We start from the raw sequence: 55,707 nt of genomic DNA, 5'->3' as shown, positions 1-55,707 counted from the left end.
GCCGCACCGGCACGGGGAGCTTACACCGGCCGGGGCGGGGCCAGGCTTGGCGTTATCCGCGCGGACGCCGCTCGTGCTGCCAGAGGACCTCGCCGTGCCCGCTGCGGCGCGCGAGCACGCGTGCCATAACGAACAAAAGGTCCGAGAGGCGGTTGAGGTAGCGCTGCGCCTCCGGGCGGACCGTTTCGACCCGCGCGAGCGCGACCACCTCGCGCTCGGCGCGGCGGCAGATCGTCCGCGCCAGGTGGCAGGTGGCGGCCGCTATGCCGCCGCCCGGGAGGATGAAGTCCTTCAGGGCCGGAAGATCGGCGTTGAAGCCATCGAGCACGGCCTCCAGGCGATCGATGTCCCGGGCCTCGACCATCGCCATCCCCGGAATGCACAGCTCGCCGCCCAGGTCGAACAGCTCGTGCTGGATCTGCGCCAGCGCTTCGCGGATGTCCTCGTCGACGCCATCGGCGGCCATGACCATGCCGATGCAGCTGTTCAGTTCGTCGACGGTGCCGTAGGCGCCGACCCGCAGGGAGTCCTTGCCGGTGCGGGAGCCGTCGCCGAGGCCGGTGCTGCCGTCGTCGCCCGTACGCGTGTAGATCTTCGAAAGTCGGTTACCCATCGCGCCATTCTAGGGCCTGCACCCCCACTGCGGCAGGGGACCGCAGCCGGCGCCTTCACCCGCTGCGGGTATCATCGGCGCATGACCCAGACCCACCCGATCCTGATCGTTGGCGGCGGCCTCGTCGGTGCCAGCCTCGCCATCGCGCTCGACGCCGCCGGCGTGCCCGCCATCCTCGTCGAGGCCGCGGCCCCACGCGTCGACGACCAGCCCAGTTACGACGAGCGCAACCTCGCCCTCGCCCGGGCGACGGTCAACGGGCTGGACGCCATCGGCGTGTGGGATCACGCGAAGGACAGGGCCACGCCGATCGTGCACATCCATACGAGCCGCGCCGGCGACTTCGGCAGCGTGCGGATGGACGCCACGACGGAACAGGTGGATGCCCTCGGATGGACCTTGGCCGCCCGGGAGCTCGGGGCGGCGCTGCTCCGGCGGCTCGACCGCTGCCGGCACCTCACGCGCCTGGCCCCCGCGCGCGTCGAAGCCATCGAACGCGGCGAGGGCGGCTGGCACGTGGACATCCTCGTCGAGGGCGAGCGGCGGCGGGTGACCACGCCGTTGCTCGTCGGCGCGGACGGGACGTCGTCGGGCATCCGGGCGCAGCTCGGCATCGGCACGCGCGAGCACGATTACGAACAGGCGCTGTTCGTCAGCACCATGGTTCCCGAGCGCGACCCGCGTGGCCGGGCGTTCGAGCGGTTTACGGACGACGGACCGGTCGCGGTCCTCCCGCTCGCGGAGCGTCGCGTCGGCGTCGTGTTGACGGTGGCCGCGGACCGTGTCGACGAGGTCGCGGCGATGGACGACGAAGCCTTCCTCGCGTTCGCGCAGGCGCGTTTCGGCTGGCGCCTCGGCCGCCTGACCCGGCCGGGCAAGCGGGTGCCTTATCCGATCCGCCGTGTCGCCGCCGAGTCGCTGGTGGCGACGCGGGCCGTGCTGGTCGGCAACGCGGCGCAGACCGTCCATCCGATCGGCGCGCAGGGCTTCAACCTCGGGCTGCGCGACGCCCTGACGCTCGCGGAGCTCGTGGCGGAAACCGCGGATCCGGGCTCCGCGGCCATGCTCGCGGAATATGCCCGCCGGCGCGCCCCGGATCGCGACGGCACGATGGCGATGAGCCACGGCCTGATCCGCCTCGCTTGCCTCGAGCAGCCGTTCCTCGGACCGCTGCGCTCGCTGGCCATGCTGGCGCTCGACCGCGTGCCGCCGTTGCGCCACGCCCTGAGCCGGCGCGGCATGGGTTTCCGCGAGAACGCGCCCCTTGCCGTGCGTGAGAAAACGCCATGACCGACGGTTTCGGCGGTACGACGTCGCGTCGCCGCGGCAGCGGTGTCCTCGACGTGGCGGTGGTCGGTGGCGGCATGGTGGGCGCGGCGGCCGCGCTCGCGCTCGCCCGCGCGGGATTCTCCGTCGCGCTCGTCGACGCCCGCGAGCCGGCGTCCTGGGCGGCGGCCGACGAGGTCGACCTGCGCGTCGTCGGCCTCGCGCCGTCGTCGATCGTCCTGCTCGACGAACTTGGTGTCTGGAACGCCATTCGTACCGCACGTGCGTCGGCCTACGACCGGATGGTGGTGTGGGACGCCGAAAACGGCGCGACGATCCGCTTCGACGCCGCGGACGAAGGCCGCGACGTGCTCGGCTACATCGTCGAGAACGGCCTCGTGCAGGCGACGCTCTGGCATGCCCTCGACGACGCTGGGGTACGCCGCATCGTGCCGGGCGAAGTCGTCGCCTATGCGATGCGCGAGGACCGCGCGCAGCTCGATCTCGCCGACGGCCAGGTCGTCTCGGCGCGGCTCGTCGTCGCGGCCGATGGCGCGGCGTCGCCGCTGCGCGAGATGGTCGGCATCGGCACGCACGGTCGGGACTACGCGCAGCGGGCGGTCGTGGCCCATGTTTCGACGGGGCGTCCGCACGAGCGCACCGCGTGGCAGCGCTTCCTTCCCTCGGGGCCGCTCGCGTTCCTGCCACTGGACGACGGTCGCAGCTCGATCGTCTGGTCCCTGCCGGACGCGGAGGCGAAGCGCATGCTCGCGCTCGACGACGACGCGTTCCGCGACGCGCTCGGCGTGGCCTCCGATTTTCGGCTCGGCCCGATCCTTTCGGTCAGCCGGCGCGCGGCGTTCCCGCTTCGCCTGAAGCTCGCCGACCGCTACGAAGTGGGGCGCCTGGTGCTGCTGGGCGACGCCGCGCACGCCGTGCATCCGCTGGCGGGGCAGGGCGTCAACCTGGGCCTGCGCGACGTCGCCGAACTGCGGGCCACGCTGGTCGACGCGCGCGCGTCGGGGCGGGACTTCGCGGCCACCCACGTGCTGCGTCGTTACGCGCGTCGCCGGCGCAGCGCCGACGGTCTCGACGCCTGGTCGTTCGATGCACTGGCGAGGGTGTACGGATGGCGCGCGGCGCCGCTCGTCGCCGCGCGCGGCGCCGGCGTGCGCCTGCTCGACGCCCTCGGTCCGCTCAAGCGCCGGCTCGCGCGCCACGCGGCGGGTCTCTAGCGCCGGCCATTCCGCCGGCGCGCCCGGTCGCCTATGCTCTTCCCACCTTCCTGGGGAGTCACGCCGATGCGCCGTTCGTTGCTTGTCTTGTCCTTCCTCGTGTCCGCGTATGCGGGTACCGCCTCGGCGGCGATGGTCGCTAAGCCGGTCCAGTGGACCGACCAGGGCGTGACGTACAAGAGCTTTCTCGTGTACGACGACGCGGTCACCGCGAAGCGTCCCGGCCTGCTGATGGTGCCCAACTGGTTCGGCGTGAACGACATGGCCGTGGCGAAGGCCAAGGAGATCGCGGGCAAGGAATACGTGATCCTCCTGACCGACATGTACGGCGGCGACGTTCGTCCTGCGAACACCGATGCGGCAGGCGCGGCGGTGAAACCGTTGTACGCCGATCGAAAGATCATGCGGCAGCGCGTGTCGCGCGCGTTCGCCGAATTGCAGTCGCAGGCGAAGGGCGCGCCGATCGACACCGCGAAGCTCGGCGCGATCGGCTTCTGCTTTGGCGGCTCGGCGGTGCTCGACCTGGCGCGCGCCGGCGCGAAGCTGGCCGCGGTGGTCAGCTTCCACGGCCTGCTCTCCACCGACGATCCGAAGCTCGCGTCGAACATCCACGCCAGCGTGCTGGCACTCAACGGCGCGGACGACGAAAACGTGCCGCCGGAGCAGCGCGCCGCGTTCGAGGCGGAGATGCGCGGTGGCAAGGTGGACTGGGCGTCGGAAGATTTCGGCGGCGCGGTGCACTGCTTCACCGAGAAGGAAGCGACCGCGGCGCAGGGCAACTGCCGCTACGACGCCAGGGTGGCGAAGCGTGCCTACGCGGCCATGCACGCATGGCTCGCCGAGGCGTTCGCGGCGAAGAAGTAATCGCCGCCGAGCGCCTCAGAACCGCCGTTCGACGGAATAATCGGCCAGGGCGGCGAGCGCGTCGCGGTGCGGCGAGGGCGGCAATGCGGTCAGCGCTTCCCGGGCGGCCGCCGCGTGCGCGACCGCCTTCGCGTGCGTGCGATCGAGCGCGCCCGAATCGCGGATGGCGGCGACGATGCGGTCGAGTGAATCGAGGCCACCGTGCTCGATCGCGTGGCGCAGCGACTTCAGCTGTTCGTCGTCGGCCGACTGCATCGCGTAGATGAGGGGCAGCGTGGGCTTGCCCTCGGCGAGGTCGTCGCCGATGTTCTTGCCGAGCGTCTCGGCGTCCGAGACGTAATCGAGCAGGTCGTCGGCGATCTGGAACGCGTAGCCGAGTTCCATGCCATAGCGGCGCAACGCGGCGACCTGTTCGACGGGAAGCCCGCCGAGCACGCCGCCCAGTTCCGTCGCCGCGGCGAACAGCACGGCCGTCTTGCGTTCGATGACGGCGAGGTAGGCGGATTCGTCGACATCGGCGTTACCGATGTTGAGCAGCTGCAGCACCTCGCCCTCGGCGATCGTGTTCGTCGTATCGGCGAGGATCCGCATGATGCGCATGTCGTCCAGCTCGACCATCAGCTGGAAGGAGCGCGAGTAGAGGAAGTCGCCCACGAGCACGCTGGCGGCGTTGCCCCAGAGCGCATTGGCGGTCTTGCGGCCGCGCCGCATGTCCGATTCGTCCACCACGTCGTCGTGCAGCAGCGTGGACGTGTGGATGAACTCCACGATCGCGGCGAGCTTCGCGTGCTCGGCGCCCTCGTACCCGGCCGCGCGGGCCGCGAGCACGTGCAGCATCGGCCGCAGGCGCTTTCCGCCGCCGGCGATGATGTGGTCGGCGATACGGTTGATCAGCACCACATCCGACGACAGCCGATGCCGGATGAGGGCGTCGACGTCTTTCATGTCATCCGCCGCCAGGGCGCGGACGCCGGCGAAATCGAGGGAGGTGGAACGATCGGCGATGGAGGACATGGACTCGGGTTCGTGTGCGGCAAATCAGCCCGCATTATAGGGTGAGCCCCGGTGGTTTCGGCGTGGACGTCCTTGCCGTCCGTATAATCCCCCGCGATGTCCACCTCCCGCGTCGTGCCCGGAACCTGCCGGTGAGCAAACTCAGTCCCCTCGAGCGGCGCGCCGCCCTGACGCTGGCCGGAGTCATCAGCCTGCGCCTTTTCGGTCTTTTCCTGGTGCTTCCGGTGTTTTCGGTGTACGCCCGGGCGATGCCGGACGCCACGCCCTTCCTCATCGGCCTGGCTCTGGGCGTCTACGGCATCGGCCAGATGTGCCTGCAGATCCCCCTCGGCATGCTGTCCGATCGCATCGGCCGGAAGCCTGCCATCACGCTCGGACTGGTGGTGTTCGCCGCGGGCGGACTGGTCGCGGCGCTCTCGCACACGTTGAGCGGTATCGTCCTCGGCCGCGCCCTGCAGGGCATGGGGGCCGTCGCGGGTGCCGGGACCGCCCTGGCCGCGGACCTGACCGCGGACGAGAACCGCGGGAAGGTCATGGGCATCGTGGGCGTATCCATCGGCATGTCGTTCCTGCTCGCGCTGATCCTCGGCCCGCCGCTCGAAGCGGTGGCCGGCCTGCCGGGGCTGTTCGGCCTGACCTCGCTGCTCTCGCTCGTCGCCATCGCGATGCTGTGGCTGCTCGTGCCCACGCCGCCCAGCCTCGGAGCGAGCCATGGCGCGCGGTTCGGCAAGGTGCTCCGCATGCTGGCCGATAGCCGCCTCGCGGTGCTCAACGGCTCGGTGTTCTTCCTGCACGCACTGCTGACGGCGAGTTTCGTCGGCCTGCCGATCCTGCTCGTGGACGCGTTGCACCTGCCCGTCGCACGCCACTGGCTGCTTTACCTGCCGGTGATGACGATCGCCGCGCTGGCGATGGGCGCGCTGTTGCCCAGGATGCGCGACGAGACGCGCGCCGCGAGGATGGTGGTCGCGTGCGTCGCCGTCATCGGCACGGCACTCGCGGGCATGGCCGTCGCAGGCGCGAGCGCGCTCGTTCTCGGCGTCGCGGCGACCGCGTTTTTCGCCGCGTTCAATCTGCTCGAGGCCGCGCTGCCGACGCTGGTGTCGCGGCTGGCGCCTCCGGCGCTGCGCGGCGCCGCCATGGGCGCGTACTCGACGAGCCAGTTCTTCGGCGCGTTCGTCGGCGGCGCCATCGGCGGGATCGCGCTCGGCCGTTATGGGCCTCACGGGGTATTCGCCATGGCCGCGATGCTGAGCCTCGCCTGGCTTCCGCTCGCCGCCTGGGGTGCGCGACGCGTCGTCGCGGTCGACGGGGTGGCTCCGGCCGCCTGAGCGGATCGCAGAGGGCACTTCACCCACAGGCCCTATCGGTGCGTTCCGGTCGTCTCCTGGGAGGTCGCCCGCGCCTCGCGTCAAGGCATCGCTTTTTTTCAGAATTTACGTATCGAAGTGCGGTGTCCGCGTGCGCAGACTGCGTCGTGCCCACCGTCGCCTCGTCGCCGCGGCTGGGTATCCCTTTCCCCAACGACAAGGACATCCCGCATGCGCAAGACACTCGCCTCCGCGAGCCTGCTCGCACTGACGATCGGTGCCGCATTCACGCCGTCGATCGCCGCCGCGGCGAACGACGGCACCATCGAAATCACGGGCAACATCGTCGCCACCACCTGCACGGTCGAAGGCAAGCCGCCTGGCGGCGGTGCCGTCACCAAGGACGTGCGGCTCGCCGGCATCAGCGTCGGCTCGCTCACGAAGCCGGGCGCCACCGCCGGCGACCGCGGCTTCCAGATCCAGATCGGCGGCAACGACGACTGCACCGACGGCGCCGTCGCCAAGGTTCGTTTCGACCCGTCGAGCCCGTTGCTCGACCGCACCACGGGGCGTCTGAACGTCGACGCCGGAACGGACACGGCGAGCAACGTGCAGATCGAGATCGCCAACGCCGACGGCACGCCGATCAACATGTATACCGAGGACTCCCAGGGCGTGAAGATCTCCGGGCATGTCGCGTCCATCCCGCTGATCGCCCGCTACTACAGCCTGGGCGACGCGAAGGAAGGCAAGGCCGCCTCGCGGGTCGGCTTCCAGGTGGTTTACGAGTAACGGCACGTAACGGACCGGCCGACACGTTCGGCCGGTCCCCGGAATGCGTCACGACAAGGAATCCGTCATGTTTCGAACACTGGCGCTCGCCGCCCTCGCCATCCTCATGGCAACCCCTTCCCGCGCCGCCATCGTTATCGGCGGCACACGGGTCGTCTTTCCCGCCGCGTCGCGGGATGTCTCGCTGAAGATCCAGAACAAGGGCAACGATCCTGCCCTCGTGCAGGTCTGGATCGACGACGGCGATGAAGCCTCCACGCCAGCGACCGCGAAAGCACCGTTCGCGATCACGCCGCCGGTGTTCCGAATCGATCCCGGCCAGGGACATACGTTGCGCATCGTGCACGTGGGTGACACGTTGCCGCGCGAGCGGGAATCCCTCTACTGGCTCAATGTCCTCGAAATCCCGCCCAAGGCCGAGGAGTCCGCTGGCAAGAACGTGCTCCAGCTGGCCTTCCGTCACCGCATCAAGCTCTTTCACCGACCCGTCGATCTGCCGACGCCACCCGAAAAGGCCGTGTCGATGTTGCGCTGGACCGTCGAGCGCGACGCTGGCGGCACGCATGTCCGCGTGGACAACCCGTCCCCCTACCATGTCTCGTTCAATTCGGTGAGCCTTCCCGGCACGGGTCCGGGATCCGCTGAGATATCCCTTGGTGGTGGCATGGTCGCCCCGGGAGGCCAGACGCGTTTCGCGGTGCCTGCGGCTCATCGCGGCGTGCCATCGGGCGACGTGAGGTTCGTGACGATCAGCGACTTCGGTGGCACCGTCGCCGGGTCGGCGACGATATCGCCATGACGCGCGGAACGCAGTCATGGCTGTCCTTCGCTTCGCAGGCGACCGCGTCGCCTCGCTTCGTTACGCCGCTCGGCCACTCCTGTTCGCCGTGGCGTGGGTCGTGACGAACATGCGGCCCGTGCACGCGCAGGATGCGCGCTTCGTGGAATTCGACCCCGCCTTCCTGCCAGCCGGCGCGGCGACCGTCGACCTTGCGCGCTTCGCGCGCGGGAACCCCGTGCTTCCGGGCGATTACGACGTCGATGTCTGGCTGAACGACGAATGGCAGTCGCACGGAACCGTCCGTTTCGCCGCTCCGTCGGCGGGTGCCGAGGCCGCGCCCTGCATCGCCGATGCCCAGCTCACGGATTACGGCGTCGATCCCTCCGCGCTCCAGGTCGCGGCGGCCGATCCCTGCGTCGCGCTCGGTACCCGCATACCCTCGGCTTCCGTCCGTTTCGACATCGGCCAGCAGCGTCTCGACATCGAAGTGCCCCAGGCGGCACTGGCGCGAAGGCAGCGAGGCGCCGCGCCAGTCGCGCAATGGGACCCAGGTATCACCGCGGGTCTGCTTGCATGGCGCGCCGGCGCGCGCCGTACGGCGACGCCGTGGCGCAGCACCTCGTCGTCGTTTCTCGCCATCGACGCGGGCTTCAACCATGGCTCCTGGCGGCTGCGTCAGGCCGGGTCCTGGGCGGCGGGCCGCTACAGCCGCGGCCAGGCGTACGCGGAGCGGCAGCTGTCGTCGATGGCGTCACAGATGCGGGTCGGCGACATCGCGCCGGCGGACGACCTGTTCCCTCCGGTGGCGGTCCGTGGCGCGTCGCTGTCGAGCGATCCCCGCATGTCGAACGACGGCGCGGGCTGGCACGCCCCGCGTGTGAGTGGCGTGGCGGCGACGCACGCGACCGTCCGGGTGACGCAGAACGGCGTTCTCCTGCACGAGATGGCCGTCCCGCCGGGGCCCTTCCTCATCGACGAGCTGCACGCCGCGGCGCGCGCGGGTGATCTCGACGTCGACATCGAAGAACGCGACGGTCACCACCGGCGGTTCCGTATTCCTTACTTTCCCGTGCCCGAACTCGTGAGCGAAGGCCGAAACCTGTTCAGTGTCGTCGCGGGACGGCCGGTGGCGACACGCGGGCGGGTATCCCGGCTGGCGCAGGCGACGTGGCGTCACGGACTGCCCCACGGTGTCACCTCGTCGCTGGGATGGCGTCAGGCCGGCGCGCGGGCATCGCTGCTGGCCGGTGCGGCCGTCGACACGCTGGCGGGAGCCTTCGCCACGGAGGCGATACGGTCGGCGGGTGACGGGTCGCGCGGCGCGAGCTGGCGACTGCGTCATGGGCGGCGCTGGAGCGAACGCAGCGTGGCGTCGCTGTCGCTCAGTTGGGAACGCGGCATGGGAACGACGGACCGAGGCGCCGTGGGTCGGGGCATCGCGCGTCGCTACGATGCGCTCCTGCAGCATGAGCTGGGTAACGGCGGTGGCTCGCTGAGCATCGCCCTTGGCCGTCGCGTATACGGTCACGTCGAGTCCGCCGTCGAGCAGAACGTCGCCTGGATGCGCAGCTGGGGGCGGGCGGCGATCGACGTTTCCTTCAGGCGTTCGCGCGTACGCGACACGCTCGGTGTCCATCGCGATGTTTCCGGCCAGATCGGCTTCTCCATGCCCCTGGGTGTCGCGTCGGCGCCACTGGTGCATGTCGCGGCGCAAGCGGCGCGCCAGGGCGGTGCCCTGCGCGTCGGGCTCCACGGCAGTTCAGGCCGGGACGACGCGACGCTGTATTCGCTCGCCGCGACGACGCGGCGCGATAGCGGGGCGACGCTCGACGCCTCCGTCTCCCGTCGCCTCGGTGGCGGCGAGGTATCCGTGTCGGTCGAGCGGTCCCGGCTGGCGAATTCGACGGCTCTCGCGGCATCGGGCGGAATGATCCTGCATGCCGGTGGCGCGACGTTCGCCCAGCGCCTCGGCGACTCGATCGGACTGGTCCATGCCGCTGGCGCCCGCGGGGCCCGGCTGGGCGGATACAGCGATGTCACCGTGGACCGGCGCGGGTATGCGGTCGTCCCCTACCTGACTCCCTTCCGCTGGAACGCGGTGGATCTCGATCCGACGGGCACGTCGCTCGACCTCGGCATCGAAGCCACCCACCGGCGCGTGGCGCCCACCGCCGGCGCGGTCGTCTCGCTGCCATTCGCGACGCAGGTCGCGAGGACGCGTCTCATCGTCATCCGCCGTCCGGACGGCAGCCCGTTGCCTTTCGGCGCCGAGATCGTCGACCAGGCCGGCCGCTCGGTCGGTGTCGCCGGGCAGGGCGGTCAGGTGTTTCTTCGCTCGAACGACCCCGACGACCGCTGGACCGCGCGGTGGCCGGGTGACCCGGACGGCCGCTGCGATGTCCGCATCGTCGGCTCCCATCCCATCGCCTCCGGCGACACTCAACACACAGGAGTATGTGAATGATCCGCAGCATGCGTTCCCGAATCACCGGCCGTCGCGCCGTGGCCACCCTTTGCCTCATGGCTGCCACTAGCGCGGCATGCGCCGACGACACGGTCGATTTTCTCGTGAGGGGTGCGATCGTGCCCGCCTGCGGGCTCTCCGCCAGCCGCGCGAAGATCGATCTCGGCACGGTGACGGCGGCCGAACTGACGGCCGGCCATTCCGCCTGGCGTGGCGCGTCCTTCTCCGGCACCGATTGCGTCGGCGTGACCCGGGCGTCCGTGACCGTGGTCGCCCCGCCGTACGGGCCGGACGGACGCTATATCGCCACCACCGGCGGCGCCGGAGGGGTGGCCATCGAGCTGCAGACGGCGAGTGGCCAGCCGTTGCCGCCGGACGGCGTCACCGAAGCCCGTTTCCACTGGCCCTCGGGTCAGCCGATCCTGGCGTTCCAGGCCCGATACGTCCGCGTCGCCACCGTGAAGCCGGGTCCGGCGGGGGCGATGGCGCAGGTTCACATCCGCTGGGAATGACGCGCCCGCGAGGGCGCGGCGCGTTTGATTAGCGGCCGACGTTCGACCAAACTACCGGGTCAGGTCTGGCCTGCGCCAGACGACACGTACACGAGGGCAATCCATGGCACGCGGCATCAACAAGGTCATCATCGTCGGCAATCTCGGCGCGGATCCCGAAACCCGTTACACCGGGAGCGGTACGGCGATCACGTCCTTGCGCATCGCCACGTCCGAAGCCTGGACCGACAAACAGAGCGGCGAGAAGCAGGAGCGCACGGAATGGCACCGCGTGAAGCTGTTCGGCAAGCTCGCCGAGATCGCCGGTGAGTACCTGAAGAAGGGCCGCCAGGTCTACATCGAAGGCTCGCTGCGCACCGACAAGTACACCGACAAGGACGGCGTCGAGCGCTATTCCACCGACATCATCGCCAACGAGATGCAGATGCTCGGCGGCCAGGCCGGTGGCGGCGAAGGCGGCGGCTTCGGCGGCGGTCAGGGTGGCCAGCGTTCCCAGCAGGCGCGCGGCGGCCAGGGTGGCGGCGGCTACGGCGGTGGTGGCGGCCAGGGCGGTGGCAACTGGGGCGGCGGCGGTGGCGGTCAGCGCGGCGGCAACTTCGGTGGCGGCCAGCAGCGCGGCGGCGACGACTACGGCCAGCCGCGCGGCGGCAGCGCGCCGCAGCGCTCGGCACCGCCGGCCAACGAAGGCTTCGACGACGACGATATTCCGTTCTGAGCAGCCAGAAACCTCGCAGAATCGAAAGCCCGCGCCGGTCGCGGGCTTTTTCGTTCCCGCAAACCCGCCTGTTGGAGCGGACCCGGCCGCGACGGCTCTTCGCGACAAGGCCACAGGACCTGTCCCGCCCGGCCCCAAAGGCGTCGCGGCCAGGTCCGCTCCCACAACAGCACGACAGCCGGCTGTGGGAGCGGACCCGGCCGCGACGCTCTTCGCGACAAGGCCACAGGACCTGTTCCGCCCGGCTCCAAAGGCATCGCGGCCAGGTCCGCTCCCACAACAGCACGACAGCCGCCTGTCGGAGCGGACCCGGCCGCGACGCTCTTCGCGACAAGGCCACAGGTCCTGTCCCGCCCGGCCCCAAAGGCGTCGCGGCCAGGTCCGCTCCCACAACAGCAGGACAGCCGCCTGTGGGAGCGAACCCGGCCGCGACGGCTCTTCGCGACAAAGCCACAGGACCTGTCCCGCCCGGCTCCAAAGGCGTCGCGGCCAGGTCCGCTCCCACGACAGCACGACAGCCGCCTGTGGGAGCGGACCCGGCCGCGACGGCTCTTCGCGACAAGGCCACAGGACCTGTTCCGCCCGGCTCCAAAGGCATCGCGGCCAGGTCCGCTCCCACAACAGCAGGACAGCCGCCTGTGGCAGCGAACCCGGCCGCGACGGCTCTTCGCGACAAGGCCACAGGACCTGTTCCGCCCGGCTCCAAAGGCATCGCGGCCAGGTCCGCTCCCACGACAGCAGGACAGCCGCCTGTGGGAGCGGACCCGGCCGCGACGCTCTTCGCGACAAGGCCACAGGACCTGTTCCGCCCGGCCCCAAAGGCGTCGCGGCCAGGTCCGCTCCCACAACAGCACGACAGCCGCCTGTGGGAGCGGACCCGGCCGCGACGGCTCTTCGCGACAAGGCCACAGGACCTGTTCCGCCCGGCCCCAAAGGCGTCGCGGCCAGGTCCGCTCCAACCATCGCGTTCTAGAATCCCCGGGCCGCATCCACCAGCACGCGCTCGAGAGCCTCGGCGGCATCGGACAGCGACGCCTGCCGGTCGATGACGTATTCCATGACGCCGAGGTCTGGAAGGTCTTCTTCGACGCGCGCGAGACCTTCGGGCATCGCGTAGCCGGTGAAGGCGCTGATGCCGAGGCCTGCCATGACCGCGGCATGGACCACCAGCACGCTGCTGCTCACGACGGCGATGCGGTAGGGGCGCCCGGCGGCGTTCAGCGCGTCGAAGATGCGCTCGCGCGAGATGCTTGGCTGGGGATGCACGGCCAGCGGAATCACCGCTTCGCCGACGGGGCGCGGCGCCGTCGCGCTGCCGCACCAGTAAAGCGGCTCGGTGCGGACGACGTAGCCGCGGCGGCTTCCGCTCAGGCGCTTGGCGAACACGAGGTCGTGGCGGCCTTCGCTCAGTCCGCGGAACAGCTCGCCGCTGAGCCCCGTGGTGATGACGAGCTCGACCTCCGGATTGCGCTGCACGAAGCTGGCAAGCGCGGCGGCCAGTCGCGACGACGCGAAATCTTCGGGCAACCCGACGCGGACGGTTCCGCTGAGCGGTGGCCCACAGACGCTCGTCATGGCCTCGTCCATGAGGTCGAGGATGCGCAGGGCATAACGGTGCAAGGTGTCGCCCTGCGGTGAAAGCCGCACGTTCCGCGTGTCGCGGTCGAAGAGGGGCAGGCCGACGAGGTCTTCGAGCCTGCGCACGTGCTGGCTCACCGTGGACTGGGACAGGCAAAGATGCTCGGACGCCACGGTGAAGCTGCCCGTGCGGGCCACCACGACGAAACTGCGAAGCAAGTCGGTCGGTAACGGCCTCATCGCGATCCCCGATAAATGCGCGCTGATAACTTCATAAATCGGGCCACCACGCGGGCGTAGGCTGTTCCTACCTCATCCCCACCCAGCGGAACGCTCCGATGAAAAGCAAATCCCTGATCGCTTCCATGGCCCTGGCCCTCGCCACCGCCGCCTTCGTCGCCCCCGCCATGGCCGCGACGCCCGTGAAGGACATCGTGCTGGTGCACGGCGCCTGGGTCAACGGCAGCGGGTGGAAGCCGGTTTACGACATCCTGGTGAAAGATGGCTACCACGTCTCCGTGGCGGAACACCCGCTCACCTCCTTCGCGGACGACGTGACCGCGGTGAAGCGCATCGTGGACATGCAGGAGGGACCCGTGATCCTCGTCGGCCATAGCTACGGCGGCGCCATCATCACCGACGTCGGCAACGACCCGAAAGTGGTCGGCCTCGTCTACATCGCGGCGCACGCGCTGGACCAGGGCGAAACCGAAGTGTCGAACGGCAAGCGCTACCCCAGCGAAACCAGCAAGACGCCGGACATCCGGAAGACGGCGGACGGATTCCTGTACCTCGACCCGGCGAAGTACCCGGCGGACTTCGCCGCCGATCTCTCGCCGCAACAGGCACGGTTCGAGGCGAACGCGCAGGCCCTCACCGCGGCTTCGGTATTCGCGGCGCCGGCCGGACAGCCCGCCTGGAAGACCAAGCCGAGCTGGTACGCGGTGGCCACGGCCGATCGCATCATCAATCCCGATCTCGAGCGGATGTACGCGAAGCGCGCGAACAGCCACACGATCGAGGTGCAGGGGGCGAGCCACTCCGTTTACCAGTCGCACCCTAAGGAAGTCGCCGCGCTGATCGAACAGGCGGCGAACCAGTCGGTGAAATGACCACGCTCGGGCCCTGCCATCGGGCCCATGCGTCACGCAAAAAAAACGGGGCCATGTGGCCCCGTTTTCGTTCCGCTGGATCAACCGCGATCAGTTCGTGCCATGCAGCGCGTGCTTGAGATCGCGCATCTGATCGTGGCCCGACTTCACCGAGACATAGGCCTCGTTGATCAGCGAACGCGTGCCGGCGGTCACGTCGGTGTCCTTCAGCGCGTCTTCGTACTTCGCCTTGATGTGGTCCTCGCCACGCTCGACTTCGTCGACGATCGCGGTGTCGTCCTTCGAGCTCATCTTCGCGCGGAGCTCGACGAACATGCGGTGCGCCTTGGCGAGCACGGTGCCGTCGTCTTCCGGGTTGCCGCCCAGCGCGCGAACCTGCTGCTGCAGCTTCTGCGTCACCTGACGACGCTCCGCGGCGCGCGACTGGAACGTGGCGGCGTAGCGGGTGTTCTCGGCGTCCTTCGCCGCCTCGCCGTAGCCCTCGGCGCTGTCGATCGTGGTCTCGATAAGGTTGTTCAAGACCTTGATGTCGTGTTCGGTGCTGCTGCTCATCGTCTTGGGCTCCTTGGTGACTTCGATGAAGTCGTTCGTAGGACCTCCAGCTTCGCCGTTGCGGGGTGCAGCGATCCGTGAAAGACGCGTGGCAGCGTTGCACACACGCGGCAACCGTTCATTCAGGACGATGCGGCGCATACTTGTCGCTCACGCTTCCACCACGGGGATGTCCATGACAGCTCATCGTCGCGCGCTGATCACCGGCGCATCGGCCGGCATCGGCGAAGCCTTCGCGCGCGAACTCGCGCGTCGCGGTCACGATCTCGTCCTCACCGCGCGCCGCGCGGACCGGCTCGAGGCGCTGGCGCGCGAATTGCGCGACCGTCACCAGATCGACGTGATCGTCGCACCGCTCGACCTCGCCCGTCCCGACGGCCCCGAGGCGCTGGTCGCCGCGCTCGACGCGCAGGGCCTCTCGATCGACGTCCTCGTGAACAACGCGGGCTATGGTGTGCCGGGTTATTTCGAGGAGCAGCCGTGGGCCACGCATGCGGCGTTCATCCAGGTGCTCATGACCGCGCCGACCGAGCTCGCCTGGCGGCTGCTTCCCGGCATGAAGGCGCGCGGATATGGGCGCATCGTCAACGTGGCCTCGCTGGCCGGCCACGTTCCCGGCTCCGCCGGGCACACCCTGTACGCCGCGTCGAAGGCTTATCTGATCCGTTTCTCACAGTCGCTGGCGCTGGAAGGCAAGGCCGCCGGCGTCCACACGACCGCGGTCTGCCCCGGATTCACGTATTCCGAGTTCCACGACGTCACCGGATCGCGCGAGCTGGTCTCGAAGATGCCGAAGTTCATGTGGATGGATGCCGCTACCGTGGCGCGCCAGGGCATGGACGCCGTGGAGGCGGGAAAGGCGGTGCTCGTGAACGGCCGGGTCAACCGGTTCATCAAGGCCCTCTTCAAGGTGGTCCCCGATGCCCTGGCCCTGAAAATGGTCGAGCGGCAGGGCCGGCGGTTCCGTACCGGACCCCAGCGGGGGTGATCGGCGGGCAACCGTGACCTCTGGCATAGGCCCCGTCGTCCGGTGGGGGCTAGCCTCGTCCGGTTTGCGGCGCCTTCCGCGCCGCCCTGCCGTCACCGGGGACTCTAGATGTCGACCAAACGCAACACGGCGCTGACCGGCGCCGTCCTTCTCGCCCTGATCGGGGCAGGCGCCTCGGCGCAGACCGTCACCACCGACGACTACCGCCGGGCGGACTCGTTCCTTTCCAACAACACGGCGCCCCTCGTGGACCACTCGGTCCAGCGCGTGACCTGGATCGACGACGGCCACTTCTGGTATCGCGACCACGACAAGGACGGCGACCAGTTCCTCACCGTCGACGCGGCGACGGGCCAGGCGACGCGCGCGTTCGATCGCGACAAGGTCGCGGCCGCGCTGTCCGCCGCGACCGGCAAGAAGGTCGACGCGGCGAAGCTGCCGGTGACCTCGTTCGTGGTGCGCCCGGACGACGGCATCGACATCACCTCGCGCGGCAAGCAGTACGTCTGCGACAAGGCGATCGGCAAGTGCGAGCTCGCCGCGGTGAAGAAGGACGCGAACGGCAAGCCGTACGGCGACGAGCCGGGCCTGAAGTCGCCCGACGGCAAGTCCGAGGCGTTCATCCGCGACTGGAACCTCTGGGTGCGCGATGTGGCGTCGGGCGCCGAAACGCAGCTCACCACGGACGGCGTCAAGGATTACGGTTACGCCACCGACAACGCCGGCTGGAAGCACACCGACGAGGCGATCCTCGTCTGGTCGCCGGATTCGAAGAAGATCGCCACGTTCCAGCAGGATCAGCGCAAGACGGGCGAGATGACCCTCGTCAGCGTCAACGTCGGCCATCCCAAGGTCGACACGTGGAAGTACCCGCTGCCGGGCGACAAGGACGTGACCATGATCGAGCGCGTCGTGATCGACGTGCCGACGAAGAAGCTCGTCCGCTTCAAGATGCCCGCCGACCAGCACCGCTCGACGATCTGCGACGACATCTCGTGCAGCCCGGGCGTGTGGGACGACGTGCGCTGGTCCGCCGATGGCAAGAGCATCGCCTTCGTCTCCACCGCGCGAGACCATACGCACGAGTGGTTCCGCGTGGCGAATCCCGAAACCGGCGACGTGCGCACCGTGTTCGAAGAAAAGGCCAGGACCTACTTCGAAGGCGGCAACGACATGGCCAACTGGCAGTACGTGCCCGAGACCGACCAGGTGATCTGGTTCTCCGAACGGAGCAACTGGGGCCACCTGTACATGTACAGCCTGAAGACGGGCAAGCTCGAGCACGCCATCACGCAGGGCGACTGGAACGTCACCCAGGTGCTGCGCATCGATCCGAAGACGAAGACGATCTGGTTCCGCGGCGTCGGTCGCGAGAAGGGCGTCGATCCGTATTACCAGCAGTTCTACAAGGTCGGTTTCGACGGCAAGGGCCTCACGCTGCTGACGCCGGAGAACGCCGATCACACCGTGTCCATGTCGAAGGACGGCACGTACTTCTTCGATTCGTACTCCACCATCGATACGCCGCCGGTCGCCGTCGTGCGTCGCGCGAACGACGGCACGACGGTCAGGGAGATCGCGCGTGCCGACATCTCGCGCCTGAAGGCGAAGGGCTGGGTGCCGCCGACCGCGTTCACCGTGAAGGCGCGCGACGGCAAGACCGATCTCTACGGCCAGATGTTCAAGCCGACGAACTTCGACGCGTCGAAGAAGTACCCGCTCGTCGTCTACATCTACCCCGGCCCGCAGGTCGGCTCCGTGCGCACGCGCAGCTTCATCCCGTCGCACGGCGACAACCAGGCGCTGGCCGAGCTCGGCTTCGTCGTGGTCGCGGTCGATGGCATGGGCACGCCGCTGCGTTCGAAGGCGTTTCACGACGCGTACTTCCAGAACATCGGCGACAACACGCTGCCCGACCAGGTCGCGGCCGTGAAGCAGCTGGTGAAGAAGTACTCGTGGCTCGACGGTAACCGCGTCGGCATCTGGGGTCATTCCGGTGGCGGCAACGCCACGGCCACCGCGATGTTCCGTTACGCCGATACGTTCAAGGTCGGCATCTCGGAGTCGGGCAACCACGACAACCGCAACTACGAGGACGACTGGGCCGAGAAGTGGCAGGGCCTGCTCGTGATGGACAAGGACGGCAAGTCCAACTACGACGATCAGGCGAACCAGAAATGGGCGTCGGGCCTGAAGGGGCACCTGATGCTGGCGCACGGCACCTCGGACGACAACGTCCCGCCGTACGAAACCCTGCTCGTGGTCGACGCGCTGATCAAGGCGAACAAGGACTTCGACCTCGTGATGATCCCGAACGCCCGCCACGGCTACGCCGCCGCGACGCAGTACATGACGCGCCGTCGCTGGGACTACTTCGTGCGCTACCTCGCCGGCGGCACGCCGCCGAAGGAATTCGAGCTCACGCCGATGACGCCTCCGGGCGGTTGAGGAAAGAAAACCCCGCTCATGGCGGGGTTTTCTTTTTACGCCGGGCCCTTCCGCTTCGTAGGAGCGCGCCCTGCGCGCGACAGTCTTTCGCGACGAGCGTCAGGGCCTGCCGCGCTTGGCAAGAAGCTGTTGCGCGCAGGGCGCGCTCCTACGTGGGCATGGTCAGGCGACAGCCACGAATCGCATCGCCACCGCGTTCATGCAGTAGCGCAGGCCCGTCGGATCAGGGCCGTCGTCGAAGACGTGTCCCAGATGCGCGTCGCAGCGCGCGCAGCTGACCGCGATGCGTTCCTCGCTGAGGCTGCGGTCGGTCGTCTGCACGATGTTCTTCTTCGAGATCGGCTGCCAGAAACTCGGCCAGCCGGTGCCGGAGTCGAACTTGGTCGCGGAATCGAACAGCGCCGTGTCGCAACCGATGCAGCGGTAGATGCCGTTATCGTGGCGGTCCCAGCCTTCCCCGGAATAGGGCGGCTCGGTGCCTTCGTGGCGCGTGACGTAATAAGCGCGGGTCGACAGCTTCTCCTTCCACTGCTCGTCGGTCATGACGACTCGCGCTTCGACGCACGTACCCAGCGGCTTCTTGTCCCGGGCGAAGCATTCGAGGGTCACGTTTCCGCCCCGGGGAGCCGGGGCATCGGCGGCGATGGCCGGCCGGCCGGCACGCAGGAAAAAGGGTAGCGAAACGGACGCCGCGGCCGTCACGGCCAGGACGCCCAGAAAACGACGGCGATCGGGATCGTTGCGCATGGTGCCTCCGGACAGGGAGGGAGCCGCGAGGGCTCCGTCCCCAACCAGACCGGCGGGGGCCCGCGGAAATTACAAACTCAGTCGTTTACCCAGTGGCACTCGCGGTGGGTCTCGTACCGTGCGTTCTTGTCCTGGTGGTTCTTCTGGATCTGGTTGCCGGCGTAGCCACCACCGACGGCACCGGCCACGGTGGCCAGCGTCTTGCCCTTGCCGCCACCCACCTGGTTGCCCAGCAGGCCGCCGGCGACAGCGCCCACGCCGGTGCCGATCAGGCGGTTGTTGTCTTTCGACTGGATTTCCTTGGTCTGCACGTCGCGGCACACCTGGTGCTGGCTACGGCGGGCCTGGGCCTCGACGGGCGAGGTGGCGATGGCGGCGGTGCCCGCAAGGGCGATCGCGGCGGCGGCGATAAGCGTGGTCTTCATGTCGGATCCTCCTTCTCGGTGGCCTTCAGCGATACCTTCGGGCTCGTGATGGAGGGGTCAATCCGCGCCTCCGGAACGGGCCGGGTCGACATCGCGTATGGCCGCGGTTTAATCGGCGTGCCACGAGCCTCCGCGACGGCCTCGGTCAACTCGGCGCCCAGCAACAGGATCAACGCGGAGTAGTAGACCCATACCAGCAGCACCACGACGCCGCCGGCCGGTCCGTACGGACCGCCCACGTTGCTCCGGTCGAGGTAGACGGCAATGGCGAACTTGCCGACCGCGAACAGGAGGGCGGTGAGCGTCGCGCCGATCATGGCGTCGCGCCATTCGATGATCGCGTCGGGCAGCACCTTGTAGATCGCGCCGAAGATCAGGACGAAGACGGCGAGGGAAATCAGGATCTCGAGGACCTGCCATCCCGTGGTGCCGCCCCGGACGAAGACGGCGATGAGCGCGCTGGCCGAGAACGAGATGACGAGCAGGAACGCCAGGGAGAGGAGCAGCCCGAGCGCGTGCATGCGCGCCCTCAGCCAGCCGAGGATGGCCCCCTTCGTCGAGCCGGGACGCGGCTGCAGGCTCCACACCCGGTTCAGCGCGCCCTGGAGCTGGGCGAACACCGCCGAGGCGCCGACGAGCGTCACGCCGAGACCGATGACACCGGCCATGCTGCCCACGCTCGGCCGCTGCTTGGCGTTCTCGATGACCAGCCGCACCGCGTCCGACGCCCGTGGGCCGACCAGCCCGTTCAGGCTGTCGATGAGCTGGGTCTGCCATTCGGGCCGCAGCGACGCCACGATCCAGAGCAGCAGCACGAGGAGCGGCGCGAACGACAGCGCGGAATAGAAGGCGAGCGCGGCCGCTCGTGTCATCAGTTCGTCGTCGCTGAACCCCTTCGCGGTGGTCCGGATGACGCGCCAGGTGAGTTTCAGCCTCGAGTCCACGGCGGGAACCTCCGTTTTTTTGCCGCCCAGCTTCGGGGTTGGCGCGCGAAGGCGGCGTGGAGCGCCGCTATCCCCCGGCGGAATGCATGCGCGCGATGGCATCGGGAATGCCCTCGGCGCCGGCTACCTCGATGACACGATCCCCGAGGGTGAAATCCGCGACCAGCTCGTGCGCCCACGTGCTGTGGTACGGCATGTAGACGCCGAAGCCGCCCAGCTCGACGACGGGCGCGATGTCCGATTTCAGCGAGTTGCCGACCATCGCGAACCGTTGGGGCGCCACGCCGAACTCGGCGAAGAGCCGCGCATAGGCCGCCGGGTCCTTCTCGGAGACGATCTCGATGCGATGGAAGATGTCGGCCAGGCCGCTGCGCGCCACCTTGTACTCCTGGTGGAACAGGTCGCCTTTCGTGATGAGCACCACCCGGTGGTTGGCCGCCACGGCGGACACCGCCTCGCGGATCCCCGGCAGCAGCTCGACGGGATGGGCGAGCACTTCCTTGCCCAGCCGCACGATGCGGTGGATGTCCCGGGCCTCGATCCGGCCGTCGGTGAGCTCGATGGCCGACTCGATCATCGACAGCGTCATGCCCTTGGCCCCGTAGCCGAAGAGGGCGATGTTGCCGCGCTCGGTGGCGAGGAGGGCGTCGCGAAGGCCGCGACTGGCGAGGTCGACGTAACGACCCAGGATGGCCTCGAACGCCTCCTGCGCCCGGTCGTAGAACTCCTGGCTTCGCCAGAGGGTGTCGTCGCCGTCGAAGCCGACAAGGTCGATCATGGGATGCGCTTCCCGGTCATGCGAAGCGGGCTAGGATAACGCGTCACCCGCCGCCATATCCTCTCGCGACCTGGATCGGGAGCTTCCCATGTACGAATTCACCGATATCGACTGCCCCTACTGCGGCGAGACCATCGAGGTCGCGGTCGACACCTCGGCGGGCAGCCAGACGTATATCGAAGACTGCCAGGTGTGCTGCCGCCCCATCGTCATGCGCCTCGTGGTCGATGCGTCCGACGAATCGTTCGAGCTCTCCGCGTCGGCGGAGAACGAGGGCTAGAAAACGAAAGGCCCGGGAAGCCCGGGCCTTTCTCGGTGCATCGACGGGGCGTTCGATCAGAACGCCACGCTGGTCTTCAGGCCAAGCACGAACGCGTCGTCGTTCTGCTTGCTGCCGCCCGGATCCTTGATGTACTGAAGGTTCGGGCGGATCGCGATCGAGGGGATCGGCGACCAGCTGTAGAACACTTCCGCCACGCGCTCGTAGCCGTCCTTGATCACGCCTTCGTTGCCCGGATTCAGCGCGTTGAACAGACGCTGGTTCTTCGCGGCGTAGCCGTTCGCGTGCGAACCGCCGAACGCGGCGCCGATGAAGTCGTTCGGGCGATCGAAGATGCCCTTGTACTCCATGCCGACGGCGAACTGGTTGTTCGTGGCGGACGTCGCGTGGTCGGCGGCCGTGTAGTTGAGGAACACGCTCGCACCCTTGCCACCGGCCACACCCGTGATCTGCTGCTGGAACGTGATCCAGGCGCCGCGACGCGAATCGTGCTGCAGCGGCGTGCCGCCGTTGGAGGCGAGCGGCAGGTGATCCTCGTTGAGGTAGAGGTCGTCGCCGTCCGACGTGTTGTACCAGACGCCTGCGCGATAGGAGCCGGGCAGGCCGTTGACCGACGGCTTCCAGCCGAATTCCAGCGGAATCAGCGCGCCGGTGGTGCCGCTCGGGAAGTTCGGCTTCCAGCCGTTGCGACGCGCGTAACGGTCGTCGACGTACTTCGGATTCATCTGGTACGCGGCGATCTGCACGAAGGTGTCCTTCGTGGTGTCGAGCTTGAGCACCGTGGCCCACTGGCTGGTCGGCCAGTTCACCCAGTAGTCGCCCACGATGTTGCCGGGCTGGGCGCCGCAGAAGTTGAGGTTCTGGAAGTCGCACGAGAACTGGTTGATGTCCTCGCCGACCGGCAGGCGGCCGACCTTCCAGGTGAGGCGGTCGTCGAAGAACTTCTGTTCCAGCGAGAAGATCGTCAGGTGCCAGGTCTGGCCGCGACCGTAGACTTCCTGGATCAGCTGGTTGGTGCCGATGTTGGCGTCGGCGCCGATGTTCCGGCCGTTACGATCGGTAATGACGATCTTGAAGGTGGCGCCGCTCCATCCCCAGAGCTTCTCGAGATCGAACGCGCTGCCGAACTTCCACTGGTCGGTGTAGCGGGTGATGCGGCGGTCGCCGCCGGAATAGTTGTGCGCGGCTTCGAAGCCGTAGCCGAAGTCGAACGTGATGCCCTTGTCCGCGAGGCGCGTACGCTCACCGCCCCAGTCGCCGAACAGATACTTGCTGCTCGCCATCTCGCTGGTGTCCGACTTCATGGAGTCGTCCTGCGCGTGGGCGGCGGTGGCGCCGAGCGCAAGGCAGGCCAGGACCGTCTTCGCAAGGGGATGCCTGATGAATGAATGGCGCATGTACCCTTCTCCCTGAAAGAAAAATTATGCTTTTTCGTACGTCGATTTTGTTTATATCAGTTGCGACGCAGCATCTTTTCACTACGCACAACCGAGCAATCATAGAGCTTTTGTCATATCAAAGCGTAGGCATCGCGAACTCGGCGCCAGTGCTTTCACTGTGGTTCAGCCAACGCTGTGTAATGGCCTTCTGCCTTGTGTAAAACCTTACGGATTCCGGTCCGTGGGCATGGTGATCGCCCATCAGGCTCTTCTTCCAGCCGCCGAAACTGTGGAACGCCATCGGCACGGGGATCGGCACGTTGATGCCGATCATGCCCACCTGAACGCGATGCGCGAATTCCCGCGCCACCTGTCCGTCACGCGTGAAGATCGCCGTGCCGTTGCCGAACTCGTGGTCGTCGACCAGTTTGAGGGCGCTCGCGAAATCGGGGACGCGGACGACGCACAATACCGGGCCGAATATCTCTTCCTTATAAATCCGCATCGATGGCGTCACGCGGTCGAACAGCGTGCCGCCGAGGAAAAAGCCCTGCTCGCAACCCGCGACGCGATGCCCGCGACCGTCGACCACGAGCTCCGCGCCGGCCGCGACGCCGTCGTCGATGTAGCCGGTGATGCGATCGCGATGGACACCCGTCACCACCGGTCCCATGTCGACCGACTCGTCCAGGCCGTGCCCGATGCGCAGCGCTTCCACGCGAGGTGCGAGTTTCGCGACGAGGTCGTCCGCCGTGGCTTCGCCGACGGCGACGGCGACGGAGATGGCCATGCAACGTTCTCCCGCCGCACCGTACCCGGCGCCCAACAGGGCATCCGCGGTCTTGTCGAGGTCCGCGTCGGGCATGACGATCATATGATTCTTGGCCCCACCCAAGGCTTGGACGCGCTTGCCCTGCGCGCATCCGCGCGCATAGATGTATTCGGCGATCGGCGTCGAACCGACGAAACTGACGGCACGGACCAGATCGTGATCGAGGAGCGCATCCACCGCGGTCTTGTCACCATGGACGACGTTGAACACGCCATCGGGAAGACCGGCTTCCTTGAGCAGCTTCGCCAGCTCGACGGCCAGCGTCGGATCGCGCTCGGAGGGTTTCAGCACGAACGTGTTGCCGCAGGCCACGGCCATCGGGAACATCCACATCGGCACCATGGCGGGGAAATTGAACGGCGTGATGCCCACGCACACGCCGAGCGCCTGGCGCATCGTCCACGCGTCGATGCCGTTGGCGATCTGCTCGGTGTATTCACCCTTGAGCAGCTCGGGAATGCCGCACGCGTACTCGACCACTTCGAGGCCGCGCACGAGTTCGCCCTTCGCGTCCGAAAGCACCTTGCCGTGTTCGGAGACGATGATGCGCGCGAGGCGATCCATGTCGCGTTCGATGAGCTCCTTCAGGCGGAACATCACGCGCGCGCGCTTCAGCGGCGGTGTCTGCGACCACGCGGGAAACGCGGCGTGCGCCGCGCGCACGGCGGCATCGACATCGGCGACCGAGGCGAGATCCACCTCGGCGGCGGGCACGCCGCGCGCGGGATCGTAGACGGGCGCGCTACCGGAGGGCGAGCCGGCGTAAGGCTTGCCGGCGATGAAGTGGCCGATGCGGGGAAGGGTTTGGCTCGACGGCTGGGCTGACATGATCGTGTGTACTCCGACCGCGCGCGTCAGCGCGCGATCATCCATTCGTGGGCGGGGTCGTTGCGGAAGTGCCATTCGCGGCGCGGGCCGGCCATGACGTTGAGGTAGTAGCCTCGATAACCGTGCGGCATCACAACGGGGTGGTAACCACGCGGGACCATCACGACGTCGTGATCCCCCACGGCCATCGACTCGTCGATGTCGCGCGTGTCGGTGTAGACGCGCTGGAAGGCGAAGCCTTGCGGCGGGTCGACGCGGTGGTAGTAGGTCTCCTCCAGCACGCTCTCCTCGGGCAGCGCGTCCGTATCGTGCTTGTGCGGCGGATAGCTGGAGGAATGGCCGGCGGGCGTGAGCACCTCGACGACGAGCAGCGATTCGGCGGGCTCGGTCTCGGGCAGGATGTCGCAGACGTAACGCGTGTTCGCGCCGGTGCCGCGCACCGAACGCTTCATCGTCGACGGTTCGATGTGGCGCACGCCGTGCTTGCCGCTGGCGGGTGCCGAGGCGACGGCGATCTCGGCGTCCGTCGACGCGACGATCTCGTAGACGGACGACGGTGGCGCGTAGATCGCGTGCGGCGAGGTGTCGTCGAAGACGCTGGTGCGACCGCCGAGTCCCTGCCACGACGCCTCGCCGACGCGGACGTCGACCGTGCCGGTGAGGATCACCAGGCAACCTTCGCGATCGGCGGGAAGTTCGATGCGCGTCGTCGCGCCGGCGGCGAGCCGGCGCGCCTCGAAGCCGACGTGCTTCCAGTGCGCGGTCTGCGGCGTCACCTTGACGATGGCTTCGCCGGTGGGCATGGCCTTGACCAGGAGCGTCATGCGACCTCCCTGACCGTCTCGCGGTCGAGCAGGGTACGCAGCGTGTCGTAGCCCTTCTTCGCGTACGCGTAGCTCGGTGCCACGGCCGGATCCTGCTCGGCTTCGACGACGAGCCATCCGCGATAGCCGTGCGACTGCAGGCGCGCGACGATCGACGCGAAATCGATGACGCCGTCGCCGGGCACGGTGAACGCGCCATTGAGCACGGATTGCAGGAACGTCCACTGGCGGTTGCGGGCGAGGCGCACGATGCCGGGGCGCACGTCCTTGCAATGCACGTGACAGATCCTGGCGATGTGGCGGTCGAGCACGGTGAGCGGATCGCCCCCACCGAAATAGGTGTGACCGCTGTCGAAGAGCAGGCCGACCTCGTCGCCGGTGTTGGCCATCAGCTGGTCGATGTCCTCGGGCGACTCGACATAGGCGCCCATGTGATGGTGATACGCGAGGCGCACGCCGTGGGATAGCGTGAAGCGCGCGAACTCGGTGACCCGCTCGCCATAGCGTTTCCATTCGTCCGCGCCGCGAAAGCGTGGGCGCTTGTACAGTGGCACCGGCTCACCCTGGATGGCATGGGCGACCTCGCCGTAGACCATCACCTTGCAACCGTTCTCCGCGAGCAGGCGCAGGTGCTTCGCGACGGCCTCCGTCTCTTCCTTCGCGTCGCGCTCCCCGAGGCGACCCGAGTACCAGCCGGAAACGACGGCGAGGTCGTACCCCGCCATCAGGTCGCGCAGGGCCGCCGGTTCCTTCGGAAACTTGTTGCCGAGCTCGAAGCCCTCGTAGCCGATGGCCTTGCCTTCTTCGAGCGCGGTCGAGAGCGGAATCTCGCCGCCGAGCGACGGCAGGTCGTCGTTGCTCCAGGAGATCGGGTTGATGCCGATGCGGATCGAATCGTTCTTCATGCTGGCGTAATCCTGGCCTTGCGGCCGGCGAGGGCGGTCTCGTAGTCCGTGCGCGCGTCGCGCACGCCCTGCCGCGTGGAGACTTCCGGCACCGCCACGTCCCACCATACGCCGCCTTCGGCGGTGGTGCGCGTGTGGTCGGTATCGATGCTGATGAGATAGGTGCGGTCGGCCGCGCGTGCCCGTTCGAGGGCATGTTCGAGCCCGGCGATGTCGGCGACGTGTTCGGCGATGGCGCCGAGGCTGCGCGCGTGGGCCGCGAAGTCGATCATGGGGGCGCCGTGCCGGCCCTGCACGCAGTCGTCGAACATGTTGTTGAACGGCGCGCCGCCGGTCGCCTGCTGCAGGCGGTTGATGCAGCCATAGCCGCGATTGTCGAGGAGCACGATGATCAGCTTCGCGTCGAGCATCACCGACGTCGCGATCTCCGAGTTCATCATCAGGTAGCTGCCGTCGCCGACCATGACGATCACCTCGCGGTCGGGCGCGGCCATCTTCACGCCGAGCCCGCCCGCGATCTCGTAGCCCATGCAGGAGTAGCCGTACTCCATGTGATAGCCGCCGGGCGTTTCGGTGCGCCAGAGCTTCTCCAGTTCGGCGGGTAGCGTGCCCGCGGCGCAGACGACGATGTCGCTCATCGCCGACCGCGGCGACGAACGCTGCACCGCGCCGATCACCTCGCCGTCATACGGCAGGCGTCCTGGCGGCGCGTCCCGCTGTCCGGTGATGCGCGAGACGATGTCCACCCATTCGCTCGCCGCCTGCCGTGCGCGTGTCGTCCATGCCTCGGGTGCGGCCCAGTCCTCGAGACTGAAGCTCAGGTCGTCGAGTACCTGTGCCGCGTCGCCGACGCACTCGATGCCCTCGCCCTTCAGCGTGTCGAACGCGTTCACGTTGACCGACAGGATCGGCACGTGCCGGAACAGGGCGTTCGAGCCGGTCGTGAAGTCCTGCAGACGCGTGCCGACCGCGATGACGAGGTCGGCCTCCGGCAGTAGCGCGTTGGCCGCGGTGGAGCCGCTGACGCCCGCGGGACCGAGGTGCAGCGGATGGTTCCATGGCAGCGCGCCCTTGCCGGCCTGCGTCTCGCAGACCGGCACGCCGTGCTTCTCGGCGAACGCCATCAGCTCGGGCGTGGCCTTCGCATACAGCGCGCCGCCGCCCGCCACGATCACCGGCCGTTCCGACGCCTCGATGGCGTCGAGGGCCGCCATCAGTTCGTCGTCGGTGGGCTGCGGCGCACGGAACACGATCTCGCGCGGCTCGAAGAACGAGACGGGAAAATCATAGGCCTCGGCCTGCACGTCCTGCGGAAGCGCGAGCGTCACCGGGCCGCAAAGGGCAGGATCGGTCAGCGTGCGGATCGCCCGGGGCAGGGCGGTCAGCAGTTGTTCCGGCCGCACGATGCGGTCGAAGTAGCGCGACACCGGCCGGAAGCAATCGTTGACCGAGACGGTGCCGTCGCTGAAATCCTCCAGCTGCTGGAGGACGGGGTCGGGCGCGCGCGAGACGAAGATGTCGCCGGGAAGCAGCAGCACGGGAAGGCGGTTCACGTGCGCGAGCGCCGCGGCGGTCACGAGATTCGTGGCGCCCGGGCCGATGGACGTCGTGACCGCCATCATGCGCCGGCGCATGTTCGTCTTCGCGTAGGCGATCGCGGCATGGGCCATGGCCTGCTCGTTGTGCGCGCGGTAGGTCGGCAATTCGTCGCGGATGCCGTGCAGCGCCTCGCCCAGCCCCGCGACGTTGCCGTGCCCGAAGATGGCGAACACGCCACCGAACAACGGCGTCGCTTCTTCCTGGTCGGCGTCGCGGCCGCGCAACGCGGCGAGGTAGCGGACCAGCGCCTGCGCGCAGGTCAGTCGGATCGTCTCGCTCATGCGGCGGCACCTTCTTCGATCCGGCGGCCGGTGTTCCGGCCATCGCGCCACAGCGCGATCATGCGCTCGAAGGATGCCTGCGCCTGCGCCACCAGCGCGTCGTCGTCGATGTCTCCGGCGAGCCACGCGCGGGCGCAGTCGGCGAAGATGGTGCGGCCGACCGCGAAACCGCGGCACGTCTCGCTCGCCGACGCGTCGGCGAAGCCGGCGGCCAGCGTCTCGGCCGGCGCGTTCAGGCCGAGCAGGAGCACGCCACGGCAATGCGGGTCGCGTTCGTGGATCAGGGCGTCGATCGCCGCCCAGGCGTCGCGGCGGGGCGGGCACAGTTTCCACCAGTCCGGACGGATGCCGAGGTTGTAGATACGCTTCAAGGAGCGCAGCACCTTCTCGTCGCGCACGACAGGATCCGGGCAGCCGGGCGGAATGACTTCGAGCAGCAGCTCGTGACCGCTGAGCGTCGCCGCGTCGTACAGGCTGCGGAGCTGCGTTTCCTGCTCCACGCGCAGCAGGGGATCGGCGTCGGGATCGAAGGCTACGAGGCATTTGATGACGTGCTCGCGCGGCCAGGCGACGAGCTGGCTGCCGATGGACCGTCCGCGTTCCAGTTCGAGCGGATTCGATCCGGAGACCTCGACGGGACGGCCGATCCACCAGCCGCGGCCGGTGGCGGCGTTCAGGGCGTCCTGGCCGTATCGGTCGTCGGCCAGGAGACCGACGTGGCCCTGCAGCCTGCCGGCGCGCTCGGTGGCGGCCACCGCCTCGACGAGGAGTTCCTTCAGGCGAGGAATCCGCGCCTCGTCCGCGCCGGCCTGACGCGCGATCTCGAAGAACGGCACGCGGTGGTCGAAAGCGAACACGTAGAGCTCGTCCCACGCCTTGCGCGGCACGGCGGTGCGGTGCAGGTGCGACAGGTCGGCGTCCAGATCGGGGCGGCGGATCGTGCCTTCCCTTGCGAGGAACGCGTCGAGCTCCGCGCGACCTGGCATCGCCGGCGCGCAGCCGTGGCGCGACACGACGATGGCGCCGCACGCGTTCGCGAAGGCGCACGCGCGTTCCACCGTCTCGCCGCGCAGCCAGCCGGCGAGGAAGCCCGACAGGAACGCGTCGCCGGCGCCGAGGACGTTGAGCACGTCCACGCGGCTGCCGCGGAAGGTGGGTGCTTCGTCGATGTCGGCCGGCACGGCGCCGTCGACGATGCTGCAACCGAGGGGCCCGCGCTTGACGACGAGCGTGGCGTTGCTGATCCCGCGCACCGCGCGCAACGCGGCGAGGAGATCCTCGCTGCCGCCCGCGATGTGGAATTCCTCCTCGGTGCCGACGATGACGTCGAACCCGCCGAGGATGCCCTGCAGGTGCGCGGTGACGTGATCGGCGGCGACGAACCGTCGCTCGCCCTCGCCCCGGCCCGTCAGGCCCCAGAGCACGGGGCGATAGTCGATGTCGAGCACCGTGCGCACGTCGTGCTTGCGGGCGAGTTCGAGCGCCCGCGTGCTGGCGGCGAGCACCCCGGGCGTGGACAGGTGCGTGCCGGTGATCGCGAGCGCGCGGCAGGAGGCGATGAACGACTCGTCGATGTCGCCGGCGTCGATCGCCATGTCCGCGCAGTTCTCGCGATAGAACAGCAGCGGGAAGGTGTCGCGATCCTTGATGCCGAGGATGGCCAGCGCCGTGAGCCGCTCGGCGTCGACCTTCACCTGACTGGTGTCGCAGCCTTCGGCGTCGAGTGTTTCGGTCAGGAAACGGCCCATGTGATCGTCGCCGACGCGAGAGAGCATCGCCGAGCGCAGGCCGAGCCGCGCGGTGCCGAAGGCGACGTTCGCCGACGAGCCGCCGAGGTACTTCGCGAAGCTGGTGACGTCCTCGAGGCGGGCGCCGATCTGCTGGCCGTAGAGATCCACCGCGAGCCGGCCGAGGCAGGCGACGTCGATGGGGCGGGAGGCGGAGCGGGGCAGGGGACTACGCATAGGGGTTCCGTGTTCAGGCCGCGCGGCCTTCCAGTTCGTCGACGAGGCTCTGGATCTCGGTGCCGCCGGCCATCATGTCCAGCACCGCTTCCTTCGTGATGTCGCTCTTGGCGAACGTGCCCATCGACTGGCCGCGATTGAGCAGCGTGAAGCTGTCCGCGATCGGGTAGGCGTGGTGCACGTTATGGGTGATGAAGATCACCGAGATGCCGCGCTCGCGCGCGCTGTGGATGAGCTTGAGCACGTTGCACGATTGCTTCACGCCGAGCGCCGCCGTCGGCTCGTCGAGGATCAGCACCTTCGCGCCGAAGTGGATCGCGCGCGCGATGGCGAGGCACTGCCGTTCGCCGCCCGACATCGTGCCGACCGGCTGGCTCGCGTCGCGCACGCGGATGCCCATCTCGGCCAGCTTGTCGCGGGCGGTCTCGTTCGCGTAGTTCATGTCGATGACGGGGATGCAGCCGAACAGCTTCTTGCGCGGCTCCCGGCCGGCGAAGAAGTTGCGGGCCACGCTCATCAGCGGCACCAGCGCGAGATCCTGGTAGACCGTGGCGATGCCGCGATCGAGCGCCTCGCGCGGCGAGTTGAAGCGGACGTCCTCGCCCTCGACGCGGTAGGTGCCGGTGCTCGGCTGGTGCACGCCCGCGAGCGTCTTGATGAGCGTGGACTTGCCGGCGCCGTTGTCGCCGAGCAGGCAGTGCACCTCGCCGCGCTTCAGTCGCAGCGTCACGCCCTGGAGCGCGATAACGGTGCCGAAGTACTTGCTGACGTTGTCGAGTTCGAGGATGTAATCGTCGGCCATGGTGGCGCTCCTCATTTCGTGGCCGCGGCGCGGCTGCGGATGTAGTGGTTGAACAGCACCGCCAGCAGCAACATGCCGCCGAGGAAGACGCGGTACCAGTCGGAATCGATGTTGGTGTAAGAAATGCCGATCTGCACGACGCCGAAGATCAGCGCGCCGAAGCAGGCGCCGATGACGGAGCCGAAACCGCCGGTCAGCAGCGTGCCGCCGATGACCACGGCGATGATCGCCTCGAACTCCTTCTGCAGGCCGCGGTCCGCGGCCGCCGAGCCGACGTCGGCCACCTGCAGTACGCCGAACAGGCAGGCGCAGAAGGCGGTCAGCACGAACAGCGAGATCTTCACGCGGCGCACGGGAACGCCGACGTTCTTGGCTGCGTTGGCATCGCCGCCGACCGTGTAGATCCAGTTGCCGAAACGGGTGCGCGCCAGGACGAAGCCCGCGGCGAGCGCCATCACGATCCACCACACCAGCACCTTGGGCAGGCCGCCAACGACCGGCTCGCCGCTGGGCAGCTTCTCGATGAGGTTCATCGAGGCCAGTCCGCTGAAGAGCCAGTGGAGCGTCGTGCCCTGGAACAGCGCGGAGACGACCGGGTCGTTCGTGAACTTGTCGCCGACACCGCTGACGATCGTGCTGTTGGCGAAGCTGGTGGAGAGCACCAGCGTCAGGCCGCGGAGGATGAACATGAAGGCGAGCGTGACGATGAACGACGGCAGCTTCGTGCGGACCACGAGGTAGCCGTTGAGCGCGCCCAGCGCCATCGAGCCGGCGAAGGCGAAGATCACCGACGCCCACAGCGGCCAGCCGAGGTACATCGGAGGAATGGCCACCATGACGCCGGCGAAGCCGATCATCGAACCCATCGACAGATCGAATTCGCCGGCGATCATGAGCAGGCAGGCGCCCACGGCGATGATGCCGAGGTACGCCGCGACCTGCGCCCAGTTGATGACGCCATCGAGCGCGAACATGCCCGATCCGCCGGCGGTGATGCCGAAGAAGACGAAGACGAGCACGGTGCCCGCGATGGAGCCCAGTTCGGGCCTGTCGAGCAGGACGCGCCACGGGGATATCTTCCGTACGCGCTCGTCCGTGGGTTTCGTCGCTTCCGGCGTCGTGGCGCGGGTGTTCTGGATCATGTGGGTGACGCTCTCGTTGATGGCGCTCATGGACGGTACTCCTGCCGGTCAGCGGTACTGGCCGGCGTACTTCTCGACGGTGGCGACGTTGTCCTTCGTGACGAACGCGGGGCCGGAGCTGACGCCGGTGGCGGTGTAGATCGGCTTGAGGTCGTACTGCTTCAGGCGCGCCTGGAACTTCGGGTTGGCCTTCAGCGCAGCGATGATCGCCGCCGGATCCTTCGTCTTCTGGTCGTTGGCGATGATCAGCGCCGCGATGCCCATGTAACCCTGCAGGTACGGCTGCTGATCGATCGCGTACTGGATCACGCCGGACTTGATGCCGCCGATGATGGCGGGGGAGAGATCGAAGGTGCCGAAGTCGATCTTGCCGGTCAGGCGCATGTCCTGGACCACCTTGATCGTCGGCTCGGCGGCGTTGGGGCCGAGCGCGAGGATCGCCTGGGTCTTGGGATTGCTGCGCAGGTAGGCGCTGACCTTGCTGGCGACCACGGTCGGGTCCATGCCCGTGTCGATCATCGAGGTCTTGCGCCAGTCCTTCACGCCGATGGCTTCGGCGAAGCCCTGGCAGCGCTCGAACGAGGCGTTGTTGGTCGCGTAGTGGTTCACGCAGACGAAGCTCGTGATGCCCTTGGCCTTGGCGCGTTCGCCCGCCGCCTTGCCGGCTTCGTATTCGCCCTGGCCGATGTGCATGATCGCGCCGATCTTCTTGCTCTCCGCCGGCGTGCCGGAGTTGATCGTGACGATGGGAATGCCCTTGGCCGAGACCTTCTTCGCCGGCCCTTCGAGCACGGAGTAGTTCGCGATGTCGAACGCGACGCCCTTGTAGTTGCGCGCGGCGGCGGACTCGAGCTGGCGGGCCATCTCGCTCAGGTCGCCGTTGCCCGAGCCGCGGTAGTCCACGGAAACGCCGAAGTCTTCGCCGGCCTGCTTGATCGCGTTCTTGATGGTGTTCCACCACGAATCGGAATCCGCGGCGTGGGTAACGAGAACGTAACGGTCGCCCGGCGCGGCGCGGGAGGCGGGGGCGGCGGCGCCCAGACCGAGGGCGAGAGCGGCTGCCAGCGTGGCGTGGAACAGTTTGGATCGCATATTTCCTCCCCGAGTGACCGCATCGCGGTCGGATGGATGGATTGACGTGACTGCGATGCGGCCTGGCGGCCGCTGTTTGTGCCGAAAGCGGACCGAGCATGGACCGCCTGTTCCAGCGTTGCAATTTGCATTGCAGCAAAAAAATAAATGGAAAAAACGTTCCATCCCGTGCTTGAATGCGCCGGTCACCGCAGGAGACGCCGATGGCCAAACGCAGCGAAGCCGATGCCCTCATGCAGCGCATCGCGGAGGAGTACGAGGCGCTGCCGCGCCAGCTGCAATGCGTCGCCCGTTACCTTGAGGAACATCGCAGTTCGATCATGGTCCAGCGCGTCGGCGAGATCGCCGAGGGCTGCGGCGTGCATGCGTCGGCGGTGGTCCGCTTCGCCCAGCGCTTCGGTTACTCCGGCTTCTCCGAGATGCAGGCCGTGTTTCGCGACGCGTGGGCCGCGCAGGCGTCGCCATCGCGCAGCTACCAGCAGCGCATCCGCAGCGTCATCAAGGGTCGTACCGACGGCGTGTCCGCGGTGGAGATCGCCTCGCGCTTCATCGATGCCAGCCGCGCCGGCCTCGACGAACTCGCGGCGGAGATCGACGAGACGCGCTTCCAGAAGGCGGTCGACATGCTGGCCGGCGCCGAGAACATCTACGTGATGGGCGTGCGCCGCTCGTTCGCGATCGCGACGTACATCGCCTACGCGTTGCAGCACACGCAGAAGCGGGTCCACCTGGTGAACGGCCTGGGCGGCATGTTCCGCGAGCAGCTGCGCAGCATCGGCAAGGGCGATGCGCTGATCGCGATCAGCTTCCCGCCGTTCGGCAAGGAAACCCTTTACGCCATGCGCGTCGCGCAGCAGCACAAGGCGGGCGTGCTCGCCATCACCGAGAGCGATCTCGGCCCGCTGGCGCGGCATTCCGATGTCCTGCTCAAGGTGAAGGAGGGCAGCGCGTTCGCCTTCCGTGGTCTCACCAGCACGATGTGTCTATGCCAGGCGCTGTTCGTCGCGCTGGCCTACAAGCTTGAACTGACCGTTGAAGAAACGATTCCCCGAGGAGAATACGATGATTGAAGTAGCCGTTTTCGGTGCCGGTCGCATCGGCAAGATCCATGCGGGCAACGTCGCCCGGCATCCGGAGGCGCGCCTGCGCTACGTGGTCGACGTGCACGAGCCCTCGGCGCGGGAACTGGCCGGGAAACACGGCGCGAAGGTCGCATCCGTCGACGAGGCGCTGAACGATCCGGCGGTGGGCGCCGTCGTGATCGGTTCGAGCACGGATACGCATGCCGACCTCATCCATCGCGCCGCCGCCGCGGGCAAGGCCATCTTCTGCGAGAAGCCCGTCGACCTCGACGTGGAACGCGCGCGCTCCTGCCAGGCGGCGGTCGAGAAAGCCGGCGTGGTCTGCATGATCGCCTTCCAGCGACGTTTCGATCCCACGTTCTCCTCGCTCAAGAAACGGCTCGACGAGGGCGAGGTCGGTACGCCCGAGCTGCTGATCGTCACGAGCCGCGATCCCGGCGCGCCGCCGGTGAGCTACATCAAGAGCTCGGGCGGCATCTTCAAGGACATGCTCATCCACGACTTCGACATCTTCCGCTGGATCCTCGACGACGAGGCGGTCAGCGTGCATGCGACGGGGAGCTGCCTGACCGATCCCGCAATCGAGGCGGCCGGCGACATCGATACGACGGCGGTCACGATCCGCACGAAGAGCGGGAAGCTCTGCCAGATCAACACCTCCCGCCGCGCGGCTTATGGATACGATCAGCGGTTCGAGGTGCTGGGCAGCAAGGGCATGCTGCAGGCGGGCAACGTCGCTCCGACGCAGGTCGTCTCGCACGGCGCGGCGGGCATCGTTCACGACCTGCCCGAGCACTTCTTCCTGGAGCGCTACCGCGAGGCCTATGCCGCCGAGATCGCGCACTTCTTCGATGCGCTGGCGGCGGGAACGCCGGTGCGTACGACGATCGCCGACGGCATCAAGGCGCTGGAACTCGCGGAGGCCGCGGCGCGGTCGTGGCGCGAAGGCCAGGCCGTGGCCGTCGGCATCTGAGGGGCGGCATCATGACGTCCCTTCGTATCGGCCTGGCCGGCCTCGGCCGGCTGGGCCAGCGTTACGCCGAGAACCTCGCGCGGGCGGTGCCGCGCGCCGAGCTCGTCGCGGTGTGCAGCCCCGTGGACGCGGAGCGCGCCTGGGCGCGCGAGGCGCTCGCGGTGCCGGCGATCCACGAAACCTACGAGCAACTGCTCGCCGATCCGTCGGTGGACGCCGTGTTCCTGGTGACGCCGACGTCGTTGCACGCGAGCCAGATCGAGCAGGCGCTCGACGCGGGCAAGCACGTCTTCTGCGAAAAGCCGTTGTCGCTGGACACGGAGGACTGCCGTCGCGCCGCGGCGCACGCCGCCGCGTCGGACAAGCGGGCGATGGTGGGATTCGTGCGCCGCTTCGACGAAAGCTATCGCCATGCCTTCCAGCACATCGAGGCGGGCGGCATCGGGCGACCGTTTCTCGTCTACTCGCAGACGACCGATCTGGCCGATCCGAGCGGCGCGTTCCTGAAGTTCGCGCCGACCAGCGGCGGCATCTTCCTCGATTGCAGCGTGCACGACATCGACCTCGCGCGCTGGCTGCTTGGTCGGCCGAAGGCGGTGAAGGTGTATGCGACCGGGACGGTCGCGATGTATCCGCCGCTGGAAGCCATGGGCGACGTCGACAACGGCATCGCGACCGTCGAGTTCGAAGGCGGCCGCATGGCGATGTTCTACGCCTCGCGCACGCAGGCGCACGGACACGACACGCATACCGACATCACGGGCACCGCGGGCCGGCTGAGCGTGGGGCGCAACCCGCGGGCGGACCGCGTCGAGATCGCCGACGCGAGCGGCATCCGCAATACGGTGCTGCCATCGTTCTACGAACGCTTCGCGCCGGCGTTCGTGACGCAGGCGCGGCATTTCGTCGATGCGATCCTCGACGGCACGCCGTTCGACCTGACGATGGACGACGCGGTCGAGGCGACGCGCATCGCCGTGGCGTTGCGCGAGTCGCTCCACCGGGGGCAACCCGTGACGCTGTGACGCGCCATGGCGCGGATCGCCGATGCGATCGGCTCCCACGCTCCGGTAGTTGCGAAAGGTGCTACCGAAGAGGTGGGAGCCGATCGTATCGGCGATTTCCTTCAATGACGCACCGCAGCATCGGGCGGTATAATGGCACCCATGTCGCTCCCACCCCTCGTCCCCCAGCGTGGCCGGCGTTTCGCCGTCACCGCGCGGATCCTGTCCGCGGTCGTCTTCTCGTTCGTCTGTTACCTCTGCATCGGCGTTCCGCTCGCGGTGCTCCCGGGCTTCGCGCACCACGACCTCGGTTACTCGACGATCGTGGCGGGGCTCGCGGTCAGCGCGCAGTATCTTGCGACGCTGCTCAGCCGGCCGCACGCGGGACGCATGGCGGACGCGATGGGGCCGAAGCGCACCGTCGTCGCCGGACTCGTCGTGCTGGCGCTCTCCGGCCTGTTCCTCGCGCTCGCCGCGCTCGTGCCCGGCACGCCCGCGCTCTCGCTGGCGCTCATCCTGATCAGCCGCCTCGGGCTTGGCTTCGCGGAGAGCTGGGTCAGCACCGGATCGATCACGTGGGGCATCGGTGGCATCGGCGGCGAACACACGGCGCGCGTCATCTCGTGGAACGGCATCGCGACGTACGGTGGCATCGCCGTGGGCGCGCCGCTCGGCGTCACGCTCGCGCGCGACCACGGTTTCATCGCGTTGGGCGTCCTCACGTTCCTGCTGGGGCTTGTCGCGCTTCCGTTCGCCCTGTGGAAAGCGCGCGTCGCCCCGTCGCACGGCGAGCGGCTGCCGTTCCGCAGCGTGTTCGTGCGCGTCATGCCCTATGGCGCAGGCCTCGCGCTCGGTTCCATCGGCTTCGGCACCCTGTCCACGTTCGTCGCGTTGTACTACGCGAGTCGCGGCTGGTCGGACGCGGCGCTGTCGCTCTCGGTGTTCGGCGCGTGCTTCATCGGCATCCGCCTGGTCTTCGGCAACGCCATCGACCGCTTCGGCGGCTACCGCGTGGCGATCGTCTCGCTCTTCGTCGAATGCCTCGGGCTGCTGTTGCTCTGGCTGGGTCACACGCCGTCCCTGGCGCTGGCGGGCGCGGCGCTCACCGGCGCCGGCTTCGCGTTGGTGTTCCCCGCGCTGGGCGTCGAGGCCGTCGGCCGCGTCAGCACCCACAACCGCGGCGCCGCGCTGGGTGCGTACTCCGTGTTCCTCGATGTCGCGCTCGGCCTCACCGGTCCGATCGGCGGCTGGGTCGCCGGCGCGTGGGACTACCCGGCGATCTTCCTGCTGGCCGGGTTCGCGGCCCTGGCGGCGGTGCTGCTCTCCGTCTCGCTCTACCTGCGCTACGGCCGCGACGGCAACGCTACGCCGGCCCGCGCACGGGCATAATGCAGCCTGATCCCGGACGAGTCCTCACATGCCATACGATCGCAGCTGGATGGGCTACGGCATCGTCGGTGCCCTGCAGGCGGGCGCGATCGCGCTCGCGGTCGGCATCGTCGTCTACGGCCTGCTGCACCGGCTCAATCGCGGCAACGGCTGGAGCCACGGCAAGGAACTGGCGGTGGCGTTCGCCCTCTCGGTCGTCCTCGCGGCCGGGCAGGACATGTGGAACCTCTTCTACTTCAACATGGCGCCGCTGCAGTCGCTCACGCTGCTGAAGCTGAAGCTCGCCGCCGTGCACGACCCCGATGCCATCGGCCTCCGCGTGTTCTTCGAGTGGCTCGGGGCGCTCGTCGGCGTCGGCCTCGGCTGGGTGATGTTCTCGGGTGACCTCAAGAAACTGATCGCGGGTATCCGGCACTCCTGATCGGGACGGGCGTCGCCTCGTCACCGCGTGTGCGCGAACATCCACTCCCAGAGATCCGGCGTCGCATACGCCTTCTCCCACGAGCCGTGATTGACGCCCGGGAATTCCGTGTACTTCACCTGTGCACCGCGCTTCACCAGCGCCGCGTTCATCCGGCGCGACTGCTCCGTCGGCACGACGTCGTCGTCGCCGCCGTGGAAGATCCAGACCGGCAGGTCGCCGACCTTCTTCGCGACCCACGCGAAGGGATCCTGGCCTTTCGGTACGCCGTGCACGAACAGGTCGCGCCCGTCGCGCAGCGGTTGCACGCCGCCGCAGATGATCGCCGCGGCGGCGAAGGTGCCGGGGTGGTCGACGGCGAGCTGCCACGAGCCGTAGCCACCCATCGAGAGGCCGGTGAGGTAGAGGCGCTTCGGATCGCCATGGAATTCCGCGACGCTCTTCCGGAGGGCGGCCATCGCCATGTCGGCATCGGCCTTGTCCGTCCACTCCGTGTCGTCGGGTGCCTGCGGGATCACGACCACGGCCGGGAAATCCATGTGCTTTTCCAGCCACGGCGGAAGGCCTTGCGAGAGCTGCTTGCGGTTGTCGCCGCCGCGCTCGCCGCTTCCATGCAGGAACAGTACGACCGCCGGTGGCCCCTTGGCGTCGGCGGGCACGAAGACCTGGTAGCGGTAGGTCTTGCCATGGACGTCCACGCTGCGCTCGACGAATCGGGCGGGGTCGGCCGCGGCGGCCGTGGCGACCATGGCGGTGAGGGCGGCAAGGATACGGAGCATGGCGGGATATCCAGGAGGCGGAAGGCCCAGTCAAGCCGAGTAACGGCCGTATCGCAAGCCGGTCGTCAGAGGATCGGGTCGAACAGCCGCGCCACGTGCAGCGCCACGCGGTGGAAATACGACAGGCGGCGGTAGTCGTTGGGATTCACCTCGTCCGCGTTCGCGAAGTCGCGTTCGAGCATGGCTTCGACCTGGGTCGCGAACGGCACGTCGACGTTCAGCGCGGCGATCTCGAAGTTGAGGCGGAAACTGCGGTTGTCGAGGTTCATGCTGCCGACGACCGCGGTGTCGTCGTCGATCAGCATCACTTTCTGGTGCACGAAGCCGGGCTGGTAGCGGAACATGCGGATGCCCGCCAGCGTGGCCTCGTGCGCGTAGAGCGACGACGCCATGAACACCGTCCGGTGATCCGGCCGGCAGGGAATGAGGATGCGCACGTCGACGCCGCGGTGGACGGCCAGGCGCAGCGCGCTGAACACCGCCTGGTCGGGAACGAAGTAGGGCGTCGTGATCCACACGCGGCGCGTGGCCGATCCGATGGCCTGGGTGAAGAACAGCGAGCAGCTTTCCTGGCGGTCGGCGGGTCCGGTCGCGACGATCATCGTCTCCGCGCGGCCGCAGCGCTCGGGTGGCGGCGACGACGGCGGTCGCTCGCCGGTCACCCAGTACCAGTCCTCGGCGAACACGCGCTGCAGGTCGGCGACGGCGGGCCCTTCGATCTCCATGTGGGTGTCGCGCCAGGGCGACAGGGGCGGCTTCGCGCCGAGGTATTCGTCGCCCGCGTTGAGTCCGCCGACGAAGCCCCGCTCGCCGTCGACGACGAGCACCTTGCGGTGGTTGCGGAAGTTGAGCTGGAAGCGATTGCGCCAGCGCCGCGTGGCGAAGCGATGGACGTGCACGCCGCCCGTCCGCAGGCTCTCGACGTAGCTGTCCGGCAACGCGTGGCTGCCGATGCTGTCGTAGAGGAGGCAGACGTCGACGCCGGCTGCGGCGCGCTCCAGCAGCGCGTCGCGCAGGCGGCGGCCGAGCACGTCGTCGTGGATGATGAAGAACTGCACCAGCACGTAGCGATCGGCGCGCGCGATCGCGGCGAACATCGCCTCGAAGGCGGCCTCGCCGTCGATGTGCAGCGCGAGCGCGTTGCCGCCGTGCATCGCGGTCTTGAGCATGCGCCCGATCGCGTCGTAACGGATGTCGCCGGCCTGCGTGGGCGCGGCGAGCATGCCGGGCCGGCCCGGATGCCCGGCCTCCTCGTGCAGCAGGAAGAACCGGGCTTGCCGTTGCCGGTGCAGGTCGACGTAACCGCTGAAGTGGCTGGATCCGAGGAAGAGGTAGGGGACGAGCGTCACGTACGGGAGCAGCACGAGGCCCAGCACCCAGGCGAACGCGCCCTGCGCGGTCCTCGTGTGCATCACGGCGTGCATGGCGGCGAACACGCCCGCGACATGAAGCGAAAGGGCGGCGACGGCAATCAGGCTCGCGAACATGCGGGCACGGCCTCCACTTTCGAATCCACGGCAACAGTCTTTGGCGCTGGCAGGTGTTTCTGCATGGGGGCCCGGGCAGGAGAATGCACGTTATCGCTTTCCATCGAGCCTAACCTATGAACGTTTCCTCGTCCCGTCTGCCCCTGCTTGCCCTGGCGGTGGCGGCCTTCGCGATCGGCACCACCGAATTCGTGATCATGGGCCTCCTGCCCGAAGTGGCCGCCGACCTTCGGGTGACCATCCCGGCCGCCGGCATGCTCGTCTCCGGCTACGCGCTCGGCGTCGCGGTGGGCGCGCCGCTGCTCGCCGCCCTCACCGCGAAGCTCGAGCGCAAGCGCGCCCTGTTGTTGCTCATGGGCCTGTTCATCGTGGGCAACCTGCTCTGCGCCATCGCGCCGAGCTACGACGTGCTGATGGTCGCCCGCGTGGTCGCGGCGTTCTGCCATGGCTCGTTCTTCGGCATCGGTGCGGTCGTGGCCGCCCACCTCGTTCCCGTGAACCAGCGCGCGCGTGCGATCGCCCTCATGTTCGCCGGGCTGACGCTGGCCAACGTGCTCGGCGTCCCCTTCGGCACGTTCCTCGGCCAATACGCCGGCTGGCGCGCGACCTTCTGGGCCGTGACGGTGCTGGGCATCGTCGCCGCGTTCGCGGTCGCGCGCTTCGTGCCGGCCCTGCCGAACCTCAAGGCCCCGCACATGGGGCGCGAACTGCGCGTGCTGCGCGAGCCGCAAGTGCTGATCGCGCTGGGCATGACGGTGCTCGGCTTCGGCGGCGTCTTCACCGTGTTCACCTACATCGCGCCGATCCTGCAGGAACAGTCGCACATCAGCCCGCACTGGACGGGCGCCGTGCTCGTGCTGTTCGGCCTCGGCACGACGATCGGCAACATCCTCGGCGGCCGCCTGGCCGACTGGAAGCTGATGCCGTCGCTGGCCGGCATCCTCGTCGCGCTGACGCTGCTGCTGGTGCTGTTCGCGTGGACGATGCATTCGACGGTGGCGTCGATCGTGACGGTCTTCGTCTGGGGCATCGCCGCCTTCGCCACGGTGGCGCCGTTGCAGTCGCGCGTGGTCCATGTCGCCGGGGACGCGCCGAACCTCGCCTCCACGCTCAACATCGCCGCGTTCAACCTCGGTAACGCCGGCGGCGCATGGCTGGGCGGCGCGGTGTTGGCCGCCGGCTACGCGATGCCCGTCGTGAGCCTGGCCGGCGCGGCGGTCACGGTCGCCGGGCTGCTTGCTACGATGGCAAGCGTCGCGCTCGAGCGTCGGGCCACGCCCGCCGTCGCCGGTTGCGCCTGATCCCCTCGGAGACCGATCGAACATGAAAGCCGTCATCTATCGCCAGCCGCTGCCCGCGGACGATCCGCGCAGCCTCGTCGACGCCGAACTGCCCGAGCCGCTGCCGGGCCCGCGCGACCTGCTCGTCAAGGTCGACGCGGTGTCCGTGAATCCGATCGACACGAAGCGGCGTCGCAACGCCGACCCGAAAGGCGTCGACACCGTATTGGGCTGGGACGTGGCCGGTACCGTGGTGGCCGTCGGCGCGGAGGTGACGCGGTTCAAGGCCAGCGACGCGGTCTGGTATGCCGGGGAACTCGAGCGGCCGGGGGGCGACAGTGAGCGGCATGCCGTCGACGAGCGCCTCGTCGGCCGCAAGCCGTCGACGTTGACGATGGCGGAGGCGGCGGCGCTTCCGCTCACCGCGATCACGGCCTGGGAACTGATGTTCGAGCGCATGGGCATCCCGCACGGTACGCAGGGCAGGCCGGCGACGCTGCTGGTCGTCGGGGCGGCCGGTGGCGTCGGTTCCATCGCCGTCCAGCTCGCGCGGCGGCTCACGGGCCTCACCGTCATCGGCACCGCGTCGCGCCCGGAGACTCGCGCATGGGTGGAAGCGATGGGGGCGCACCACGTCGTGGACCACGCGAAGCCGCTGGTGGAACAGGTGAAGGCGGTCGCGCCGGCCGGCGTCGACTACGTGCTGTCGCTCACGCACACGACCGAGCACTTCGCCGCGCTCGTCGAGCTGCTCAAGCCCTTCGGGAAGATCGGCCTGATCGACGATCCGGCCGAGGCGCCGGACATCCGCCTGCTCAAGCGCAAGAGTCTCTCGCTGCACTGGGAGCTGATGTACACGCGGTCGCTCTTCCACACCGACGACATGGGCGAGCAGGGCCGCATCCTCGACGAGGTGGCGAACCTGGTCGACGCCGGCGCCATCCGCACGACGATGCGCGAGAACCTCGGAATCATCGACGCCGCCAACCTGCGTCGCGCGCACCAGCTGCTCGAAAGCGGCCGGACGATCGGCAAGGTGGTGCTGGAAGGCTTCGCCTGACGACGGGAAGCGGCGCTGGAATCAGCGCCGCTTGTCGGTTGAGAGCAGCAGGTTGGCGAGCGCCTGCGCCTGCTTGCGGATTTCCGGAATCGCGGTGGATTCCCACAACGTGCCGCGAAGCAGGCTGCCGATCGCGAACACGTTGGCGCGCGGCTTGCCGGACGCGTCGTGCAGCCGCCCGTCCGTCTCGGCCATGAGGCCCAGGCCTTCGGCCTCCGGCGCCACGTGCCCGCCGAGAACGAGCTGCCGGATCAACGGATGTTCCGTGCGCTGCGTGTCCGTGTTCAGTCCCACGGTCTGGATGACCACATCGTAGGACTGCACGACGTCGCCACCACCGGGCACGCCGCGCGTGACGTCGAGGACGCCGTCCGGCGTGAGATGCACCGAGCGCATGCGGCCACGGTCGCGCGTGAGGCGGCCTGCCTTTTCCAGCGACGCGATCTTCGCCGCGACCTGCGGCGGCATCCGGTGGCGCGCGCGCTCCCACGCCCAGCGCGCATGGCGCAGGAAGCGGGCGCGCTCGCCGCGCGGAAGGTCGCGCCACAGCGCCTGCGTGTGCGGTCGCAGGCCGTCGATCACGGTGCGCCAGTCGTCGGCGTGTGCCGTGGCATCGCGCAGGCGGCGCAACCAGGCGCGCACGTTCGGATCGTCGCGCATCGCATCGACGAGTTCGCCGCCGTCGTCGGCCGGCGCGGAGGCGGCGGCGAGATGCGGCTCGGGAAGTTTGCCGTGGCGCGAAAGCGCGTCGAAACGCGCGTTCGGCCAGCGCCTGGAGAGTTCGAGCAGCACGTCGACGGCGGTGAGGCCGAGGCCGATCACCAACACGCGCAACGGACGGTCGTCGTCGACGGCGCCGGCGAGGAACGGCCACGGATCCACCACGTAGCGGCCACTCGCGATCGCGGCGTCCTCCACGCCCGGCAGCGGGCGCGGCGGCAGCGAGCCGATCGCGAGCACGGCCGCGTCGGCGCGCGCTTCGTTGTCGCCGTAGCCGATCGTCACGCCGTCGGAGGAGGGCACGAGCGACTCCGCGGACAACGGGAGGATGTTGATGTCGTGGCCGAGCGCGGGCGCGTTGCGGATCGCCTGCGCCACGCGGGACTGCAGGAAATCGCCGTACAGGCGACGCGGCAGGAAGTCGGATCCTTTGACCGACGGGTCGCGTTCCTGCGCGTATTCGAGGAATCCACCGGGCTTGCTCACGAACATGCCCATCGACGCCGCGCGGACGTTGAGCAGGTGCTCGCCCGAGGGCGTGCCGTAGGCGATGCCGCGCCCCGGCTCCGGGGCGCCCGCATACCAGTCGAGATGGAGCGGGGGCTTCGTGCCTCGCTCGAGGAGTTCGCTCACCAGCGTCGCCGCTGCCGCGCCACCGCCGATGATGGCGACCTTATGAAACATGCGTTGGTCCTTCGCCCTGGGCGTGGGGTGGAGGGCCGTGAGACCGTCAGGCCGTCAGGCGTCCCGCGATGATCGATTGCCGCGGTCGTGCGATCCAGTGTTCCGACGGACCGGGCTGCTCATACGCGAGGTACTGTGCCAGATCGCCACCGTACACGTGAAGCGTGAGCGCGGTCTCGTGCCGCGACAAATTGCGGCAGCGATGGGTATGCGATTCCGACGCGTCGAACCACGTGGCATCGCCCGGGCCCAGCCACGTGCGACCGGTGCTGCGCAGGCTGTGGTCGATATCGTCCTTTTCGAACGACTCGACTTCCAGCGCGCCCGCGATGGTGGCCTCGAGGCCCCAGAGTCCGCCGTGATCGTGCACCGGCGTCGAATAGCCCGGCGGCCACGCCATGACCAGCACGCTCACGGGCGGCCGCGAGCGTTCCGCGAGCATCCAGCGCTCGAATCCGCGGCGGCGTTCGCGCAGCGGCCCGAGCATCTCGGCCAATTCGGCCGTTCGCCCGTGCAGCACGCGACCTACCTCGCGCCCCATGGAGGCGAGGTCCGGGTGCGGGGCGTCCGATAGATCGAACGCGATGTCCCGCAAGGTCCTGATGATGGAAGTACGCTTACCCATGGAAGGGCGGCCCTGCTAATGACTCTACTGGCCGCGAGTGGACCATGGGGACCGTTAAGGCGCCGTAACCCCGGCCTCTTAAACCGTTTCGCGCGGAGCCGCATCCAAGCTGGCGACCGTCCCGGAGACGGTCACACCGGACCGGAGTACCTGACCATGATCGTCCTCACCTCGCTCGTCGTCCTCGCCATCGGCTTCTGGGTCGCGTTCGCGCTGCTCGGCGCGGTCCTGAAGCTGGCCTTCGGCATCATCGGTGGCATCTTCAGCATCGTTGGCGCCGTCCTCGGTGCCGTCATCGGCGGCGTGGCCATGCTCGCCATCGCACCCGTGGTGGTGCTGGCGCTCCTTCCCGTGTTGCTGCCTGTCGCCCTGCTCGCGATCGTCGTCTGGGCCATCGCCCGGGCCACGCGCAAACCCGACGTGGTGGTCGTGCCGCGCTGAGCCGCGGCACGACCGTTCCGGCGACCCGCGTTCAGATATCCCGCAAGTCGAAACTCACCGGGATCCGGGCCCACGCCTTGACCGCCTGGCCGTTCGCGGTCGCCGGCCGGAACCGCCATGCCGCGAGCACCTGGTCGCGGGCCGCCTTGTCGAGCACCGCGTGTCCGCTGCTCGTTTCGATCAGCACGTCCAGGGGCTTGCCCGTCTCGTCCACCAGCACGCGTAGCGTGACCGTGCCCTGCATGCGCGAGGCCTTCGCGATGCGCGGATACGCGGGTGCGGGCGCGGCGACGTAAGCCAGCGTCGCCTCGACCGGCGCGGTGGGCTGGCTGGCCGGGGCGATCGTCACGGGCGTGACCGGCGGCGCGGGCGTCGTGCCTTCATCGGTCGTCGCGGCCGGTGACACCGGTGGCGGTGCGTCGACGGCCCTGGGCTGTGCCCGGGCGGGCGCCCGTTTCACCGGCAGCGGCTTCAGGTCGATGGGAGGCGGCGGCACGACGACGGGCTCGACCGGATGATCGATGAGGCGGATGGTCGGCGCCGGCGGTGGATCGAGCGACAGCGTGGCCACCATCGGGCGCATGACGGCGATGAGGGCGGCGGCGTTGAGGGCGATCGCCGCGCTCATCGCGACGATGCGGACGGTATCCGGATGGACTCCGGCGGGGGACTGCGGACGAGCGAACGACATGGGCCACCTCCTGCAACGTGGGGGAAGGTGATGCGCGGTCGGGAACACGGCCGGTGGGGCCGGCGGGGATCGTGTTCGGGTCCGGTTGCAGATTAGGCGGCGGTCGCGGGAACTTGCAATAGGGCCGTATGGACGGCCAGACGGTCAGTGCGCGACGAGCATCGGCACGTCGGACTGCATGAAGAGGAATCGCGTGGTCCCGCCCAGCACCATTTCGGAGAGCCGCGACCGGCCCCAGGCGCCCATGACGATGAGGTCCGCGTTTTCGGCATGCGCGATGTCGAGCAGCGCCGGCCCCGGGGAGGCGCGCGACGCCTCGTCGAGACGTCGCACCTCGGCCTTCACGCCGTGGGTATCGAGCCAGCCGCAGATGTTGGTATCGGGCAGCGCGCAGGTACCGATGTCCTCGTCGACGCTGCCGTCGATCACGGTGACCCGCGAGGCCTTGCGCAGCATCGGCAGCGACGAGCGAACGGCGAGCGCCGACTCGCGGCTTCCGCTCCAGGCCACGAGGACGTGCTCGCCCAGCGTGTCGACCGTCGCCGCCTCCGGCACCACCAGCACGCCGCGGCTCGACGCGAAGACCGTGCGGGACACCACGCCGAAACCCACGGGTGCGTCGCCGCGCATGGTCGACGAGCGCTCCATCACCACGAGATCGTAGCCCGCCGATGCGTGCGCGAGCAGCGTCACGGTGTCGCCGTTGCCGACGCGCCAGTTGCCGCGAAGGCCGCGCGAGGCGAGCAGTTCCGCCCAGTCGCCGGCGACGGCTCTGGCATCCGTCGATCGCTGGCGCACCGCATCGAGCTGCATCGGCACCGCCTCGGGAACGGTGAAGGCCGCGGCCGGCAGGTCGACGACATGCATCGCGTCGAGGCGTGCGCCGAGGCGCGACGCCATGGCGAGCGCGGCGCGAAGGCCCGCGCCCTGGGGCGGCAGACGGCCGATGTGCACGAGCAGTTCGAGTGTCATGGGTCCATGGAACAACGTCGGCGTGCCGCGGTCAATGTGTCGCCGCACCGGTTCGGTTACCCTCGACCGGTCCCCGTACCCGAATTCCGGAGCAGTCATGGTCATCGACAGCACGCAGCCGCGTTATCCCCTGGGCGAAGAAGTCGCCAGCAGCGTCATCCACGGGATCGGCCTCGTGCTCAGCATCGCGGGCCTGGCGGTACTCGTCGCGTTTTCGGCGATGTACGGCGGCGCGCGCGCGGTGGTGGCGAGCTCCGTCTTCGGCACCACGCTCATCCTGCTGTACACGGCGTCGACGCTGTACCACTCGATTCCCGGCGTCATGGCGAAACGCGTCCTCCGGACGCTCGATCACATCGCCATCTTCCTGCTCATCGCCGGCACGTATACGCCGTTCACGTTGCTCGCGCTGCCGGGCGCGTGGGGCTGGGGCCTGTTCGCGACGATCTGGACGCTCGCGATCGTCGGCAGCGCGGCCGAGCTCGGCCTGCTCAAGCGCTATCGCAAGGCGGCCGTGGCGATGTACGTGGCGATGGGCTGGGTGGCCGTGGTGGCCATCGAGCCGTTGCGCGACAACGTGCCCACGGGCGGCCTGCTCCTGCTGTTCGGCGGCGGCGTGGCGTACACCGCGGGCGTGCCGTTCTACATGGCGCGACGCCTGCCGTACCACCACGCGATCTGGCACTTCTTCGTGCTCGCGGGCAGCGTGCTGCATTACCTCGCGGTGTTGCTCTACGTGATTCCCGGCGCGCAGGGCGCCTGACATCGCCGATACGATCGGCTCCCACCTTCGCCAGGGTGGGAGCCGGCCGCATCCGTGACCCGCGCCTGATCAGCGCGCCGAGATCTTCTTCTCCTGCTCCGGCACGAACCGCGTACGCACCGCTTCCGCCAGCAGGTCGGGCGGCAGCAGGCCCTGGCTGATCAGGAAATCGTTGAACGCCTTGCGGTCGAACTTCGGACCGAGCTTCGTCTGCGTCTCGGCGCGCAGCTGCAGGATGCGCAGGTAGCCGTAGAAATACGCGGTGGCCTGGCCCGGCGAGTTCAGGGTGTAACGGTCGAGCTCCTGGCGCGCCATCGGCTCGGACAGCCCGACGTCGTGCACGAGGATGTCGTGCGCGCGATCGCGGGTGATCATGCCGAGATTGAGCATGGGATCGAGGAACGCGCGGGCCGCGCGCAGCAGGCGGAACTGCAGCGCGATGAACTGGCCCGCGGGCGGCTCGTACGGAACCATTTCGGCCTCCGCGTAGAGTGCCCACCCTTCGACGTTCACGCTGTTGAAGGCGAACAGGCTGCGCGTGAGCGAGACGCCTTGCTCCACCATCGCGGCGAACTGTAGCTCATGGCCCGGTCGGCCTTCGTGCGCGGTGAGCGTCCATGCGGCGGCCTCGAAGGTGAAGTCGTCGTACGTCTGCGTCTTGTCGCCATCCGCGGGCGGGTTGCCCGTGGTCAGCACGAAGGTGCCGCGCTGGCCCGTGTTGCCGATGAACGGCGGCGGGTCCATGTGCGGGGCCGGCGTGCGCGCGTTCTCCGCTTCCGAGGCCAGGCGCATCGCCATCTTGCGCTTCGGCAGTTCCACGACACGCTGCTTGCGGATGATGTCCTCGATCCTGACGATCACCTCGTGGTACGTCGGTTCGACCTTGTCCTTCGCCAGCTGCTTCTTCTTCAGCGCCTTCAGGACGTCGCGGTAGTCGCCGTCCGGGAGGCCTTCGGCCTTCGCGACCACCGGGGCGAGCATCTGCAGCGCGTAGGTCGTCTCCATGAACTCGAGTTCGGCGCGATCGATCAGGTCGCGCGGCGCGATGTCGAGGCCGACCTGTTCGAGGTTGTACGCGTACATCGGTTCCGGGAGGCGGAAGTCGGTGCGCGCGCGCGGCAGCACGGTCTTCTTCACCCAGGCGTTGTAATCCTTCAGTTGCTGGTCGAGCTTCGCCATCGCCTCGTCGGCGCCGGCGATCTTGTGCTCGGCGAACAGCTTGCGAATGCCGTCGACGTAGCGCTGCGTGTTGCCGAGCTTCTGCTCGACGTCCGCCTTGACCGGGCCGAGGAGGCTCTTGTCGTCGAGCTTTTCCGTCGTGCGCGCACGTGCCTGATCGACCAGGGGCGTGCAGCCCGCGGTCATGCCCACGTAGCACTTGAGGCGCCCGAGGGCCGCTTTGTTCTGTTCCGGCGTGCTTTCGGCGTTGAGCAGCGAGAACTCGCCGCCGAAGACGATCTCGCCGGCGTCGTACCAGGGCAGCAGGTACTTCGCGTTGAGATCGATGCCCTTGATGCTGCCGTCGATCTGCTTGAGCAGGATCTGAAGATCCTGCTTCACGTTCGGATCCTTTTCTTCGGCGAGACGCTTGTTCACCGTCTCGCGCACCTGCACGAGCGCGGCGCGCTGGCGCTTGTCGGTGTCGGGGCCGAGGTCGGCCGTCTTCTCGTCGTACCCCTTCACGCCGATCTCGGTGGCGGATTCCGGGCTGAACTTCGCGGTCATGTCGAGCAGCGGCTGCGCGTCGGCATTGCTGCGTGCGATCCAGGCGGGCTGCGCGGCGGTCTGCGCGTGGAGGCTGCCCACCGCGAGCGTCACGGCGGCGGCGAGGGCGATTCGTCGGAACATGCGTGTCTCCCCATATGGTCAGGCGAGACTAGCGGGTGAGGGCGCTCCCGCCAATGTGACCAATGGTCGGGTCAGGCGAACAGCAGCGCGAGCCCCGCCATGCCGATCATCAGGAACGAGATCACGACCTTGGCGAGGATGCCCACGAGCATGCCGATCCACGTGCTGACGCCGACGTGCGCCGATCGCAGCACGCTCTCGCCCGACCACAACTCGCCCGCCACGGCGCCGGCGAAAGGCCCGATGACGAGGCCCGGGATGCCGAAGAACATGCCGATCACGGTGCCGACGCCCGCGCCCCAAAGTGCGCGCGGACTCGCGCCGATCTTCTTGGCGCCGATGGAGGCCGAAACGAAATCGAGCGCGATGCCGGCCGCGGCGACGATGCCGATCGCGACGAGCCAGGCCCAGCCGAGGTGGCGGTATTCGTCGACGGCGGCGGCGAGCCAGATGCCGCCGAAGATCATGGGGATGCCCGGCAGCACCGGCAGGATCGCGCCCGCCAAGCCGCCGACGATCAGCGCGGCCGAGAGCAGGTAGAGGAAGAACTCCATCAGTGGAACGCCTCGCGGTATTCCGGCTTCAGGAACGACGCGAAGGCCTCGCTCGGTACGTCGATCGCCTGGGGACCCGCGGCATACGACGCCACCTGGTACGGCGGAAAGATGAAGGTGAGGCCGTGCACCTTGTTGTCCGGGCCCGTGAGCAGGCTGAACACCCGGTAGTGGCCCTTGCCGGGTTCGGTACCCAGGTCGATCTGCTCGCTGTCGGAAGCCAGCGGCGTGTCCTGGTCGTCGAGCGCGGTGAAGAGCTGGCGCCGCGCCTCGGCCGCGAAGGCGCTTTCGGCGGCATGCGGATCGGCGAACAGCTCGCCGATGCCGACCACGCGCCCTTGTTCCATGTCGTAGGTGAAGCTGTCGACGATGGGCGCGGGATGGGCACCGCCCGTGAAGGCCGACCCGTCGACCTGCACGTTGATGAAGCGGTCCGTGCGCGAGGCCACCGCGATGTCCAGGTTGAGGTCCCAGGGCAGTTCGCGCGCCCTCGCGCGGGCGGCGGGCGTGCCGAGACTGGCCAGGAAGTCGCGCTTCTGCCGTTCCACGTAGCGGTCGATCAGGTCGCGCAACGGCGCCGCGCGCGGCGGGAGTTCGGGCAGCGACAGTTCCATCGTGTAGAGGCCATCGTCGCCGGATTCGGTATCCTTGGCGGCGCTCGCCCGTGCCGGCGGCGGCTTGTCCCCGTCGTTCGCGCGGTCGGCGCCATCGCGGCAGGCGACGAGCCCGGCCGTGGCGAAGACCAGCGACAGGATGTGTCGCACCAGCATCTTGCGTTATCTCCCTGCGAGAACGGGCATCTTAGCCTTTCCCGTCGCGGAGGGCGCGTCAACGAACCGAAGGAAAGGCGTGCATAACGCGATGACGGAATCCGTCACCCTGCTCAAGGCCGACGAACTCGGGCGCATCGAACGCGTCGAGCGCGACGGCGTGCTGCTGATCCGCCGCGACATCGCCGCCGCCCGCTGGTGGGCGCGCTGGTTCGCGCGCCGTGCCGCCGCGCGCGAGGCGCGGGCGCTGTCCCGGCTCGACGGTCTCGACGGCGTGCCTCGCCTGCTCGCCTGGGACGGTCGCGTGCTCGAGCGCAGCTACATGGCCGGTCAGCCGATGCAGGTCGGCAAACCGCTCGACGAGGCCTATTACAGGGATGCCCTGCGGCTGCTCGCACGGCTCCATCGGCGCGGCATCGTGCACAACGATCTCGCCAAGGAACCCAACTGGCTGGTGCGCGAGGACGGCTCGCCGGGCCTCGTCGATTTCCAGATCGCCTGGACGCGCGGACGGCGCGGCACGCTGTTCCGCCTGCTGGCGCGCGAGGACCTCCGCCATCTGCTCAAGCACAAGCGGACGTACGCGCCGGAGGCCCTGTCGTCGCGGCAGCGCGCGATCCTCGCCCGTCCGGCGCCGCATTCGCGGCTGTGGCGGGCGACGGGAAAGCGCCTGTACAAGCTGATCGCGCGACGGATCTTCGGCTACTGGGACAACGAAGGGCAGGGCCGCGTCCGCAAGGAGTGAGGCGGTTACTTCTCGACGAACGCCCGCTCGATCACGTAATCGCCCGGCTCGCGCGTGCGCGGCGACGCTTCGAAGCCCTCGCCGTCCAGCAGGACGCAGATGTCTTCCAGCATCGACGGGCTGCCGCAGAGCATCACGCGGTCCTCGGCCGGATTCAGCTGCGGCAGGCCCGTCGCCCGTGCCAGTTCGCCGTCGGCGATGGCGTCGGTGATGCGGCCGCGGTTGCGGAACGGCTCGCGCGTCACCGTGGGGTAGTAGATGAGCTTCTCGCGCACCAGGTCGCCCAGGTATTCGTGCTTCGGCAGCTCGTTCTCGATGTAGTCGGAATACGCGAGGTCGTCCACGTGGCGGACGCCGTGCGCGAGGACGATCCGGTCGAAGCGCTCGTAGGTGTCCGGGTCGCGGATGATCGACAGGAAAGGCGCGAGTCCCGTGCCGGTACCGAACAGGTACAGGCGCTTGCCCGGCTTCAGGTCGTTGAGCACCAGCGTGCCGGTCGGCTTGCGGCTGACGATGACGGGATCGCCCGGCTTCAGGTGCTGCAGGCGCGAGGTGAGCGGGCCGTCCTGCACCTTGATGCTGAAGAATTCCAGGTGCTCTTCGTAATGGGCGCTCGCGATCGAGTACGCGCGCATCAGCGGGCGCCCGTCGACTTCGAGGCCGATCATCACGAAATGCCCGCTCTCGAAGCGGAAACCCGGGTCGCGCGTGGTGCGGAAGCTGAAAAGGCTGTCGTTCCAGTGGTGCACGTCGATGACGTGCTCGGTCGCCAATGCCACCATGGTCTTATCTAACCTCGAAACAATAAGGGACGTGCCGCGAGCGCCGTGCGCGGGCGGATGCCATGGCTGGGGAAGCGGCCGCCGGCCGCGCTGCCTCGCGCAAGCGCCGGACCCCGGAGGGCGCGCTCATGGGCGCAAGTTTAAGCCATATCGTCCCGGGACGTCCGGCAGGCGCCCGCCGGCCCCGGCTGCACTAAGATGCGGGGCCTTGTGAAGCGGGAGGAAGCACCGGTGAAACCCGATTATGCCGTGGGACAGTCCTGGACCTATCGCACCCGCCCGGGCGAGGAGGCGTCGCGCGTCGCCATTCGCCGGATCGAGCGCGAACCCGAGGACGGCGAGGTTTTCCATGTCTCGATCCTCGGCGTGAAGCTGCGCAACCACCGCGTGCCGGGCGGCCTGCAGCCGGCGATGAATCACGCCGCCGTCTCGCGCGGCACCCTGGACGCGAGCCTGCTGGCCCACGACGGCGATGCCGACGGCGACGAAAGCTGGAAGGACGGCTACGCCGTCTGGCGCCAGGCGTACGACAACGGCGATGCCGGCATCTTCGAGATCCCGATCCAGGAGATCCTGGGCTACATCGAGATGGTCGTCGCCGCCTCGGGCGAGGTTCGCTAGGACACCGGGCAAAAAAAAGAGCGCCCGGTCCCCGTAAACCGGCTGGGGAGGAGCCGGCTTACGGAGAGGGGCGCAAGTGTCACACAGGGATCTTCAGATCAGCGTCGGTTCTCAGAAGTCGTAGCTGACGGCCAGGCGCGCGTAACGCGGGTCCTGGGTGATGAGCGGTACGCGATAGATCGGGTGCGGCGTGCCGCGCGACTCGTACTGGGTCGGGTAGCGGAACGTCGCGCGCTGCTGGTTGAGCACGTTGAACACGTTCGCGGAGAACGCGAGCTTCGAGCCCGCCCATTCCGGACGGTACGTCACGCCGAGATCCAGCTGGAACGTCCACGGCAGGCGACCCTTGTCGCCCGGCGGCGAACGCTTGCCGTCGCACCAGTGGTAGGAGCTGTTGTAGTGCGCGGGATCCTGCTGGTCGGGGCCGAAGTATCCGAGGCACACTTCCGGGGCGCCAGAGATGGCCTGGAGGTTGCCGGATACCTGCCACTCGGGCGCGAACTGCCAATAGCCGTATGCCTTGAACACATGCGTGTGGTCGTTGCCCAGCGGACCATTGGCGCCGTCCATCACGTAACGGTTGTCCCAATCCACGCTGCCTGCGGCGCCCGACTGGCGGGTATCGGTACGCGCCTGGCCTTCGGTGTTGCCGTACGAACGCGAGAACACGTAGTCGAACTTGCCGTACCAGGTGCCGTCGAACTGGTGCTCGGCGTAGAACTCGGCGCTGTAGTACTTGCGCTTCGTCCGGGGCATGCCCATTTCTTCGCGGCTCAGCGGCACGACGAACGGGTTGCCCGCCTGGTCGATCAGCGTGAACTTGTTCGAATGGCCGCCGTTGACGAGGTAGCAGCTGTTCGTGGAACCGACCGTATAGCCCAGCGCCGTGGCCTTGTTCGTCACGACGTCGAGGTCGCAGAAGTCGTCGATGACCGCATTGAGCTTGCGCTGGGTCAGCTTGACGCCGTAGGTCCAGTTCTCGTTCCACGACTTGTCGAAACCGACGATGTACTCGTCCTGGTTCTCCGACTTCAGGTCCTTCGCGGCGACCGTGCGCGGGTCGGGCGGGATGCCGTAGGAGTTGTTGCCCGATACCACGTTGCTGAACTGCGTGAGGCCCGTCGGCGTGCCGTCCACCGGGTTGATGCCGGAGTACGTGAAGTACTGCTGCGTCGCGGTGTAACCCGCGGCGGCGCCCGTGGCCGGGTTCAGCGGCAGGCCGAGGTAGTAACGGCCCGCGTTGGCGTAGACCTTGAAGCTGCCGTCGCCATTCACGTCCCACGAGGCGCCGAGGCGTGGTGCCCACTGCGGACGCGTCTGCTTGATGAACGGCTGGCTGAACTGGTTGTAGTCGGTGAACTGGTCGTTACGCAGACCCACGGAGAGCAGCACGCGATCGTTGATCTGCCACTTGTCCTCGATGTACTGCGCCTTCTGGTCGGCGCGCACGTTGACGAGGTTGCTCACGACGCTGCGCTGTACCCAGTAGCCCTGCTGGCCGTTGGGGAAGGCGCCCGGCGCCGGGACGAAGTTGCGTCCCGGGGTATCGTCGATCGGCTCGTTCGGATCCGCCGACAGACCGTAGCTCCAGGTATAGCCCGGACCCGGGCTGGCGTCGCCGAAGTCGAGGACGCGCGAGCGCACGTTGTCGATACCGGCGGACAGCGTGTGGTCTCCGGCGACGTACTGCACGTCGAAGCGCAGGTTGGTCGACTTGTTGCCACGGCCCGGCGAGCTGATGTTGCCGACCTGGCTGTTCTGGATCGGGGTGCCGCCGTTGAGCGCCGGGTTCTGGCGAACCGGGTTGTCGACGCGGACGAGATCCGGATCGTAGTTGGTTGGCTGCTCGTAGTTCTTGGTCGACATCTTGCCGTAGGTGGCGCTCACGGTCAGGTCGTCGGTGATGTAGCTGGTGTACTTGCCGATCCACAGATCGCCGCCGGTCTTGGTGTCGTTCACGTCACCGAGGCGGACCGTGCGGGAGAGGTCGCGGTAGTTGTAGCCGTAGCGCGTCCCCGAACCCTCGCGCTTGTCGCCGACGCTGGTCACCTCGAGGATGTTGCTGTCGTTGATGTTCCAGTCGAGCTTGGCGTACCAGCGCGGATTCTCGTACGTGTTCGTCGAGGCGGGCGTGCTGCTGCCGACGGAGTTGACGTTACGCGCGCCCGATTTTTCGAACTCGCCCGCCAGGAAGAAGAACAGCTTGTCTTTGATCAGCGGGCCGCCCGCGTAGGCGCTGACCGTGGTCGTCCATTTGTCGTTCTGGCTCTTCGGCTGGTACAGGTCGCCGGCCGGGGCGGACGCGGGAGTGTTCGCGTAATGTAGGTTCGGACCGGAGGCGCGGGCCCAGTTCGGCTCCCAGATGATCTGGGCGCCGTAATGCCACTGGTTGGTGCCGCGCTTGCCGACCTGGCTGATCACGCCGCCGTCGGAACGCCCGTACTGGGCGCTGTAACCGCCCGTATAGACTTCCTGCTGGTCGATCGCGCCATACGGCAGCTGCAGGCCGCCGAGCGCATTGAGCGGGTCGGTGGTGTTGAAGCCGTTGATGTAATACGCGTTTTCGTTCGCCGCGGCGCCGCCGAAGCTGACGACCGACTTGCCGGTGTCGCTGGTGAAGCCGCCGCCGTTGTTGACCACGCCCGGCGCGAGGCGCGCGATGGCTTCGGCGGAACGGCCCAGCGGCATGCGTGCGAGCTGCTCGGAGGTGATGACGGTACGGGAGTCGACCGCGGTGACGTCGATGCTGGGAAGCGCGGTGCCGGTGACCGTCACGCCTTCAAGGCTTTCCGCGTTGCCGGCTGCGGCCGGTGCGGCGAACGACACGTCGGTGCTCGCGCCGACGCGCAGGGTGACGTTCTTGCGCGAATCGACGGGTGCGCCGTCGCGCATCAGGGTGACGCTGTACGTGCCCAGCGGCAGCTGCGTCGCGCTGTAACGCCCGTTCGCG

52 protein-coding genes (1 of these 52 only partly in view) are annotated in these 55,707 nt (G+C 68.4%); 24 read left to right on the top strand and 28 right to left on the bottom strand.

Going from position 1 to position 55,707, the window contains the following annotated elements; all coding sequences use genetic code 11:
• Nucleotides 1–52: 52 nt before the first annotated feature.
• Nucleotides 53–613 (bottom strand): cob(I)yrinic acid a,c-diamide adenosyltransferase, encoded by a 561-nt coding sequence (locus J2X58_RS11485; protein ID WP_310048326.1) that lies wholly within the window; start codon nucleotides 611–613, stop codon nucleotides 53–55.
• A gap of 81 nt (nucleotides 614–694) precedes the next feature.
• On the opposite strand from J2X58_RS11485, the gene ubiH reads away from it, so the two are divergent.
• The 3 genes from ubiH to J2X58_RS11470 all read left to right on the top strand — a co-directional run bounded on the left by ubiH (nucleotide 695) and on the right by J2X58_RS11470 (nucleotide 3,978).
• Entirely contained in the window at nucleotides 695–1,903 is a 1,209-nt protein-coding gene (ubiH, locus tag J2X58_RS11480) for a 2-octaprenyl-6-methoxyphenyl hydroxylase (RefSeq protein ID WP_310048325.1), read from the top strand.
• Nucleotides 1,900–3,114: an FAD-dependent oxidoreductase gene (locus J2X58_RS11475; protein WP_310048323.1), complete on the top strand. Its 1,215-nt coding sequence runs from the start codon at nucleotides 1,900–1,902 to the stop codon at nucleotides 3,112–3,114. The genes ubiH and J2X58_RS11475 overlap by 4 nt, the downstream gene beginning before the upstream one ends.
• 66 nt (nucleotides 3,115–3,180) lie before the next feature.
• Nucleotides 3,181–3,978 (top strand): dienelactone hydrolase family protein, encoded by a 798-nt coding sequence (locus tag J2X58_RS11470; protein ID WP_310048322.1) that lies wholly within the window; start codon nucleotides 3,181–3,183, stop codon nucleotides 3,976–3,978.
• A 15-nt stretch (nucleotides 3,979–3,993) separates the two neighbouring features.
• Here J2X58_RS11470 and J2X58_RS11465 read toward each other — a convergent pair whose 3' ends face one another.
• The gene (locus J2X58_RS11465) at nucleotides 3,994–4,992 is read right to left on the bottom strand and encodes a polyprenyl synthetase family protein (protein WP_310048321.1); all 999 of its coding nucleotides are present in this window, start codon (nucleotides 4,990–4,992) and stop codon (nucleotides 3,994–3,996) included.
• Between the two features lie 131 nt (nucleotides 4,993–5,123).
• Between J2X58_RS11465 and J2X58_RS11460 the strand changes: the two genes are divergently transcribed.
• The 6 genes from J2X58_RS11460 to ssb all read left to right on the top strand — a co-directional run bounded on the left by J2X58_RS11460 (nucleotide 5,124) and on the right by ssb (nucleotide 11,566).
• On the top strand, nucleotides 5,124–6,323 hold the full coding sequence (locus J2X58_RS11460) for an MFS transporter (RefSeq protein WP_310048319.1): 1,200 nt from the start codon (nucleotides 5,124–5,126) through the stop codon (nucleotides 6,321–6,323).
• A 210-nt stretch (nucleotides 6,324–6,533) separates the two neighbouring features.
• Complete coding sequence (locus J2X58_RS11455) at nucleotides 6,534–7,094, top strand: fimbrial protein (RefSeq protein ID WP_090056584.1); 561 nt, start codon at nucleotides 6,534–6,536, stop codon at nucleotides 7,092–7,094.
• Nucleotides 7,095–7,161: 67 nt separating this feature from the next.
• A complete protein-coding gene (locus tag J2X58_RS11450) occupies nucleotides 7,162–7,893 on the top strand; it encodes a fimbria/pilus periplasmic chaperone (RefSeq protein ID WP_310048317.1) in 732 nt (243 codons plus the stop codon).
• A gap of 16 nt (nucleotides 7,894–7,909) precedes the next feature.
• Entirely contained in the window at nucleotides 7,910–10,339 is a 2,430-nt protein-coding gene (locus J2X58_RS11445) for a fimbria/pilus outer membrane usher protein (protein ID WP_310048315.1), read from the top strand.
• 8 nt (nucleotides 10,340–10,347) lie between these two features.
• Complete coding sequence (locus J2X58_RS11440) at nucleotides 10,348–10,851, top strand: fimbrial protein (RefSeq protein WP_310048314.1); 504 nt, start codon at nucleotides 10,348–10,350, stop codon at nucleotides 10,849–10,851.
• A gap of 103 nt (nucleotides 10,852–10,954) precedes the next feature.
• On the top strand, nucleotides 10,955–11,566 hold the full coding sequence (gene ssb / locus J2X58_RS11435; protein ID WP_090056592.1) for a single-stranded DNA-binding protein: 612 nt from the start codon (nucleotides 10,955–10,957) through the stop codon (nucleotides 11,564–11,566).
• A gap of 969 nt (nucleotides 11,567–12,535) precedes the next feature.
• Here the strand turns inward: ssb and J2X58_RS11430 are convergent.
• Entirely contained in the window at nucleotides 12,536–13,363 is an 828-nt protein-coding gene (locus tag J2X58_RS11430) for a LysR substrate-binding domain-containing protein (RefSeq protein ID WP_310048312.1), read from the bottom strand.
• A gap of 119 nt (nucleotides 13,364–13,482) precedes the next feature.
• Here J2X58_RS11430 and J2X58_RS11425 point away from each other — a divergent pair, with 119 nt between their 5' ends.
• Complete coding sequence (locus tag J2X58_RS11425; protein WP_090175527.1) at nucleotides 13,483–14,256, top strand: alpha/beta hydrolase; 774 nt, start codon at nucleotides 13,483–13,485, stop codon at nucleotides 14,254–14,256.
• A gap of 90 nt (nucleotides 14,257–14,346) precedes the next feature.
• On the opposite strand, the gene J2X58_RS11420 is transcribed toward J2X58_RS11425, so the two are convergent.
• On the bottom strand, nucleotides 14,347–14,808 hold the full coding sequence (locus J2X58_RS11420; RefSeq protein WP_090056600.1) for a PA2169 family four-helix-bundle protein: 462 nt from the start codon (nucleotides 14,806–14,808) through the stop codon (nucleotides 14,347–14,349).
• A 175-nt stretch (nucleotides 14,809–14,983) separates the two neighbouring features.
• Between J2X58_RS11420 and J2X58_RS11415 the strand changes: the two genes are divergently transcribed.
• Together J2X58_RS11415 and J2X58_RS11410 are read left to right on the top strand one after the other, a co-directional pair.
• A complete protein-coding gene (locus J2X58_RS11415; protein ID WP_310048309.1) occupies nucleotides 14,984–15,796 on the top strand; it encodes an SDR family oxidoreductase in 813 nt (270 codons plus the stop codon).
• 108 nt (nucleotides 15,797–15,904) lie between these two features.
• On the top strand, nucleotides 15,905–18,244 hold the full coding sequence (locus J2X58_RS11410; RefSeq protein ID WP_310048307.1) for a DPP IV N-terminal domain-containing protein: 2,340 nt from the start codon (nucleotides 15,905–15,907) through the stop codon (nucleotides 18,242–18,244).
• A gap of 162 nt (nucleotides 18,245–18,406) precedes the next feature.
• Here the strand turns inward: J2X58_RS11410 and msrB are convergent, their stop codons facing one another.
• The 4 genes from msrB to J2X58_RS11390 form a co-directional block, all read right to left on the bottom strand.
• The gene (msrB, locus tag J2X58_RS11405; protein WP_310048305.1) at nucleotides 18,407–18,991 is read right to left on the bottom strand and encodes a peptide-methionine (R)-S-oxide reductase MsrB; all 585 of its coding nucleotides are present in this window, start codon (nucleotides 18,989–18,991) and stop codon (nucleotides 18,407–18,409) included.
• A gap of 77 nt (nucleotides 18,992–19,068) precedes the next feature.
• Complete coding sequence (locus tag J2X58_RS11400) at nucleotides 19,069–19,416, bottom strand: glycine zipper 2TM domain-containing protein (protein WP_090056609.1); 348 nt, start codon at nucleotides 19,414–19,416, stop codon at nucleotides 19,069–19,071.
• Nucleotides 19,413–20,360 carry a YihY/virulence factor BrkB family protein gene (locus tag J2X58_RS11395; RefSeq protein ID WP_310048303.1) on the bottom strand — a complete coding sequence of 316 codons (948 nt, stop codon included), beginning with the start codon at nucleotides 20,358–20,360 and terminating at the stop codon, nucleotides 19,413–19,415. Before J2X58_RS11395 ends, J2X58_RS11400 begins: the two co-directional genes overlap by 4 nt.
• 67 nt (nucleotides 20,361–20,427) lie before the next feature.
• Entirely contained in the window at nucleotides 20,428–21,138 is a 711-nt protein-coding gene (locus J2X58_RS11390) for an HAD family hydrolase (RefSeq protein ID WP_310048301.1), read from the bottom strand.
• Between the two features lie 88 nt (nucleotides 21,139–21,226).
• Between J2X58_RS11390 and J2X58_RS11385 the strand changes: the two genes are divergently transcribed.
• Nucleotides 21,227–21,418, top strand: a complete 192-nt coding sequence (locus J2X58_RS11385) for a CPXCG motif-containing cysteine-rich protein (protein WP_090056618.1) — start codon at nucleotides 21,227–21,229, stop codon at nucleotides 21,416–21,418.
• 56 nt (nucleotides 21,419–21,474) lie between these two features.
• Here the strand turns inward: J2X58_RS11385 and J2X58_RS11380 are convergent, their stop codons facing one another.
• The 9 genes from J2X58_RS11380 to J2X58_RS11340 form a co-directional block, all read right to left on the bottom strand.
• A complete protein-coding gene (locus J2X58_RS11380; protein ID WP_310048299.1) occupies nucleotides 21,475–22,815 on the bottom strand; it encodes a carbohydrate porin in 1,341 nt (446 codons plus the stop codon).
• 118 nt (nucleotides 22,816–22,933) lie between these two features.
• A complete protein-coding gene (locus J2X58_RS11375) occupies nucleotides 22,934–24,457 on the bottom strand; it encodes a CoA-acylating methylmalonate-semialdehyde dehydrogenase (protein WP_310048298.1) in 1,524 nt (507 codons plus the stop codon).
• A gap of 26 nt (nucleotides 24,458–24,483) precedes the next feature.
• A complete protein-coding gene (gene iolB / locus J2X58_RS11370) occupies nucleotides 24,484–25,281 on the bottom strand; it encodes a 5-deoxy-glucuronate isomerase (protein ID WP_310048297.1) in 798 nt (265 codons plus the stop codon).
• Entirely contained in the window at nucleotides 25,278–26,186 is a 909-nt protein-coding gene (gene iolE / locus J2X58_RS11365; protein WP_310048296.1) for a myo-inosose-2 dehydratase, read from the bottom strand. Before iolE ends, iolB begins: the two co-directional genes overlap by 4 nt.
• Complete coding sequence (gene iolD, locus J2X58_RS11360; protein ID WP_310048293.1) at nucleotides 26,183–28,066, bottom strand: 3D-(3,5/4)-trihydroxycyclohexane-1,2-dione acylhydrolase (decyclizing); 1,884 nt, start codon at nucleotides 28,064–28,066, stop codon at nucleotides 26,183–26,185. Before iolD ends, iolE begins: the two co-directional genes overlap by 4 nt.
• A complete protein-coding gene (gene iolC / locus J2X58_RS11355) occupies nucleotides 28,063–30,030 on the bottom strand; it encodes a 5-dehydro-2-deoxygluconokinase (RefSeq protein WP_310048291.1) in 1,968 nt (655 codons plus the stop codon). Before iolC ends, iolD begins: the two co-directional genes overlap by 4 nt.
• A 13-nt stretch (nucleotides 30,031–30,043) precedes the next feature.
• Nucleotides 30,044–30,832: an ATP-binding cassette domain-containing protein gene (locus tag J2X58_RS11350; protein ID WP_217642660.1), complete on the bottom strand. Its 789-nt coding sequence runs from the start codon at nucleotides 30,830–30,832 to the stop codon at nucleotides 30,044–30,046.
• Nucleotides 30,833–30,843: 11 nt separating this feature from the next.
• Nucleotides 30,844–32,004, bottom strand: a complete 1,161-nt coding sequence (locus J2X58_RS11345) for an ABC transporter permease (RefSeq protein WP_090056634.1) — start codon at nucleotides 32,002–32,004, stop codon at nucleotides 30,844–30,846.
• Nucleotides 32,005–32,022: 18 nt separating this feature from the next.
• On the bottom strand, nucleotides 32,023–33,066 hold the full coding sequence (locus J2X58_RS11340; protein WP_090056636.1) for a sugar ABC transporter substrate-binding protein: 1,044 nt from the start codon (nucleotides 33,064–33,066) through the stop codon (nucleotides 32,023–32,025).
• Between the two features lie 203 nt (nucleotides 33,067–33,269).
• Here J2X58_RS11340 and J2X58_RS11335 point away from each other — a divergent pair, with 203 nt between their 5' ends.
• From J2X58_RS11335 to J2X58_RS11315, 5 genes are all read left to right on the top strand, one after another.
• Complete coding sequence (locus J2X58_RS11335; RefSeq protein WP_310048287.1) at nucleotides 33,270–34,136, top strand: MurR/RpiR family transcriptional regulator; 867 nt, start codon at nucleotides 33,270–33,272, stop codon at nucleotides 34,134–34,136.
• A complete protein-coding gene (gene iolG / locus J2X58_RS11330; RefSeq protein WP_090056640.1) occupies nucleotides 34,129–35,121 on the top strand; it encodes an inositol 2-dehydrogenase in 993 nt (330 codons plus the stop codon). Before J2X58_RS11335 ends, iolG begins: the two co-directional genes overlap by 8 nt.
• Before the next feature lie 11 nt (nucleotides 35,122–35,132).
• Nucleotides 35,133–36,146 (top strand): Gfo/Idh/MocA family oxidoreductase, encoded by a 1,014-nt coding sequence (locus tag J2X58_RS11325; RefSeq protein ID WP_175472862.1) that lies wholly within the window; start codon nucleotides 35,133–35,135, stop codon nucleotides 36,144–36,146.
• A gap of 141 nt (nucleotides 36,147–36,287) precedes the next feature.
• Nucleotides 36,288–37,514 carry an MFS transporter gene (locus J2X58_RS11320; protein WP_090056642.1) on the top strand — a complete coding sequence of 409 codons (1,227 nt, stop codon included), beginning with the start codon at nucleotides 36,288–36,290 and terminating at the stop codon, nucleotides 37,512–37,514.
• A 28-nt stretch (nucleotides 37,515–37,542) separates the two neighbouring features.
• Nucleotides 37,543–37,935 carry a hypothetical protein gene (locus J2X58_RS11315; protein WP_090180423.1) on the top strand — a complete coding sequence of 131 codons (393 nt, stop codon included), beginning with the start codon at nucleotides 37,543–37,545 and terminating at the stop codon, nucleotides 37,933–37,935.
• Nucleotides 37,936–37,955: 20 nt separating this feature from the next.
• On the opposite strand, the gene J2X58_RS11310 is transcribed toward J2X58_RS11315, so the two are convergent.
• The gene (locus J2X58_RS11310; protein WP_310048282.1) at nucleotides 37,956–38,714 is read right to left on the bottom strand and encodes a prolyl oligopeptidase family serine peptidase; all 759 of its coding nucleotides are present in this window, start codon (nucleotides 38,712–38,714) and stop codon (nucleotides 37,956–37,958) included.
• A 65-nt stretch (nucleotides 38,715–38,779) separates the two neighbouring features.
• Entirely contained in the window at nucleotides 38,780–40,201 is a 1,422-nt protein-coding gene (cls, locus tag J2X58_RS11305) for a cardiolipin synthase (protein ID WP_310048280.1), read from the bottom strand.
• Between the two features lie 116 nt (nucleotides 40,202–40,317).
• Between cls and J2X58_RS11300 the strand changes: the two genes are divergently transcribed.
• A complete protein-coding gene (locus tag J2X58_RS11300) occupies nucleotides 40,318–41,502 on the top strand; it encodes an MFS transporter (protein ID WP_310048278.1) in 1,185 nt (394 codons plus the stop codon).
• A gap of 22 nt (nucleotides 41,503–41,524) precedes the next feature.
• Nucleotides 41,525–42,541 (top strand): zinc-binding alcohol dehydrogenase family protein, encoded by a 1,017-nt coding sequence (locus J2X58_RS11295; protein WP_310048275.1) that lies wholly within the window; start codon nucleotides 41,525–41,527, stop codon nucleotides 42,539–42,541.
• Nucleotides 42,542–42,562: 21 nt separating this feature from the next.
• On the opposite strand, the gene J2X58_RS11290 is transcribed toward J2X58_RS11295, so the two are convergent.
• Nucleotides 42,563–43,945 (bottom strand): FAD/NAD(P)-binding protein, encoded by a 1,383-nt coding sequence (locus tag J2X58_RS11290; RefSeq protein ID WP_310048274.1) that lies wholly within the window; start codon nucleotides 43,943–43,945, stop codon nucleotides 42,563–42,565.
• Nucleotides 43,946–43,991: 46 nt separating this feature from the next.
• Nucleotides 43,992–44,570 carry a cysteine dioxygenase family protein gene (locus tag J2X58_RS11285; protein WP_310048271.1) on the bottom strand — a complete coding sequence of 193 codons (579 nt, stop codon included), beginning with the start codon at nucleotides 44,568–44,570 and terminating at the stop codon, nucleotides 43,992–43,994.
• A gap of 156 nt (nucleotides 44,571–44,726) precedes the next feature.
• Between J2X58_RS11285 and J2X58_RS11280 the strand changes: the two genes are divergently transcribed.
• Entirely contained in the window at nucleotides 44,727–45,011 is a 285-nt protein-coding gene (locus J2X58_RS11280; RefSeq protein WP_310048267.1) for a hypothetical protein, read from the top strand.
• 31 nt (nucleotides 45,012–45,042) lie between these two features.
• Here the strand turns inward: J2X58_RS11280 and J2X58_RS11275 are convergent, their stop codons facing one another.
• Together J2X58_RS11275 and J2X58_RS11270 are read right to left on the bottom strand one after the other, a co-directional pair.
• Nucleotides 45,043–45,702: an energy transducer TonB gene (locus J2X58_RS11275; protein ID WP_310048264.1), complete on the bottom strand. Its 660-nt coding sequence runs from the start codon at nucleotides 45,700–45,702 to the stop codon at nucleotides 45,043–45,045.
• Between the two features lie 144 nt (nucleotides 45,703–45,846).
• On the bottom strand, nucleotides 45,847–46,674 hold the full coding sequence (locus tag J2X58_RS11270; RefSeq protein WP_175472863.1) for a universal stress protein: 828 nt from the start codon (nucleotides 46,672–46,674) through the stop codon (nucleotides 45,847–45,849).
• 97 nt (nucleotides 46,675–46,771) lie between these two features.
• Here J2X58_RS11270 and J2X58_RS11265 point away from each other — a divergent pair, with 97 nt between their 5' ends.
• Nucleotides 46,772–47,437, top strand: coding sequence for a hemolysin III family protein (locus J2X58_RS11265; RefSeq protein WP_310048261.1), 666 nt, complete (start codon nucleotides 46,772–46,774; stop codon nucleotides 47,435–47,437).
• Between the two features lie 69 nt (nucleotides 47,438–47,506).
• On the opposite strand, the gene J2X58_RS11260 is transcribed toward J2X58_RS11265, so the two are convergent.
• The 3 genes from J2X58_RS11260 to J2X58_RS11250 form a co-directional block, all read right to left on the bottom strand.
• Nucleotides 47,507–49,285: a DUF885 domain-containing protein gene (locus tag J2X58_RS11260; protein WP_310048259.1), complete on the bottom strand. Its 1,779-nt coding sequence runs from the start codon at nucleotides 49,283–49,285 to the stop codon at nucleotides 47,507–47,509.
• Between the two features lie 71 nt (nucleotides 49,286–49,356).
• The gene (locus J2X58_RS11255; RefSeq protein ID WP_310048258.1) at nucleotides 49,357–49,839 is read right to left on the bottom strand and encodes a DUF456 domain-containing protein; all 483 of its coding nucleotides are present in this window, start codon (nucleotides 49,837–49,839) and stop codon (nucleotides 49,357–49,359) included.
• Nucleotides 49,839–50,609 carry a DUF3298 domain-containing protein gene (locus J2X58_RS11250; protein ID WP_310048257.1) on the bottom strand — a complete coding sequence of 257 codons (771 nt, stop codon included), beginning with the start codon at nucleotides 50,607–50,609 and terminating at the stop codon, nucleotides 49,839–49,841. Before J2X58_RS11250 ends, J2X58_RS11255 begins: the two co-directional genes overlap by 1 nt.
• A gap of 91 nt (nucleotides 50,610–50,700) precedes the next feature.
• On the opposite strand from J2X58_RS11250, the gene J2X58_RS11245 reads away from it, so the two are divergent.
• Nucleotides 50,701–51,354, top strand: a complete 654-nt coding sequence (locus tag J2X58_RS11245) for a serine/threonine protein kinase (protein WP_090056673.1) — start codon at nucleotides 50,701–50,703, stop codon at nucleotides 51,352–51,354.
• Nucleotides 51,355–51,359: 5 nt separating this feature from the next.
• Here J2X58_RS11245 and J2X58_RS11240 read toward each other — a convergent pair whose 3' ends face one another.
• Nucleotides 51,360–52,136 carry a ferredoxin--NADP reductase gene (locus J2X58_RS11240; protein WP_090056675.1) on the bottom strand — a complete coding sequence of 259 codons (777 nt, stop codon included), beginning with the start codon at nucleotides 52,134–52,136 and terminating at the stop codon, nucleotides 51,360–51,362.
• A 231-nt stretch (nucleotides 52,137–52,367) separates the two neighbouring features.
• Here J2X58_RS11240 and J2X58_RS11235 point away from each other — a divergent pair, with 231 nt between their 5' ends.
• Nucleotides 52,368–52,757, top strand: coding sequence for a hypothetical protein (locus J2X58_RS11235; protein WP_310048254.1), 390 nt, complete (start codon nucleotides 52,368–52,370; stop codon nucleotides 52,755–52,757).
• Nucleotides 52,758–52,868: 111 nt separating this feature from the next.
• Here J2X58_RS11235 and J2X58_RS11230 read toward each other — a convergent pair whose 3' ends face one another.
• Nucleotides 52,869–55,707: the 3' portion of a TonB-dependent receptor gene (locus J2X58_RS11230; RefSeq protein ID WP_310048252.1), read on the bottom strand. Its footprint extends 182 nt past the window's final position; only the last 2,839 of its 3,021 coding nucleotides appear in the window; its start codon lies beyond the right edge, outside the window; the stop codon is at nucleotides 52,869–52,871.

This window comes from Luteibacter sp. 3190, from assembly GCF_031456385.1.
Classification (GTDB): Bacteria; Pseudomonadota; Gammaproteobacteria; order Xanthomonadales; family Rhodanobacteraceae; genus Luteibacter.
Note: the sequence above shows the minus strand (reverse complement) of the source record. Positions and strands in the feature narration are given on the sequence as shown.

Bases quoted from the DNA above. Each gene is read 5' to 3' on its own strand.
- J2X58_RS11485 (WP_310048326.1), bottom strand. From the start codon at position 613: ATGGGTAACCGACTTTCGAAGATCTACACGCGTACGGGCGACGACGGC.
- ubiH (WP_310048325.1), top strand. From the start codon at position 695: ATGACCCAGACCCACCCGATCCTGATCGTTGGCGGCGGCCTCGTCGGT.
- J2X58_RS11475 (WP_310048323.1), top strand. From the start codon at position 1,900: ATGACCGACGGTTTCGGCGGTACGACGTCGCGTCGCCGCGGCAGCGGT.
- J2X58_RS11470 (WP_310048322.1), top strand. From the start codon at position 3,181: ATGCGCCGTTCGTTGCTTGTCTTGTCCTTCCTCGTGTCCGCGTATGCG.
- J2X58_RS11465 (WP_310048321.1), bottom strand. From the start codon at position 4,992: ATGTCCTCCATCGCCGATCGTTCCACCTCCCTCGATTTCGCCGGCGTC.
- J2X58_RS11455 (WP_090056584.1), top strand. From the start codon at position 6,534: ATGCGCAAGACACTCGCCTCCGCGAGCCTGCTCGCACTGACGATCGGT.
- J2X58_RS11450 (WP_310048317.1), top strand. From the start codon at position 7,162: ATGTTTCGAACACTGGCGCTCGCCGCCCTCGCCATCCTCATGGCAACC.
- J2X58_RS11445 (WP_310048315.1), top strand. From the start codon at position 7,910: ATGGCTGTCCTTCGCTTCGCAGGCGACCGCGTCGCCTCGCTTCGTTAC.
- J2X58_RS11440 (WP_310048314.1), top strand. From the start codon at position 10,348: ATGCGTTCCCGAATCACCGGCCGTCGCGCCGTGGCCACCCTTTGCCTC.
- ssb (WP_090056592.1), top strand. From the start codon at position 10,955: ATGGCACGCGGCATCAACAAGGTCATCATCGTCGGCAATCTCGGCGCG.
- J2X58_RS11425 (WP_090175527.1), top strand. From the start codon at position 13,483: ATGAAAAGCAAATCCCTGATCGCTTCCATGGCCCTGGCCCTCGCCACC.
- J2X58_RS11420 (WP_090056600.1), bottom strand. From the start codon at position 14,808: ATGAGCAGCAGCACCGAACACGACATCAAGGTCTTGAACAACCTTATC.
- J2X58_RS11415 (WP_310048309.1), top strand. From the start codon at position 14,984: ATGACAGCTCATCGTCGCGCGCTGATCACCGGCGCATCGGCCGGCATC.
- J2X58_RS11410 (WP_310048307.1), top strand. From the start codon at position 15,905: ATGTCGACCAAACGCAACACGGCGCTGACCGGCGCCGTCCTTCTCGCC.
- msrB (WP_310048305.1), bottom strand. From the start codon at position 18,991: ATGCGCAACGATCCCGATCGCCGTCGTTTTCTGGGCGTCCTGGCCGTG.
- J2X58_RS11400 (WP_090056609.1), bottom strand. From the start codon at position 19,416: ATGAAGACCACGCTTATCGCCGCCGCCGCGATCGCCCTTGCGGGCACC.
- J2X58_RS11390 (WP_310048301.1), bottom strand. From the start codon at position 21,138: ATGATCGACCTTGTCGGCTTCGACGGCGACGACACCCTCTGGCGAAGC.
- J2X58_RS11385 (WP_090056618.1), top strand. From the start codon at position 21,227: ATGTACGAATTCACCGATATCGACTGCCCCTACTGCGGCGAGACCATC.
- J2X58_RS11380 (WP_310048299.1), bottom strand. From the start codon at position 22,815: ATGCGCCATTCATTCATCAGGCATCCCCTTGCGAAGACGGTCCTGGCC.
- J2X58_RS11375 (WP_310048298.1), bottom strand. From the start codon at position 24,457: ATGTCAGCCCAGCCGTCGAGCCAAACCCTTCCCCGCATCGGCCACTTC.
- iolB (WP_310048297.1), bottom strand. From the start codon at position 25,281: ATGACGCTCCTGGTCAAGGCCATGCCCACCGGCGAAGCCATCGTCAAG.
- iolE (WP_310048296.1), bottom strand. From the start codon at position 26,186: ATGAAGAACGATTCGATCCGCATCGGCATCAACCCGATCTCCTGGAGC.
- iolD (WP_310048293.1), bottom strand. From the start codon at position 28,066: ATGAGCGAGACGATCCGACTGACCTGCGCGCAGGCGCTGGTCCGCTAC.
- iolC (WP_310048291.1), bottom strand. From the start codon at position 30,030: ATGCGTAGTCCCCTGCCCCGCTCCGCCTCCCGCCCCATCGACGTCGCC.
- J2X58_RS11350 (WP_217642660.1), bottom strand. From the start codon at position 30,832: ATGGCCGACGATTACATCCTCGAACTCGACAACGTCAGCAAGTACTTC.
- J2X58_RS11345 (WP_090056634.1), bottom strand. From the start codon at position 32,004: ATGAGCGCCATCAACGAGAGCGTCACCCACATGATCCAGAACACCCGC.
- J2X58_RS11340 (WP_090056636.1), bottom strand. From the start codon at position 33,066: ATGCGATCCAAACTGTTCCACGCCACGCTGGCAGCCGCTCTCGCCCTC.
- J2X58_RS11335 (WP_310048287.1), top strand. From the start codon at position 33,270: ATGGCCAAACGCAGCGAAGCCGATGCCCTCATGCAGCGCATCGCGGAG.
- iolG (WP_090056640.1), top strand. From the start codon at position 34,129: ATGATTGAAGTAGCCGTTTTCGGTGCCGGTCGCATCGGCAAGATCCAT.
- J2X58_RS11325 (WP_175472862.1), top strand. From the start codon at position 35,133: ATGACGTCCCTTCGTATCGGCCTGGCCGGCCTCGGCCGGCTGGGCCAG.
- J2X58_RS11320 (WP_090056642.1), top strand. From the start codon at position 36,288: ATGTCGCTCCCACCCCTCGTCCCCCAGCGTGGCCGGCGTTTCGCCGTC.
- J2X58_RS11315 (WP_090180423.1), top strand. From the start codon at position 37,543: ATGCCATACGATCGCAGCTGGATGGGCTACGGCATCGTCGGTGCCCTG.
- J2X58_RS11310 (WP_310048282.1), bottom strand. From the start codon at position 38,714: ATGCTCCGTATCCTTGCCGCCCTCACCGCCATGGTCGCCACGGCCGCC.
- cls (WP_310048280.1), bottom strand. From the start codon at position 40,201: ATGTTCGCGAGCCTGATTGCCGTCGCCGCCCTTTCGCTTCATGTCGCG.
- J2X58_RS11300 (WP_310048278.1), top strand. From the start codon at position 40,318: ATGAACGTTTCCTCGTCCCGTCTGCCCCTGCTTGCCCTGGCGGTGGCG.
- J2X58_RS11295 (WP_310048275.1), top strand. From the start codon at position 41,525: ATGAAAGCCGTCATCTATCGCCAGCCGCTGCCCGCGGACGATCCGCGC.
- J2X58_RS11290 (WP_310048274.1), bottom strand. From the start codon at position 43,945: ATGTTTCATAAGGTCGCCATCATCGGCGGTGGCGCGGCAGCGGCGACG.
- J2X58_RS11285 (WP_310048271.1), bottom strand. From the start codon at position 44,570: ATGGGTAAGCGTACTTCCATCATCAGGACCTTGCGGGACATCGCGTTC.
- J2X58_RS11280 (WP_310048267.1), top strand. From the start codon at position 44,727: ATGATCGTCCTCACCTCGCTCGTCGTCCTCGCCATCGGCTTCTGGGTC.
- J2X58_RS11275 (WP_310048264.1), bottom strand. From the start codon at position 45,702: ATGTCGTTCGCTCGTCCGCAGTCCCCCGCCGGAGTCCATCCGGATACC.
- J2X58_RS11270 (WP_175472863.1), bottom strand. From the start codon at position 46,674: ATGACACTCGAACTGCTCGTGCACATCGGCCGTCTGCCGCCCCAGGGC.
- J2X58_RS11265 (WP_310048261.1), top strand. From the start codon at position 46,772: ATGGTCATCGACAGCACGCAGCCGCGTTATCCCCTGGGCGAAGAAGTC.
- J2X58_RS11260 (WP_310048259.1), bottom strand. From the start codon at position 49,285: ATGTTCCGACGAATCGCCCTCGCCGCCGCCGTGACGCTCGCGGTGGGC.
- J2X58_RS11255 (WP_310048258.1), bottom strand. From the start codon at position 49,839: ATGGAGTTCTTCCTCTACCTGCTCTCGGCCGCGCTGATCGTCGGCGGC.
- J2X58_RS11250 (WP_310048257.1), bottom strand. From the start codon at position 50,609: ATGCTGGTGCGACACATCCTGTCGCTGGTCTTCGCCACGGCCGGGCTC.
- J2X58_RS11245 (WP_090056673.1), top strand. From the start codon at position 50,701: ATGACGGAATCCGTCACCCTGCTCAAGGCCGACGAACTCGGGCGCATC.
- J2X58_RS11240 (WP_090056675.1), bottom strand. From the start codon at position 52,136: ATGGTGGCATTGGCGACCGAGCACGTCATCGACGTGCACCACTGGAAC.